The sequence below is a fragment of the Actinoplanes sp. NBRC 101535 genome (genome assembly GCF_030269225.1).
Lineage (GTDB): Bacteria > Actinomycetota > Actinomycetes > Mycobacteriales > Micromonosporaceae > Actinoplanes > Actinoplanes rectilineatus.
The window spans coordinates 1-56225 of the sequence record NZ_BSSY01000005.1; the positions used below are offsets into that span (position 1 = coordinate 1).

55 protein-coding genes and 1 tRNA gene (1 of these 56 running past the window's edge) are annotated in these 56225 nt (G+C 71.2%); 33 read left to right on the forward strand and 23 right to left on the reverse strand.

From position 1 onward, the window contains the following. From QSK32_RS14910 to QSK32_RS14930, 5 genes are all read left to right on the forward strand, one after another. Positions 1–256, forward strand: a 256-nt coding sequence (locus QSK32_RS14910; protein ID WP_285472256.1) for a zinc ribbon domain-containing protein, incomplete at its 5' end; no start/stop codon positions are given. A gap of 79 nt (positions 257–335) precedes the next feature. After that, a complete protein-coding gene (locus tag QSK32_RS14915; protein ID WP_045741022.1) occupies positions 336–905 on the forward strand; it encodes a helix-turn-helix domain-containing protein in 570 nt (189 codons plus the stop codon). Then, a complete protein-coding gene (locus tag QSK32_RS14920) occupies positions 902–2104 on the forward strand; it encodes an MFS transporter (protein ID WP_285472257.1) in 1203 nt (400 codons plus the stop codon). Before QSK32_RS14915 ends, QSK32_RS14920 begins: the two co-directional genes overlap by 4 nt. A gap of 451 nt (positions 2105–2555) precedes the next feature. Beyond that, entirely contained in the window at positions 2556–3275 is a 720-nt protein-coding gene (locus tag QSK32_RS14925; protein ID WP_245673849.1) for an HAD family hydrolase, read from the forward strand. A gap of 168 nt (positions 3276–3443) precedes the next feature. Further along, positions 3444–3824 carry a hypothetical protein gene (locus QSK32_RS14930; protein WP_285472258.1) on the forward strand — a complete coding sequence of 127 codons (381 nt, stop codon included), beginning with the start codon at positions 3444–3446 and terminating at the stop codon, positions 3822–3824. On the opposite strand, the gene QSK32_RS14935 is transcribed toward QSK32_RS14930, so the two are convergent. The 3 genes from QSK32_RS14935 to QSK32_RS14945 are packed head-to-tail and all read right to left on the reverse strand — an operon-like array spanning position 3812 to position 7694. Next, positions 3812–4723, reverse strand: a complete 912-nt coding sequence (locus tag QSK32_RS14935) for a phosphotransferase (protein WP_285472259.1) — start codon at positions 4721–4723, stop codon at positions 3812–3814. The genes QSK32_RS14930 and QSK32_RS14935 overlap by 13 nt on opposite strands. Then, complete coding sequence (locus tag QSK32_RS14940) at positions 4720–5805, reverse strand: substrate-binding domain-containing protein (RefSeq protein ID WP_285472260.1); 1086 nt, start codon at positions 5803–5805, stop codon at positions 4720–4722. Before QSK32_RS14940 ends, QSK32_RS14935 begins: the two co-directional genes overlap by 4 nt. Further along, the gene (locus QSK32_RS14945) at positions 5802–7694 is read right to left on the reverse strand and encodes a heparinase II/III domain-containing protein (protein ID WP_285472261.1); all 1893 of its coding nucleotides are present in this window, start codon (positions 7692–7694) and stop codon (positions 5802–5804) included. The genes QSK32_RS14940 and QSK32_RS14945 overlap by 4 nt, the downstream gene beginning before the upstream one ends. A 232-nt stretch (positions 7695–7926) precedes the next feature. Here QSK32_RS14945 and QSK32_RS14950 point away from each other — a divergent pair, with 232 nt between their 5' ends. The 11 genes from QSK32_RS14950 (at position 7927) to QSK32_RS15000 (ending at position 21373) form a co-directional block, all read left to right on the forward strand. Continuing rightward, positions 7927–9939: a DUF2264 domain-containing protein gene (locus QSK32_RS14950; protein WP_285472262.1), complete on the forward strand. Its 2013-nt coding sequence runs from the start codon at positions 7927–7929 to the stop codon at positions 9937–9939. Next, positions 9939–11240, forward strand: coding sequence for an ABC transporter substrate-binding protein (locus QSK32_RS14955; protein ID WP_045741018.1), 1302 nt, complete (start codon positions 9939–9941; stop codon positions 11238–11240). The genes QSK32_RS14950 and QSK32_RS14955 overlap by 1 nt, the downstream gene beginning before the upstream one ends. A gap of 58 nt (positions 11241–11298) precedes the next feature. After that, entirely contained in the window at positions 11299–12204 is a 906-nt protein-coding gene (locus QSK32_RS14960; protein ID WP_045741017.1) for a carbohydrate ABC transporter permease, read from the forward strand. Continuing rightward, a complete protein-coding gene (locus tag QSK32_RS14965) occupies positions 12204–13049 on the forward strand; it encodes a carbohydrate ABC transporter permease (protein ID WP_045741165.1) in 846 nt (281 codons plus the stop codon). Before QSK32_RS14960 ends, QSK32_RS14965 begins: the two co-directional genes overlap by 1 nt. 4 nt (positions 13050–13053) lie before the next feature. Beyond that, positions 13054–13722, forward strand: coding sequence for a hypothetical protein (locus tag QSK32_RS14970; protein WP_285472263.1), 669 nt, complete (start codon positions 13054–13056; stop codon positions 13720–13722). Continuing rightward, positions 13719–14879, forward strand: coding sequence for a glycoside hydrolase family 88 protein (locus QSK32_RS14975; protein ID WP_285472264.1), 1161 nt, complete (start codon positions 13719–13721; stop codon positions 14877–14879). The genes QSK32_RS14970 and QSK32_RS14975 overlap by 4 nt, the downstream gene beginning before the upstream one ends. Beyond that, complete coding sequence (kduD, locus tag QSK32_RS14980) at positions 14876–15640, forward strand: 2-dehydro-3-deoxy-D-gluconate 5-dehydrogenase KduD (RefSeq protein WP_211275305.1); 765 nt, start codon at positions 14876–14878, stop codon at positions 15638–15640. Before QSK32_RS14975 ends, kduD begins: the two co-directional genes overlap by 4 nt. Positions 15641–15740: 100 nt before the next feature. Next, positions 15741–16202 (forward strand): DUF4937 domain-containing protein, encoded by a 462-nt coding sequence (locus QSK32_RS14985; RefSeq protein WP_052720232.1) that lies wholly within the window; start codon positions 15741–15743, stop codon positions 16200–16202. A gap of 52 nt (positions 16203–16254) precedes the next feature. Beyond that, on the forward strand, positions 16255–17535 hold the full coding sequence (locus QSK32_RS14990) for a hypothetical protein (RefSeq protein ID WP_157410874.1): 1281 nt from the start codon (positions 16255–16257) through the stop codon (positions 17533–17535). 170 nt (positions 17536–17705) lie between these two features. Next, positions 17706–20735: a S8 family peptidase gene (locus QSK32_RS14995; RefSeq protein ID WP_285472265.1), complete on the forward strand. Its 3030-nt coding sequence runs from the start codon at positions 17706–17708 to the stop codon at positions 20733–20735. A 95-nt stretch (positions 20736–20830) separates the two neighbouring features. Further along, positions 20831–21373: an Atu4866 domain-containing protein gene (locus QSK32_RS15000; protein WP_285472266.1), complete on the forward strand. Its 543-nt coding sequence runs from the start codon at positions 20831–20833 to the stop codon at positions 21371–21373. Here QSK32_RS15000 and QSK32_RS15005 read toward each other — a convergent pair. The 3 genes from QSK32_RS15005 to QSK32_RS15015 form a co-directional block, all read right to left on the reverse strand. Continuing rightward, positions 21352–21666, reverse strand: coding sequence for a hypothetical protein (locus tag QSK32_RS15005; RefSeq protein ID WP_045741012.1), 315 nt, complete (start codon positions 21664–21666; stop codon positions 21352–21354). The two genes, QSK32_RS15000 and QSK32_RS15005, sit on opposite strands and share 22 nt — an antisense overlap. A gap of 504 nt (positions 21667–22170) precedes the next feature. Then, the gene (locus QSK32_RS15010) at positions 22171–22824 is read right to left on the reverse strand and encodes an SDR family oxidoreductase (RefSeq protein ID WP_285472267.1); all 654 of its coding nucleotides are present in this window, start codon (positions 22822–22824) and stop codon (positions 22171–22173) included. Positions 22825–22848: 24 nt separating this feature from the next. Continuing rightward, positions 22849–23607 (reverse strand): TetR/AcrR family transcriptional regulator, encoded by a 759-nt coding sequence (locus tag QSK32_RS15015; RefSeq protein ID WP_285472268.1) that lies wholly within the window; start codon positions 23605–23607, stop codon positions 22849–22851. Between the two features lie 78 nt (positions 23608–23685). On the opposite strand from QSK32_RS15015, the gene QSK32_RS15020 reads away from it, so the two are divergent. From QSK32_RS15020 to QSK32_RS15030, 3 genes are all read left to right on the forward strand, one after another. Further along, the gene (locus QSK32_RS15020) at positions 23686–24594 is read left to right on the forward strand and encodes an ATP-binding cassette domain-containing protein (protein ID WP_285472269.1); all 909 of its coding nucleotides are present in this window, start codon (positions 23686–23688) and stop codon (positions 24592–24594) included. Next, positions 24591–25370 (forward strand): ABC transporter permease, encoded by a 780-nt coding sequence (locus tag QSK32_RS15025; RefSeq protein WP_045741008.1) that lies wholly within the window; start codon positions 24591–24593, stop codon positions 25368–25370. The genes QSK32_RS15020 and QSK32_RS15025 overlap by 4 nt, the downstream gene beginning before the upstream one ends. A 420-nt stretch (positions 25371–25790) precedes the next feature. Then, the gene (locus tag QSK32_RS15030; protein WP_045741007.1) at positions 25791–26924 is read left to right on the forward strand and encodes an alpha/beta hydrolase; all 1134 of its coding nucleotides are present in this window, start codon (positions 25791–25793) and stop codon (positions 26922–26924) included. On the opposite strand, the gene QSK32_RS15035 is transcribed toward QSK32_RS15030, so the two are convergent. The 4 genes from QSK32_RS15035 to QSK32_RS15050 form a co-directional block, all read right to left on the reverse strand. Next, on the reverse strand, positions 26878–28059 hold the full coding sequence (locus QSK32_RS15035; RefSeq protein WP_285472270.1) for a hypothetical protein: 1182 nt from the start codon (positions 28057–28059) through the stop codon (positions 26878–26880). The two genes, QSK32_RS15030 and QSK32_RS15035, sit on opposite strands and share 47 nt — an antisense overlap. 35 nt (positions 28060–28094) lie before the next feature. After that, positions 28095–28505, reverse strand: coding sequence for an SgcJ/EcaC family oxidoreductase (locus QSK32_RS15040; RefSeq protein WP_285472271.1), 411 nt, complete (start codon positions 28503–28505; stop codon positions 28095–28097). Positions 28506–28615: 110 nt separating this feature from the next. After that, positions 28616–29506: a helix-turn-helix domain-containing protein gene (locus QSK32_RS15045; protein ID WP_045741005.1), complete on the reverse strand. Its 891-nt coding sequence runs from the start codon at positions 29504–29506 to the stop codon at positions 28616–28618. A gap of 9 nt (positions 29507–29515) precedes the next feature. Next, a complete protein-coding gene (locus QSK32_RS15050) occupies positions 29516–30928 on the reverse strand; it encodes an NAD(P)/FAD-dependent oxidoreductase (RefSeq protein ID WP_045741004.1) in 1413 nt (470 codons plus the stop codon). A gap of 79 nt (positions 30929–31007) precedes the next feature. Between QSK32_RS15050 and QSK32_RS15055 the strand changes: the two genes are divergently transcribed. The 5 genes from QSK32_RS15055 (at position 31008) to QSK32_RS15075 (ending at position 37215) form a co-directional block, all read left to right on the forward strand. Continuing rightward, positions 31008–31715: a TetR/AcrR family transcriptional regulator gene (locus QSK32_RS15055; RefSeq protein ID WP_045741003.1), complete on the forward strand. Its 708-nt coding sequence runs from the start codon at positions 31008–31010 to the stop codon at positions 31713–31715. Beyond that, the gene (locus QSK32_RS15060) at positions 31693–31992 is read left to right on the forward strand and encodes a DUF1905 domain-containing protein (protein WP_045741002.1); all 300 of its coding nucleotides are present in this window, start codon (positions 31693–31695) and stop codon (positions 31990–31992) included. Before QSK32_RS15055 ends, QSK32_RS15060 begins: the two co-directional genes overlap by 23 nt. A gap of 70 nt (positions 31993–32062) precedes the next feature. After that, the gene (locus tag QSK32_RS15065) at positions 32063–35005 is read left to right on the forward strand and encodes a PAS domain S-box protein (RefSeq protein ID WP_052720228.1); all 2943 of its coding nucleotides are present in this window, start codon (positions 32063–32065) and stop codon (positions 35003–35005) included. Positions 35006–35134: 129 nt separating this feature from the next. Next, entirely contained in the window at positions 35135–36778 is a 1644-nt protein-coding gene (locus tag QSK32_RS15070; protein WP_285472272.1) for a PP2C family protein-serine/threonine phosphatase, read from the forward strand. After that, complete coding sequence (locus QSK32_RS15075) at positions 36775–37215, forward strand: response regulator (RefSeq protein WP_045741001.1); 441 nt, start codon at positions 36775–36777, stop codon at positions 37213–37215. Before QSK32_RS15070 ends, QSK32_RS15075 begins: the two co-directional genes overlap by 4 nt. On the opposite strand, the gene QSK32_RS15080 is transcribed toward QSK32_RS15075, so the two are convergent. From QSK32_RS15080 to QSK32_RS15090, 3 genes are all read right to left on the reverse strand, one after another. Further along, the gene (locus tag QSK32_RS15080; RefSeq protein ID WP_285472273.1) at positions 37152–39338 is read right to left on the reverse strand and encodes an ATP-binding protein; all 2187 of its coding nucleotides are present in this window, start codon (positions 39336–39338) and stop codon (positions 37152–37154) included. The genes QSK32_RS15075 and QSK32_RS15080 overlap by 64 nt on opposite strands. 8 nt (positions 39339–39346) lie before the next feature. Further along, positions 39347–40654 (reverse strand): MFS transporter, encoded by a 1308-nt coding sequence (locus QSK32_RS15085; RefSeq protein WP_063775471.1) that lies wholly within the window; start codon positions 40652–40654, stop codon positions 39347–39349. A gap of 1785 nt (positions 40655–42439) precedes the next feature. After that, positions 42440–42949 carry a hypothetical protein gene (locus QSK32_RS15090; RefSeq protein ID WP_285472274.1) on the reverse strand — a complete coding sequence of 170 codons (510 nt, stop codon included), beginning with the start codon at positions 42947–42949 and terminating at the stop codon, positions 42440–42442. A 79-nt stretch (positions 42950–43028) separates the two neighbouring features. Here QSK32_RS15090 and QSK32_RS15095 point away from each other — a divergent pair, with 79 nt between their 5' ends. Both QSK32_RS15095 and QSK32_RS15100 read left to right on the forward strand, forming a co-directional pair. After that, a complete protein-coding gene (locus QSK32_RS15095) occupies positions 43029–43850 on the forward strand; it encodes a PHP domain-containing protein (RefSeq protein WP_285472566.1) in 822 nt (273 codons plus the stop codon). Positions 43851–43954: 104 nt separating this feature from the next. Then, positions 43955–45097, forward strand: a complete 1143-nt coding sequence (locus tag QSK32_RS15100) for a GAF domain-containing sensor histidine kinase (protein WP_045743838.1) — start codon at positions 43955–43957, stop codon at positions 45095–45097. Here the strand turns inward: QSK32_RS15100 and QSK32_RS15105 are convergent. Further along, a complete protein-coding gene (locus tag QSK32_RS15105; protein ID WP_045743837.1) occupies positions 45066–45431 on the reverse strand; it encodes a hypothetical protein in 366 nt (121 codons plus the stop codon). The two genes, QSK32_RS15100 and QSK32_RS15105, sit on opposite strands and share 32 nt — an antisense overlap. A gap of 59 nt (positions 45432–45490) precedes the next feature. On the opposite strand from QSK32_RS15105, the gene QSK32_RS15110 reads away from it, so the two are divergent. Further along, a complete protein-coding gene (locus tag QSK32_RS15110) occupies positions 45491–46123 on the forward strand; it encodes a TetR/AcrR family transcriptional regulator (protein ID WP_045743836.1) in 633 nt (210 codons plus the stop codon). Between the two features lie 84 nt (positions 46124–46207). On the opposite strand, the gene QSK32_RS15115 is transcribed toward QSK32_RS15110, so the two are convergent. The 3 genes from QSK32_RS15115 to QSK32_RS15125 form a co-directional block, all read right to left on the reverse strand. Then, the gene (locus QSK32_RS15115; protein ID WP_245674043.1) at positions 46208–46807 is read right to left on the reverse strand and encodes a M23 family metallopeptidase; all 600 of its coding nucleotides are present in this window, start codon (positions 46805–46807) and stop codon (positions 46208–46210) included. Positions 46808–46873: 66 nt separating this feature from the next. Continuing rightward, the gene (locus QSK32_RS15120) at positions 46874–48070 is read right to left on the reverse strand and encodes a CobW family GTP-binding protein (protein ID WP_045743834.1); all 1197 of its coding nucleotides are present in this window, start codon (positions 48068–48070) and stop codon (positions 46874–46876) included. After that, a complete protein-coding gene (locus tag QSK32_RS15125; RefSeq protein ID WP_052720661.1) occupies positions 48067–49092 on the reverse strand; it encodes a GTP-binding protein in 1026 nt (341 codons plus the stop codon). The genes QSK32_RS15120 and QSK32_RS15125 overlap by 4 nt, the downstream gene beginning before the upstream one ends. 46 nt (positions 49093–49138) lie before the next feature. Between QSK32_RS15125 and rpmB the strand changes: the two genes are divergently transcribed. The 4 genes from rpmB to QSK32_RS15145 all read left to right on the forward strand — a co-directional run bounded on the left by rpmB (position 49139) and on the right by QSK32_RS15145 (position 50537). After that, positions 49139–49375, forward strand: coding sequence for a 50S ribosomal protein L28 (gene rpmB / locus QSK32_RS15130; protein ID WP_045743833.1), 237 nt, complete (start codon positions 49139–49141; stop codon positions 49373–49375). Next, positions 49375–49542, forward strand: coding sequence for a 50S ribosomal protein L33 (gene rpmG / locus QSK32_RS15135; protein WP_045743832.1), 168 nt, complete (start codon positions 49375–49377; stop codon positions 49540–49542). Before rpmB ends, rpmG begins: the two co-directional genes overlap by 1 nt. 64 nt (positions 49543–49606) lie before the next feature. Continuing rightward, on the forward strand, positions 49607–49912 hold the full coding sequence (gene rpsN / locus QSK32_RS15140; RefSeq protein ID WP_045743831.1) for a 30S ribosomal protein S14: 306 nt from the start codon (positions 49607–49609) through the stop codon (positions 49910–49912). 193 nt (positions 49913–50105) lie between these two features. Further along, the gene (locus QSK32_RS15145; protein WP_045743830.1) at positions 50106–50537 is read left to right on the forward strand and encodes a nuclear transport factor 2 family protein; all 432 of its coding nucleotides are present in this window, start codon (positions 50106–50108) and stop codon (positions 50535–50537) included. Positions 50538–50553: 16 nt separating this feature from the next. Here QSK32_RS15145 and QSK32_RS15150 read toward each other — a convergent pair whose 3' ends face one another. Together QSK32_RS15150 and QSK32_RS15155 are read right to left on the reverse strand one after the other, a co-directional pair. Beyond that, on the reverse strand, positions 50554–51069 hold the full coding sequence (locus QSK32_RS15150; RefSeq protein ID WP_045743829.1) for a GNAT family N-acetyltransferase: 516 nt from the start codon (positions 51067–51069) through the stop codon (positions 50554–50556). Between the two features lie 60 nt (positions 51070–51129). Then, positions 51130–52215 carry an alkene reductase gene (locus QSK32_RS15155; RefSeq protein WP_083449171.1) on the reverse strand — a complete coding sequence of 362 codons (1086 nt, stop codon included), beginning with the start codon at positions 52213–52215 and terminating at the stop codon, positions 51130–51132. Positions 52216–52365: 150 nt separating this feature from the next. On the opposite strand from QSK32_RS15155, the gene QSK32_RS15160 reads away from it, so the two are divergent. Further along, on the forward strand, positions 52366–52914 hold the full coding sequence (locus QSK32_RS15160; RefSeq protein ID WP_285472275.1) for a hypothetical protein: 549 nt from the start codon (positions 52366–52368) through the stop codon (positions 52912–52914). An 88-nt stretch (positions 52915–53002) separates the two neighbouring features. Here QSK32_RS15160 and QSK32_RS15165 read toward each other — a convergent pair whose 3' ends face one another. From QSK32_RS15165 to QSK32_RS15180, 4 genes are all read right to left on the reverse strand, one after another. Continuing rightward, positions 53003–54112 carry an LPXTG cell wall anchor domain-containing protein gene (locus QSK32_RS15165; RefSeq protein ID WP_285472276.1) on the reverse strand — a complete coding sequence of 370 codons (1110 nt, stop codon included), beginning with the start codon at positions 54110–54112 and terminating at the stop codon, positions 53003–53005. A 119-nt stretch (positions 54113–54231) separates the two neighbouring features. Continuing rightward, positions 54232–54387, reverse strand: coding sequence for a hypothetical protein (locus QSK32_RS15170; RefSeq protein WP_157411152.1), 156 nt, complete (start codon positions 54385–54387; stop codon positions 54232–54234). A 327-nt stretch (positions 54388–54714) separates the two neighbouring features. Further along, positions 54715–54811 (reverse strand) — tRNA-OTHER (locus tag QSK32_RS15175). Positions 54812–54836: 25 nt separating this feature from the next. Next, positions 54837–55568, reverse strand: a complete 732-nt coding sequence (locus QSK32_RS15180) for a DUF7873 family protein (protein WP_285472277.1) — start codon at positions 55566–55568, stop codon at positions 54837–54839. 107 nt (positions 55569–55675) lie between these two features. On the opposite strand from QSK32_RS15180, the gene QSK32_RS15185 reads away from it, so the two are divergent. Beyond that, a protein-coding gene (locus QSK32_RS15185; protein ID WP_045743828.1) for a hypothetical protein crosses the window boundary here: on the forward strand, positions 55676–56225 show its 5' portion. The gene runs 71 nt beyond the window's last position; 550 of the gene's 621 nt are visible here — the first part of the coding sequence; its start codon is at positions 55676–55678; its stop codon lies beyond the right edge, outside the window.

A 56225-nucleotide genomic window follows, 5' to 3' on the forward strand; every position in this document is an offset into this window, starting at 1 on the left:
GTACCCGTCGTCCAAGGTCTGCTCGGCCTGCGGAGCCATCGCTGAGAAGATGCCGCTGAACATCCGGTCGTGGACCTGCTCCTGCGGGGTAACCCACGACCGCGACGTCAACGCGGCGAAGAACATTCTGGCCGCCGGGCTGGCGGTGTCTGCCTGTGGAGCTGGTGTAAGACCTCAACGGGGGAATCTCCGTTCGGGGCGGTCGGCTGTGAAGCAGGAAACCCGGCGGGCGACCACCGGAATCCCCGTCCTTTAGGGCGGGGAGAAGTCCAGAACCCGTCATCCATGGCTCTCACTATTGCATAACATCGTATGCATTAAATATTCTGCGCTGCATGACCGAGCACATGCCCGAAGTGGACGCCCTGCGCGCCCTGGCCCACCCGATGCGCATGCGGATCCTCGGATCCCTGCGCATCGACGGCCCGGCCACGTCCGCGCTGCTGGCCCGCCGTCTCGGCACCGACAGCGGCCAGACCAGCCACCACCTGCGCCTGCTCAACAAACACGGCTTCGTCGAGGACGCGCCCGAACTGGGCCGCGGCGCCCGCGGCCGGGAACGCTGGTGGAAGGCGTCCCAGGAGACCACCTCCTGGCCCGACGACCCGGACGAGCTGGGCCCCGGCAGCGCGGACGTGATCCGCGCGCTGAACCGGGCGGCCCGCCGGGTCTGGGACGACGTGGTCGAGACCTACCGCGACCAGGCGGCCCGCGGCGAGTGGAGCGCCGAGTGGCAGGCCGCCGGTGGTTTCGGTGACACGGCGATCCGGACCACCCCTTCACGATTGGCCGAACTGCGCACTGCCATGCGGGAGCTGATCGACTCCTACGAGGTCGAGCCGGCACCGGACACCGAGACCGTGGTCGTGATGGTGCAGGCCTACCCCTACCGGCCCGTCCAATGAGCACCAGCCTGTGGCGCAACCGGGACTTCAACCTGCTCTGGGGCGGCCAGGTCCTCTCCGCGTTCGGCAGCGCCGTCTCGGCCCTGGCGTTCCCGCTGCTGGTCCTGGCGTTGACCGGCTCGCCGCTGCAGGCCGGGGCGGTCGGCACGATCGCCGCGGTCACCGCCCTGCTCTGCCGTCTCCCGGTGGGCCTGCTCGTCGACCGGGTCAACCGCCGCCGCGCCATGCTGCTCGTCGACCTGGCCCGGCTGCTGGCCTTCGCCGCCCTCGGCCTGGCCGTGCTCACCGGCTCCGCCGGGCTCCCCGCGATCATCCTGGTCGCGGTGCTGGACGCGGCGGGTAGCACCCTGTTCAGCACCGCCGAACACGCCGCCCTGCGCAGCATCGTCCCGGCGGCCCAACTGCCGGACGCGGTGGCCCGCAACGAGGCCCGCGGCTTCGCGGTCGGACTGGTCGGCCCGTCCGCCGGTGGTCTGCTGTTCGGCCTCGGTCACGCCGTGCCGTTCCTCGGCAACGCCCTGACCTACCTGGGCTCCCTGATCAGCGTCGCGCTGATCCGCCGTCCGCTCCAGGAGGAGCGCTCACAGACGCCCGGCGGTTTGACGACCGGTCTGCGCTTCGTCTTCGGTGACCCGTTCCTGCGCGCGGTCCTGGTCATCGCCGCCCCGCTGAACTTCGCGATCACCGGCATCCTCTTCACCATCGTGATCGCCCTCCAGCAGCGCGGCGTCGCCCCTGCGGTGATCGGCCTGACCGAGACGATGATCGGCGTCGGCGGCCTGATCGGAGCGATCGCAGCCCCGACGCTGCAACGCCGGCTGGGCCTCGGACCGCTGGTCCGGACGATCTGCTGGGCGGCGGCAGGGCTGTTCCTGCTCAGCGCCCTGCTGACGGGGAGCATCGCCGCGGCGGTCCCGGTGGCGGTGATGATGGTGCTGGCGCCGGCCTGCAACGCGGCCCTCTTCGGCTACCAGGCCGCGATCACCCCCGACCACCTGCAGGGCCGCGTCATCAGCGTGATCTTCCTGTTCGCGACGTCGGCCGCGGCGGTCGCCCCGCTGCTGGCGGGCGTGCTGACGAGCACCTGGAACGCCACGGCGGCCACCGTGCTCTTCGCCGTGGCGGTGATGGTCTCCGCGGTGGCCGCTACGGTGAGCCGGGGCATCCGCACGCTGACCCCGGCCCCCGCCCTCACCTAGGGTTGGTGTCCACCGACGGTGACCGGGTCGACGGCCGTTCCCAGTGCGGCTCCTGGTCGTCGACCGGCCCGCGATGATTGAGACACCTTTCGTGCCCAGGGTGGCGGCAGCGAGGCGACACGATCTCACCGAGGCTCAGTGGGCGGTGCTGGAACCCGCGGTGTCTGCGGATCCGCGGCGAGGTCGTCCGCCGCGACGGCCGAAACGGCAGATCATCGATGGCGCCCGGCCCAGGCGTCTCGTCAAACCGGAGCGACCCGTCTGGGCCGCCGTCCGGCAGGGGCTGCTCACCCTCGTCGAGGCGATGACACCGAGCCCGGCCGGTGGCTGACGCCTGGTGGCTGACGTCCGGTCGGCGATCGCGTCGGTACCCCCGCCGACCACCAGCACGGTAGGTCCGGTTCCAATGGTGACTCCGCAGGATTCCGCACCGGAGACAAGGGAGAGGCCTGTGATCCACCACACCGAGGGTGTGCCCGCCGGCACCGAGTTGTTCGATCGGGCGTTCCGCACATGGCGACCGGACGCGGTGGTCTTCGACTGCGACGGCCTGTTGATGGACACCGAACCGTGCTGGACGGTCGCGGAAACCGCGATCTTCGCGCGCCGCGGCCTGCCGTTCGGCCCGGAGCAGAAGGCACTGGTCATCGGCAAGTCCGTCGCGGACGCCGGTGCGGCGATGGCGACGGCGTTCGGCGAGACCGGCAACGCCGCGAACCTGGCCGAGGAACTGTACTCGTTGGTGGTGGAGATCGTAGGGTCCACCGCGGAGGCCATGACCGGTGCGCACGCCATCGTCGACCTGGCGGCCAGGGCGGTGCCGGTCGCGGTGGCCAGCAACTCGCCGCGCCGGCTGCTCGACGTGGCGCTCGCCCGTGGTGGCTTCACCGACGCCTTCGCGGTCAGTGTCGCCGCCGACGAGGTGACCTCACCCAAGCCGGCGCCTGACCTCTACCTCGTCGCCTGTGAACGGCTTGGTGTCCTGCCGGATCGGGCACTGGCGTTCGAGGATTCGATCACCGGTCTCAGGTCCGCGCGAGCCGCGGCTGTCCCGGTGATCGGAGTGCCGACCCTCGCCCATCAGGAGTTGCCCGCCGATGTGGTCGTCAGCTCGCTGACGGACCCCGGCCTCAACGAGTGGATCAAGGGCTGGCTCGGTGAGTCGCCCTGATGCCGGTAGGCGGGAAAGCACACCGACGTGCCGTCCGGCCTGTCGGGTCCGATCCGGTACGGGGCTGAGACTGGAGGTCGCAAGCCCGCCCGGCCGCAGGAGGCTCCCTTGAACCGTGTCGCCCGAGTCCTGATCGTCCTAGCCGTCGCCGCTACGGGGCTCATCGGAATGGCTGACACCGCGAGCGCCGGCACCGCGATCCCCGGCACCGCGAGCGCCGAAGACAAGAGCGTCGGCGGTAAACGGGACATCCGCCAGGCACGCGCGGCCGCGTTCGCCGGCAGCTGGGTCTGTTCGAAGGGGCAGACCATCGTGGAGATCGAGTCGACGACGCGCAAGGCCGAGTTCGTCCGCTACCGGGTGTACACCGGCCGCAAGGTCGCCGCCGAGACCCTGGAGGTGCCGAAGCGCGGCGCCGCCACCTACAGCGTCTGCCTGCCCGCGAAACCGTCGACGATCCGGGTCGAGGTCATCGCGTACACCATCGACGAGGAACGCCTGGACAGCCGACGGTTGGAGGCGCAGAACTCGCCGCTCTACCCCGGATAGACGGCGGTCAGGTCGCCGTCGTACAGCCGGGCGCAGAAGTCGTTCATCCGGGACGCGGCCGGAGCGTGCCGGGCGACGATGTCGGCCACCTGGTCCGGCACGCCCGCGGGGAGGCGGCCGTCGCGGATGAACCGGTTGCGGGCCAGGGGAGCGGCCGGCGCCCCGCACACCGTGGTGACCAGCCAGTTCACCAGCCGCATCGAAGCATAGTCGGCGTCGTGACCACGGTGAGAGGCGACGAAGTCGCGTTCCGGGCCGGACAGGTCGAAGTCCGGTGAGGTGGCGAGTCCGAAGTCGACCAGGTAGAGCCGGTCGTCGTCGGCCCGGATGTTGCCGAAGTGGGCGTCCAGGTGCAGCAGCCGGCGCTCCCGGAGGGAGTCCACCAGCGCGAACAGCTGGCGTTCGACGGCGGCGGCGTTGGTGACCGGGTCGCTCAGCCATCGGGGCAGCCCGTCGGGGAGGTATTCGGAGAACAGCACCAGGCTCGCCGTGGCGGCCGCCAGCGCCTCGAGCCGGGCCCGGATCGCCGGGTCGCCGCCGAACTGGGCGACCACCGCGTCGATGTCGCGGTGTTCGGCGGCGACCGGCGGGCGGCCGGGCAGCACCCGCCAGTGGTGGAGCCGCGGGGAAAGGGCCAGTTCACGCCACGCGTTGAAGGTCGGGGCGGGCAGGCGGTACATGCCGTACTGGTGGCGGGCCGGCAGGTCGAACAGGTTCGCCGTGTCGTGCGGGTGCGCCAGTTCCCGGTCGGTGATCGGGATCCGTTTGACGAACACCGGCACGCCGTCGACGTCGAGTGTCGACGAGCCGCCGCCCACCCCGGCGCCGTGCTCCGATGCGGTCCGGAGCAGCGCCGACAGTTCGGCGTCTCCGTAACGGGAGAGGCGGGCGGCGATCACCGCGGTGGTGTGACCGAGTCGCGCAGGTGCAGGGACGGGCTGATCACGACCCGGTGGGTGGGGCGTCCCGGGTCGGCGAGGCGGTCGGCGGCCAGGCGTACCGCGGCCCGGCCGATCGAGCGGCGGGGCGGGCGGACCGCGGTCAGCGCCGGGCTGAACAGTCCGGCCACCTCGTCGTCGTAGGCGATCACCGACAGGTCGCCGGGGACCGACAGGTGGCGCTCCTCGCAGCGCTGGACCAGCGCTATCGCCTCCGCGTCGGCGTGCACCAGCAGGGCCGTGGTGCCGCTGGCCAGGGCCTGGTCCAGGGCGCGGTCCAGGGCGGCCTTGCAGTCCGGCGACTTCGCGTCCGGGACCAGGGCGTCCACGGTGTCCGTGATGTCGAGACCGCACTCCTCGGCGGCCTCGCGCCAGCCGCGCCGGACGTGCGGGCGGGTCGGGCTGGGGGCGGCCAGTATCACGCCGACCTTGCGGTGGCCCAGCGAGGCGAGGTGGCGGACGGCCATCGCCGCGCCCAGCGCGTGGTCGGTCACCACGGACTCCAGGACCGCGTGGTGCGGGCCGGCGGTCGCGGTGCGTTCCAGCAGCACCACCGGCAGGCCGGTGGAGACCAGCCACTCGATGGTGTCGCCGCTGGTCGGGGCGTCCATTCGGGGTGCCACCACCAGCGCGTTCACACCCTGGTCGACGAGGCGGGCCAGTTGAGGCCGGTCGTCCTGGGTGTCGTAGGAGGAGCCGCGCAGCACGATCCGCATGTCCAGCTCGCGGGCCGCCTCCTCGGCGCCCCGGGCGACGTGCGGATAGTAGTAGTCGAGCGACGGCACCAGCATCCCGATCGCGATGCCGGCGGCCGGTGACGACAGCGGCGTCTCCTCGGCGTCGGGCAGGGCGACGCCGCCGTGCACCCGCCGGACCAGGCCTTCGGACGCCATCTGGGCGATGTCGCGGCGGATCGTCACGGCGGCGGCGCCGAGCGCGTCGGTCAGGTCGGAGATGCGCAGCACGCCGTCGCGCTGCAGGGCCTCGAGCAGGCGGGCTCGGCGCGCGACCTGCAGGGGGCCGCGCTTGTCGGGGTTGCTCACCGCTGCTCCTTCAGAGTCAGTTCGAGAGTACCGATCGGCCCGAGCCCGCTGACGTCGATGTCCAGCCGGGTGAGACGTGCGCCCCACACGTCGCTCAGCATCGGGTCGTCGAGCGTGCGGGGGAGCAGCGCGGCGCTGGTCCCGGCCGGATCCCAGCTGATCAGAAGAGTGCCCGCGCCGTCGAGCGCGGTCACTTCGGCACGGCCCGGTGCCAGGGTGACCGCACCGGCGAGGACCAGGTGGATCACGCTGCCGGTCAGGGACGGATCGAGATCCCAGCTGTCGCGAAGAGTGACCGTCTCGGGGGAGCGGGAAAGACGGGCCGTCCGGAGCCAGCGGTGAATCCCCGCCGCCGGGTAGGCGTCCTTCACGTTCAAGACCATTTCATGGTACGAGCCACACCTCTCACTGGCTGCCTCCGAGGCGGCGAACCCGCGACCGTGCCCTTGCGCGACGCCCCCGATCGACACCGTGCTGTGCCACGTGCTCTGCATGGTCCAGATCTCGTAGCGGCGGGGACCGAACGTCTGCGCGGTGTACGTGGGCCGCCCCGGATCGACGACCACCGGCACGCCGCTCAGGGCCACCACGACACTGCCCACGTCGTTGTGGTTGTGGTGCTCGCCGTTGTGCCCGCCCTTGACCGCGAGGGCCAGACGGCCGGCCCGGGCGAGCATCACCTGGGTGGACGCGAACCACATGTCCGCGGGCGGGGCGGGCGATGGTGGTGTCGCGGCGAGCCAGGCCGGCGACGTGAGGGCCTGGAGCAGCCGCCCGAACCCTTGACGCTCGTCCGCCACCGGCGACGAATGGTCACGATGGACGGCCGCGTGCGCCGTCGCCGCCGGGTCCCCGATCCGCAGCGCCATCCGGTGCAGGGCCGCCCACGGCTGTTCCCGGGGTGGCCGGGCCGGTCCGTCGGCGTGGTTGAGATACCAGTCCCCGCCCAGGTGCATCCGGTGCGGAAACGCGACGACCGCCGCGAACGTGGACCACGGGACGTCCGCCCCGGACGCGTCGGCCAGCAGCTCCGCGGCTTCCAGCAGGCGGCACGCGCCGTTCCACCAGTACGCGTACCCCTCGTCGATCGCCCCGTCCGCGGGCAGCGAGGCCACGTAGCGGTCGAGTCCTTCGACGATCAGGTCCACCAGTGCGGCCCGCCGGCCCGGGGACGCCACCAGCTGCAGGGCTCCGGTCAGGACGTTGCCGTGGATCCACGGGTTCCAGTTGTGCACGTCGCCGTCGAGTCCGAGCCAGTGCCAGTCGCGGCGCTGCTCGAACGGCGTGAACACCCGCCGGTCGGCCTCGAGCCGGATCCGGGCCCGTAGCCCCGGCACGTACGCGTCGAGCTGCTCGCCGAGCAGGTGGTCGAGCCAGGCGAGCTGTCCGGCGACCTCGCCGGCGCCGAGGTCGAGGAACGGGTCGTCGGCCGTCGGCAGCATCGAGCCGTGCCGCGTGTACGTGTCGTCGTGTGCCGGCCAGCACCAGGTGCTCTGCTCGCAGAGCAGGACGACGCCGTCGGTGACCTCGTCCAGCCACTCGGGTTCGCGCGTCACCGCCGCCATGATCGCGGCCCGGGTCAGGCGGTCCTGCCGGTCGTAGATCGCCTGTTCGTAGACGGCCCGGTCGCCGTCCCGGAAGTACCGGGCGAACAGGTGGCCGAGCGGGGCGGCCCAGGGCGTGCCCCGGGAGGCGAGGGCCCGGTCCCTGATCCGGGACAGTGTCGCCGGGTCCACGACGGACGGATCCCACACGTCACGGTCGGCGGCCGTCGGGACGGGCAGGCTCGCCCCGGGTGGGGCCAGGGTGCGGCCGGTGGCGAGCCACGCCGTGGACAACGGGCCGTGCATGTTGCGGTCACCTCCGGTGGCGATCGTTTGTGATCGCATTAGATCACTTTTAACCGCCTGGTGACATCGGATCGACGCCGGAAAGAGTCCGCTGCGTCCGAATGTCAGGCCAGTCGAGGATATCAATGCAGCTCAGAGACGTACGCGATCATTTTTGGCGCTCTGCGAGCGAACTTCTCATTGACATGGTCGTTTGTGAGCGTTTTACTTCCCGGAAACCGAGCCGTTCACCTCGTCGACATCACCGCCCGGCCCCCTCGGAGCGTGACGCGTGTTCCCCTCGACCCCCGTCCCCAGCGACCTCCACCGATGGGACCGTGCCGCCTGGCTCGGCCTCACCGACCACCTGATCGCCTCCGCCCGCCCGTACGCGTCACCCGGCAACGCCCTGATCACGTTGCCCGGCGCCGAGGGCGGATACGGCCGTGCCGTCGACGGCCTGGAGGGTTTCGCCCGCACGTTCCTGCTCGCCGGCTTCCGTCTCGCCGGGGAGAAGGGCGCCGGCCTCGACGAACTGGCCGACTTCTACGCCCGCGGCGTCGCCACCGGCACCGACCCGCACGCCCCGGACCGCTGGGTCCGTCTCGACGAGCACTCCCAGGCCAAGGTCGAGGCGGCCTCGATCGCCCTGATCCTGGACATGACCCGCCCGTGGATCTGGGACCGGCTCGACGCGGGCGCTCAGGAGCGGGTGGTCGACTACCTGGCGCACGCCGTCGGCGACGACACCTACCCGCGGATCAACTGGGTGTGGTTCCGCCTGGTCGTGCAGACGTTCCTGCGTTCGGTGGGCGGCCCTCACGAACTGTCCGAGATGGCCGATGACCTGGCCACCCACGACTCGTTCCGGCGCGCCGACGGCTGGCTGGCCGACGGCGCGCACCGGGCGTACGACCACTACGCCGGCTGGGCCCTGCATCTCTACCCGGTGCTCTGGTCCCGGATGGCCGGCGCCGCCGACCTGGCCGAGCCCCGGCGCGCGGACGACGTGGCGCGCCTGGACCGGTACCTCACCGACGCGATCGCCCTGGTCGGCGCGGACGGCTCGCCGCTGCTGCAGGGCCGCAGCCTGATCTACCGGTTCGCCGCGGCCGCCCCGTTCTGGGCCGGCGTGCTCGCCGAGGTCCCGTCGCTGACCCCCGGACAGTTACGGCATGCGGCGACCGGCGTGGTCCGGCACTTCACCGAACGCGGCGCCCCGGACGAGCGGGGACTGCTCACCCTCGGCTGGCACGCGCCGTGGCCGCGGCTGGCCCAGTCGTACTCCGGTCCCGGCTCGCCGTACTGGGCCGGCAAAGGCCTGCTCGGGGTGTCCCTGCCCGCCGACCATCCGGTGTGGAGCGCGCCGGAGGAGCCGCTGCCGGTGGAGTCCGGTGACGTGCTGCGCGCGGTCCGGGCGCCCGGCTGGCTGATCTCCGGCACCCGGTCCGACGGGATCGTCCGGGTGATCAACCACGGCACCGACCACTCGGTGACGGACGCGCCGGTCGCCGACTCCCCGCTGTACGCCCGTCTCGGCTACTCCACGGCCACCGTGCCGACCCTGGATGAGGACGGCTACCTGAACCCGGTCGACCAGTCGGTGACCCTCGTCGACGAGCACGGACGCCGGTCGCACCGCTCGGGTCTGCGTACCCTGAGAATCGGCCTGGAAGGGCCGGCGACGGCCCGGATCGGCATCGCCGGATCGACCGCGCGCACCCACTGGCTCGACCCGGGCGCACCCGGGAAGGACCACGGCGGAGGCCGGCCCGGCACCCTCGAACCGGCCGGCCGGATCACGGTGTACTCCCTGGTCCGCGGCCCGTGGGAGATCCGCCTGGTCCGCGTCGACGACGTCTCCGAGCGTGCCGTCGGCCTGCGGATCAGCGGCTGGCCCCTCCCCACCCCCACCAGTGTGTTGACTTCGGGCGCCTACGGCGCCGCAAGTCAACACACCCCGACCGGCGTGTGGATTTCGGGCGGCTACGGCGCCGCAAGTCAACACACAGGTTCGGGGCTTGCTCCGTTGGCCGGGCTGCCTGCTACCCCGGGCGTCAGCACGCACGACGATGCCGGACCGCTCGGCCGGTCGACCCAGGTGCCGTGGCTGGACTACCCGGTCCCGGACGCCGGCGAATGGATCGCCGTGCTCCTCGAACTCTCCCGCGGCGACGGCGTCAGCCCGCCGGGCGGTCGTGCGGAGATCAGCGCCACCGATGACGGGTGGCAGGTCGAGGCCGTCTGGCCCGACGGCCTGACCACCCACACCTCCATAAATGAATCAAGAGTGAAGGAGTACTGATGAAACGCTCGATCGCGGCCGTCCTCGGCGCGGCCACGGCGCTCTCCTTGGTCCTGTCCGGCTGCGGCGGCGGAGGCGACGACGCCGACGAGACCGGTCCCCTCACGCTCAGCCTGGCCGGCTGGAGCCTCTCCACCACCCCGGAGTTCAAGACCCTCGCCGACGGTTTCCACACCGCGAACCCGGACATCACCGTCGAACTCAAGGAGTACGACGCCACCAACTACGACACCCAGATGATCGCCGACCTGGCCGCCGGCAAGGCCCCCGACGTGTACGTGCAGAAGAACCTCAAGAACTTCTACACCTACCAGGACGGCAAGCAGCTCCTCGACGTCTCCGACATCGCGGGATCGCTGGGCGCGAATGTGGGCGGGCTCAGCGCGTACCAGGTGGACGGCAAGACCTGGGCGATCCCGTACCGGCAGGACTCCTGGGTGCTGTACTACAACAAGGCGCTGTTCGACAAGGCCGGCGTCAAGCAGCCGGACGGCTCGTGGACCTGGGACGACTACGCGGCCGCGGCCAAGGAGCTGACCACCAAGCTCAAGGGCGCCGGCGACAAGGCGCTCGGGACGTACCAGCACACCTGGCAGTCCACCGTGCAGAGCTTCGCGCTCGCGCAGACCGCCGGGGCGAGCCTGGAGAGCGGCGACTTCTCCTACCTGAAGCCGTACTACGAGCGGTCGCTGGACCTGCAGAACGCGGGCGCGCAGGTCAAGCTGGGTGACGCCACCACCAACAGCCTCACCTACCAGGCCCAGTTCGGCAAGCAGCAGTCCGCGATGCTGGTGATGGGCTCCTGGTACATGGCGACGCTGCGCAGCCAGCAGACCAGCGGTGACGCCGACAAGTTCGAGTGGGGGATCGCCCCGGCGCCGCAGCAGACCAAGGCCACCACCGGCACGGCGGCCGTCCCGGTCACCTTCGCCGACCCGACCGGTCTGGGCATCAACCCCAAGGTCAGCGACCGCAAGGCCGAGGCCGCCAAGAAGTTCCTCGCGTACGCCGCCGGCGTCGACGCCGCGAAGTCCCTGGCCGGCATCGGCATCACCCCGGCCGACAGCGCCGCGGTCACCGACACGTTCTTCCAGCTGGACGGCATCCCGCAGGACGACCTGTCCAAGTTCGCCTTCGCCACCCACGACACCAAGCCGGAGAACCCGGTGGGCAAGTACACGGCCGGCCTGCAGAACGTCCTCAACGACCTGCACACCGCCGTCCTGTCCGGTGCCACGCCGATCGACCAGGCGATCACCGAGGCCCAGGACCGTGCCAAGAACGAGGTCCTGAGCAAGTGACCCCCGCCCGGCCCGGCGTGCACGAGCGCCGGGCCGGCCGGTACGACAGGGAGCGACGATGACGACGATGCCCGTGGCCCGCCGCCGACGCGGCCGGGTGATGGTGCGCAACACCGTGGTGGGACTGAGTTTCCTGCTGCCGAACTTCACCGGCTTCCTGCTGCTGACGCTGGTCCCGGTGATCCTGCTCTTCTACTACGCCTTCACCGACTGGAGCGTCTTCGGCGGTGCCGAGTGGAGCGGCCTGGACAACTTCGAGCGGATGCTCGGCGACTCCAGTTTCTGGACGGCGCTGACCAACACGCTCTACTACGCGGCGTTCCACATCCCGCTGACCCTGGCGGTCTCGCTCGGACTGGCGATGCTGCTCAACCGCAGGCTGCGCGGGGTGGCGTTCTTCCGGACGGTGGCGTTCTTCCCGTACATCACGTCGATCGTGGCGATCGCCCAGGTGTGGAACATGCTGTTCAGCCCGACGTACGGGCCGATCAACGAGTTGCTGCGGTTCGTCGGCGTCGAGAACCCGCCCGGCTGGACGACCTCGGCGGACGCTTCGATGCCGGCGGTGATCCTGGTCGGCACCTGGCGCGACATGGGCTACTACATGCTGCTGTTCCTGGCCGGCCTGCAGACCATCCCCGGCCAGCTGTACGAGGCCGCCAAGGTCGACGGCGCGAACGCCTGGCAGCGCTTCCGGGCGGTCACCCTGCCCGGCCTGCGCCCCACCACCTTCTTCATCACCGTGCTGCTCACCATCGGCAGCTTCAAGGTCTTCGACCTGATCCTGGTGATGACCGACGGCGGACCGGGCCAGTCCACGCTGGTGCTGTCGCAGTACATCTACAAGAAGGGCTTCGAGGAGAACGAGTTCGGCTACGCGTCGGCGGTCTCCATCGTGCTGTTCGCCATCTGCTTCCTCGTGACGATCGTGCAGTTCCTCGTCAACAAGCGCCGGAGCGAGTGATGACCACCCTGAAACCCCGCCGGAAGGCGCCCGGCCCGCTGCGGATCCTCGGGTACGTGGCACTGGCCGTCGCCGCGGTCGCCGTGCTGCTGCCGTTCTACTGGATGCTGTCGTCGTCGCTGAAGAGCAACAACGACGTGTTCAGCATCCCGATCCAGTGGCTGCCGGCCGAGCCGGTGTGGCGCAACTACCTCGACATCTGGACCAGGTCGGACATCACCACGTGGATCGGCAACACCGTGCTGCTGTCCGCGATCGTCACCACGCTGCAGGTGCTGACCGGCAGCTTCGCGGCGTACGGCTTCTCGAAGATCACCTTCCCGGGCCGGGACGTGCTGTTCCTGGCCTACATCGGCACGCTGGCCGTACCGTGGCAGTCCTACATGATCCCGCAGTTCATCATGATGTCGAAGCTGCAGCTCACCGACACCCTGTGGTCGATCGTCGCGCTGCAGGCGTTCGGCGCGCTCGGCGTCTTCATGATGAAGCAGTTCTACGAGTCGATCCCGGACGAGCTGGTCGACGCGGCCCGCATCGACGGGATGAGCGAGTACGGCATCTGGCGCCGGATCATGCTGCCGCTCTCGGTGCCGGCGCTGGCCAGCCTCACTCTGATCACCCTGGTCAACACCTGGAACGACTACCTGGGACCGCTGCTCTACCTGCGCAGCCCCGACCTGTGGACCCTGCAGATCGGCCTGAAGTCGTTCATCAACGAGTACAACGCCGAGCACGCCCTGATCATGACGGGCTCGGTGCTGTCGGTCCTGCCGATCGTGGTGATCTTCCTGGCCGGCCAGCGGTACTTCGTCGAGGGCATCGCCACCACCGGGCTCAAGGGGTGAGCTGATGCGACTACGGATGCGGCACGAGACGATCAGCATGATCTTCGACACCGTGTACGCCGGCCTGATGACCAACGCGCTGCTGGTGCTGGCCTGCCTGCCGGTGGTGGCGCTGCTGATCACCACCGATCCGGGGCGCTCCTGGCCGCTGCTGGTGCTCGCCGCCCCCCTGTGCGCGCCGGCGTTGTGTGCGGCCTTCACGGTGCTGTCGGCCTTCACCGCGGAGAGGTCGAGTGCTGTGGTGCGTACCTTCATCACGGGGTGGAGAGCGACCGCCAAGCCGGCGCTCGCCGCCGGAGGCCTGACCACCGCGGGGTCGGTCGTCCTGGGCGTGGACGCGGTCTGGGCCTGGGGACGGCCGGTCGGTGCGGTCGTGCTGCCGCTGATCGTGGTCATGATGACGCTGCTCGCGGCGACCGGACTGCTCACCCTGGTGGTGATCGCCGAACGCCCGGCCGTGCGGCTGCGCGACGCGGCGGCGGTGGCCGTGCACCTGGCCGTGCGCCGCTGGTACCTGACGGCGTTCTCGCTGCTGGTCGTGGCGCTGTTCTGGTCGTTGCTGGCGGCCCGGCCCGCGCTCGCCCTGGGCGTGGCCGCCTCCCCACTGCTCTACGTGATCTGGGCCAACAGCAGGTTCAGCATCGCTCCACTGCTCCAAGGAAGGACAGCATGACGGCGATCGATGTCCGTCCCGGCCCCGAGACCGGTTCCGCGGTGACCGCCGCGCTGCGCACCCTCAGCGCGAACATCACCGAGTTCGGCGACCGGTTCCCGGGGGACACCACCACACGGGACCGCTACACGTTGCGGCCCGCCGCAGGCGACCTTCCCGAGGGTTCCAACGTGGGCTGGACGACGGCCTTCTGGCCGGGCATGTACTGGCTGGCCTACGACCTGACCGGGGACCGGACCTACCGCGACGCGGCGGCGGCTTTCCTTCCCGGGTACGCGGAGAGGATCGCCCAGCGGATCGACGTGGAGACCCACGACCTGGGCTTCCTCTACACGCTCTCGTGTGTGGCGGCGTACAAGCGGACCGGGGACAAGGATGCCCGCGACGCGGCGATCGCGGCCGCCGACCACCTGCTGCGGCGGGTGCTGCCGTCGGCCGGGATCATCCAGGCCTGGGGCGACCTGACCGACAGCCGGCAGCGCGGGCGCACCATCATCGACAGCCTGATGAACACGCCGCTGCTCTTCTGGGCCGGTAAGGTGACCGGCGATCCCAAGTACGCGGCGGCCGCGCGACGGCACACGGCGCAACTGCGGGACAACATCCTGCGCGACGACGACACCACGTTCCACACGTTCTACTGGGACCAGGAGACCGGGCGACCGCTGCGCGGCGAGACCGAACAGGGCAGCGCCGACGACTCCTGCTGGGCCCGCGGGCAGGCGTGGGGGATCTACGGGTTCACGCTGAACCACCGGCACACCGGCGACCCGACCCTGCTCGCCGCGGCGGTCCGGTGCGCGGACTACTTCCTGGCACACCTGCCCGCGGACTCGGTGGCGTACTGGGACCTGGTCTACGGCGACGGTGACGGCCAGGAACGGGACAGTTCGGCGGCGGCCATCGCGGTCAACGGACTGCTGGCCCTGGCCGACGCGGGCGCACCCCGGGCCGACCGGTACCGGGCGGCGGCGCTGCGGATCCTGCGGTCACTGATCGACGGTTACACCGACGAGTCCTCCAACGCCCTGCTGCTGCACGGCGTCTACGACAAGCCGAAGTCCGTGGGAGTCGACGAGGGCACGCTCTGGGGCGACTACTTCTACCTCGAAGCGTTGACCCGGGTGACCCAGCCGAACTGGAAGGACCACTGGTGATCCTGGACAGCTTCCGCCTCGACGGGCGGGTCGCCGCGGTCACCGGCGGCAACCGGGGCCTCGGCCAGGCGAGCGCGCTGGCCCTCGCCGAAGCCGGAGCCGACGTGGCGCTGATCGGGCGTACCGCACCGGAGTCGACCCTGGAACAGATCGCGGCGCTGGGCCGCCGTGCCACCTTCGTCCCCTGCGACCTGGGCGAGGCGTCCCCGACCGACCTGCACGCCGCCGTCCAGTCGGTGATCGACGGCCACGGGCGGCTCGACATCCTGGTCAACAACGCGGGCACCATCCGGCGCGCCCCGGCCGCCGACGTCACCCCGGACGACTGGGACGACGTGCTGACCGTCAACCTGGACGCGGTGTTCCACCTGTCCCAGGCAGCCGGCCGGCACATGCTCGACCAGGGCTCCGGAAAGATCATCATGATCGCGTCGATGCTGTCGTACCAGGGCGGCATCCGGGTTCCGGCCTACACGGCGGCCAAACACGCCGTCGTCGGCATCACGAAAGCCCTGGCCAACGAGTGGGCAGCCGCCGGCGTGAACGTGAACGCGATCGCCCCCGGATACATGGCCACCGACAACACGGCGGCGCTGCGGGCCGATCCATCACGCGCGCCCGGCATCCTGGACCGCATCCCGGCCGCCCGCTGGGGGACACCCGACGACCTGAAGGGTGCCGTGGCCTTCCTGGCCTCGGACGCGTCGTCCTACCTGCATGGCACGGTCCTGCCGGTCGACGGCGGCTGGCTCGCCCGCTGACCGCTCTGTGGTGAGTTGCGGCGCTATCGTGCACCGCAACCCACCACAGTGGTCGACGGTGTGGTGAGATCGTTCTTTCACCACGCCGTGGGGGTGTCGTTTGCTGGTCAAATGGTTCCGGTGCCGGGTCGTCGACATGACGGCCTTCAACGCCGGCCAGCGCCGGTGGTCGGCCGTGCAGGACGTCCCCGGTTTCGTCTCCCAGGTCGGCGGGCGCAGCCTGCGCTACCCGGGCCTGGTCCACATCCTGGCCTGCTGGGACGGCGAGACCGTCTACCGCGACTTCATGCGCGGCGGCCACGACACGCTCGCCGACGCCCAGGCCGGCACCTACCGTGACGTGCACTCCCGCCTGTTCGCCCTGCGCGGCGGCATCCCCGACCCGTCCGCCGCGCACGCCTTCGCGGTGTCCGCGGGAAGCACGCTGGAGGTGACCTTCCTGCCGTCGGTGCTCTCCGCCCCCGACGACCCGGCCGCCGACCTCGTGGAGATCGACCCCGACTGGACGGTGATCGCCCCGTTCGAGCCGGTGTCCGAGATCCGATCCGGCTCCGGCCGATGATTCACCCGATACGGAGCTTATTGCCGGCGAATTTCGCGTCTAATCTCGGCGCATGCCCGGGACGTTGCCAGTCGGCCCCCTCGAGACGATGACGATCGCCGGAACCCCGGCGCCCTCCTATGTGATCCCGTTCGACAAGAACGGCGCCTCACTCGCGCCGCTCACCGAGAACGGACTGATCGCCGCGGCCGGGAATGCCACCGACGTCTACGTCTTCGCGCACGGCTGGAACAACGACTGGGCCACCGCCCTCGCCTTCTACCGCGATTTCATGACCGTCTACAGCCGCGTCGCGACCCGGGCCGCCGCCACCCGGTCCGATGCGAAACCACTGTTCGCCGGGGTGTTCTGGCCCAGCATCGTGATGCCGGAGAGCACCGGGCCGCAACTTGCCGCCCTGGGCGATGTGGGGGACACCCAGACACTGGCCGAGGATCTGCTCGATCCCGGCGACCGCCAGGAATTCTATGCGCTGGCGCAGCGTCCCGGCCTCGACGTGTTGCAGGCACGACGATTCGCCGCGCTCCTGCGGCCCCTTTACCGGAACCCGGACACCGACCTGGACGACGATTCCGGGAAACCGGGTGTCGACGACATTCTTGCGCTGTGGACGATTCTCGCCGAAAGCGAAGCCGGGCCGGACCGCGCCGGCCAGGGCGGGCCTGTTGCCGCAGGCCTGCCCGCCTTCCTCGATCCGCGCACCATCGTCCGGCTGGCGACCGTGCTGCTGATGAAGGACCGGGCCGGGGTGGTGGGCGCGCACGGCGTGCACCGTCTGCTCACCGGGTTGCTGCAGCGGACCTCGGCGCGGGTCCATCTGCTGGGTCACTCGTACGGCTGCCGGGTCGCCCTGTCCGCGGTGTGTGGCGCCCCGCTGCCCCGCCCGGTCCGGTCGTTGCTGCTGCTGCAGCCCGCCCTGTCCTACCTGGCGTTCGCCGGGAAGGTGCCGGAGTCCGGGCGTCCCGGCGGTTACCGCCCGGCGTTGTCGCGCACCGAGCTGCCCGTCATGGTCACCTGGACCCGCCGTGACCTGCCGTTGCGGCGGCTGTTCCAGTTCGCGGTGCGGCGCGCCTCCGACGTCGGCGACCAGAACATCGGCTTGTCCGGCCTGGACGAGCCGTCGAGTCGTTTCGCCGCGATGGGCGGCTGGGGGCCGCATCCGGCCCCGGACGTGGCGAACCAGCTGATCCGCCGTCCCGCCGACGGCCGCTACGACCTCGGGCCGGGCAGTCCGCGGGTGATCGCCCTGGAGAGCGACGCGGTGATCGGCGGGCACAGCGACATCCGGCAGGACGCCACGGCCTGGATCCTGCACAACCTGGTGACTGCCTGACCTTTCCGCCGGACGCCGGCGCGTGAGCATCCGGAAAGTACGCGTAAACAGCGCATTCGGTTACCAGTTGATGTCCGGCCGTTACGGGGTCACGACGGCTCTCCCCTGAAGATCGATGTTCCTCATAGCGTTCGCCCCCGGGAGTGGTGGGCGAGCGAGAGGAAACACGAGTGCGACGATCGATAGCGGTGCCGGCGGTGCTGCTCATGATGGCCGCGGCCGGGCTGACCGTGCTACCGGGTGCCTCGGCCGCGGAACAGGCGGGGCCGGCCGTCGCGCGGTACCTGGTGCAACTGTCCGGGGAACCGCTGGCCACCTACGACGGCGGGGTGCCGGGGATTCCCGCCACCCGGCCGGGCGAGGGCGCCAGGCTCGACGGGCGGACCGCGGCGGCCGGCGAATACCGGGCCTACCTGGGGGAGCAGCGGGCGACGGTGTTGCGGGCGTCCGGGGTCACCGCGGGCGCCACCATGGACACCGCGTTCAACGGGTTCGCCGCCGAGCTGACCGCGGCGGACGTGAGCCGGCTGCGCGCCACCGATGGGGTCGCCGCCGTGCTGCCGGACCGGCGGGTCACCATCCACACCTCCAACACGTCGTCCTATCTGGGGCTCTCCGGGCGTACCGGATTGTGGAAGACCGGGAAGAACACCGGTGAGGGTGTCGTCATCGGGGTGATCGACACCGGGTACTGGCCGGAGAGCCCCAGTTTCGCCGCGCTGCCCGAACCCCGGCCGGACCGCAGGATCATCGACGCGAAGTGGCACGGAGTCTGCGACTTCGGTGACGAGAAGCCGCTGTGCAACAACAAGGTGATCGGCGCCCGCTGGTACGACAACGACGGCATGGGCGACCTCTACGACGGGGAGTTCCATTCCCCGCGGGACAGCAACGGGCACGGCACCCACACCGCGAGCACCGCCGCGGGCCTCAGTGGGGTGCCCGCGAAGCTCGACGGACTGGACCTGGGCCGGATCACCGGGATGGCACCGGGCGCGCGGCTCGCGATCTACAAGGCGCTCTGGTCCGACGGGGCCGGTGGCGCCTACGGCAGCGGCGCCGACCTGGTGAACGCGATCGACGACGCGGTGTCCGACGGCGTGGACGTGATCAACTATTCGGTGGGTGACGGCAGCGAGGTCTTCAACGCGATCGACGAGGCGTTCTTCAACGCCGCGGCGGCCGGTGTCTTCGTCTCGGCCAGCGCGGGCAACTCCGGGCCGGACGACAGTACGGTCGACAACACCCTGCCGTGGGTGACCACGGTGGCCGCGACCGAACAGGACCACCGCTTCCTCAAGAACATCACGCTCGGCAACGGCATGAAGCTGTCCGGCGTGGGGCTGGGCGCGGGCACGAAACGGGTGTCGCTGATCGACGCCGCCGATGCGGTCGCTGACGACGCGGACGGTGGGACGCGGCTGGACGCGCCTTACTGCCTGCCGGACCGCCTCGACCCGGCCAAGGTCAGGGGTAGGGTCGTGCTCTGCGCGCGCGGTGACAACGGCCGCGTGGCCAAGGGCGAGGTGCTCGCCGCCCTCGGCGCCGCCGGGATGATCCTCTACCAGCCGGTGTGGGACCCGAACGGATTGATGGCCGACCGGCACGTGCTGCCCGCCGTGCACGTCGACGTCGACACGGGAACGGCGCTTCGCGCGTACGCGAAAGAAGAGAACCCGACGGTGACCCTGGGCACCGGCCGGTGGACCGCGGTGACCTGGCCCGCCGTGGGCGGCTTCTCCTCCGCCGGGCCGTCCCTGCTGACCGGCGCCGACCTGCTCAAACCCGACCTGGCCGCGCCGGGGGTGGACGTGGTGGCCGCGGTGTCCCCGGCCGAGAGCGGTGACACCGTCGCGTTGATGTCCGGCACCTCGATGGCGGCGCCGCACATCGCCGGCATCGCCGCCCTGGTCCGGAGCGCGCACCCGGGCTGGACCCCCGACATGGTCAAGTCGGCGTTGATGACGTCGGCGAGCGCTGTCACCAACCGCGGCGGCACGATCCAGAAGGCGGGCGAGGACGCGAACGCGCTCGACTACGGTGCCGGCGAGGTCCGTCCTTCCGGTGCTCTCGACCCGGGCCTGGTGTTCGGCAACGACGCCGGCGACTGGATGGACTTCCTGTGCGGCGTCGCCGCCGACCCGGCCGGCCACGTCGGACTCGACGGCCTGGCCGCCTGCGAGGGGCACGCCACGATCGCCGCGGCCGACCTCAACTATCCGTCGGTGTCGTTCGGGACCATGCTCGGCACCCGCACCACCACCCGCACGGTCACCAACGTCGGGAGGAAGACCAGCCGGTACACCGTGGACATCGACGCGCCGGACGGCTATCGCGTGACTGTCAACCCGAAGAACCTGACGATCAGGCCGGGGGCGAGCGCCACCGTCACGATCACGGTGAGTCATGCCGGCGGTGCCTTCGACACCTGGGTCGAAGGCGGCCTGACCTGGCGGGACACTCAAGGCCACCGGGTTCGGATTCCCTTGATGGTGCGTAACACGGAGATCGAGGCACCCTACGACGTGAACACGACCGCCACCTCCGGTACGGAGACGGTCAGTGTGCGGGCCGGCTGGCAGGGCACCCTGGTCGCGAAGGCGTCCGGGCTGACCGCGGGCACGACCGCCGCCGGGACGATCGTGGGCGACAGCAGCGACCACGTCTGGGACGAGACCGACCTCGCCAACCTGCCGAGCCCGCTGCCCGGGTCGATGCTGACGGCCCCGATCCATGTGCCGGACGGTTCCGCCGGCTCCCAGGTCCGGATCGCCGCGCAGTACGGCGACTGCCTGGCCCCGGCCGCGGAGCAGGCGACGCCGTGCGGTTACTACCTGCCCTGGTTCTTCGAGGCCACCACCGGTGAACGGGTCGGTGTGGGCGCCTTCAGCCGGGACGGCACGGCGATGTTCGACCTGCCGGACGGTGGCGGCGACTACGTGATGGTCATCGACCAGCATCAACTGCGGGACGGGGCGGGCCAGGACTTCACCTGGACGGTCTACACACCGGGTGCCCCGGGTACCGGCTCCGGGACGCTGAGCGTCAGCCCGGACCGGGTCGCCCTGGCCGCCGGATCCACGGTCGACCTGACCGTGACCTGGGCGGACGCCGAGCCGGGCCGCCGTCACCAAGGGGTGATCGAGGTCGGCGACGGGACGACCGTCCACCGTCGGATCCGGGTCAACGTGCTCGGCTGAGGCAGGCGGCGTCAGCCGGGGAGTGATCCGCCCTGGCTGACGCCGCCGGTTCGGCGCAGGGTGGGTGGTGTCGCACGAACCATCGGGAGTACGCCGTGAGCACACTGTTCGCCAACACCACCATCTACACGCCGCAGCCGGTCCGCGGCGATCTGCTGGTCGGCGGGACGAGGATCGTCGCCGTCGGACCGGACCTGGACGGCCGGGGTGCCAAGACCGTGGACGGCACCGGCCGGAGCGTCGTGCCGCTCACCTGTCCGCTCACACCGGGCAGCCCGGCCACGTTCGCCCTGGTCCCGGCGATCAGCGGGCCGTTCGAACGCTCCCTCTGGTGGCCGTCTCCGGAGATCGCCGTCTTCGACGAGGGCGAACGGGTGACGTCGTTCCTGCCCGGCCCGCCGCCGTCGGACTCGCCGCTGCTCGGCACCTGGATCGACGCCACCGGGTTCATCCACCAGCACCTGACCGCCGACGGCCGGTACGACGAGACCCGGGGCGGGCGGCCGCACGCGTACCAGGGAAGCTTCTGGATGGTCGGCGACCACATCGTGTACCGCGACGACCTGGGTTTCTGGGCCTACGGACGGTTCGACGGCGAGACGCTGCACCATGCCGGTTATACGTTCGCCCGGAAGTAGTCGAGGCCGTCCTGCCAGCGCCGGCGCCGTTCGTCCAGGGTCTGCTCCCACCACGGGGTGCCACGTTCGCCGAGGGCCACCTTCGCGATCTGCACCCGGGCGCGGGCGGGTGCCGGGTCCTGCCCGGACCGGGTGGCGGCCCCGACGTCCCGGCGTGCGGCCATCAGCGCCTTTCGCAGGGTGGCGGCCGCTTCTTCTCCGATCTCCGGGTCGGTGGCCCGCCAGCGGCGGCCGGACACGACGATGAAGTGCCCGTCCGGGGTGTGTTCCGGGGGTGTCCGTGTCACCGGCATCGCGCGCACCCTCTCCACCGTTCGACTGCTCCGGGGCGGGGATACCCACGGTGCCGGCGTTCATGCCGGTGCGGGGTCGTGGGCTGCGGAAACAGGGCGGACTGAGGAGTCCGCCATGCGGATCCCGTGACGGACCGATGGGTCCGGCGCTCTGCGGAGGGGACCGATCAGTCCAGCGAAGGGGACCGGTCGGTCCCGCGGAGGGACCGGTCAGTCCACGTGGCCGACGTCGTCGGTGATGCCGTCAGCGTCGACTGGAATCGATCTCTGACGGAGGGCGGGCGGTGGATCGCGGCGAGAAGACACCGGGAGCGAAGCCGGCCGGCGACGGGAGGACGAAGGCCGAGACTCCGAGACGCCGAGACGCCGGGCCGGGGCGTCGCCGCTGCCGTCCCGCGGGCCCGGAGAATCCCACAGCGCATTGACACACCCCCGATCCCGAAAACCGATGAGTCGATGATATCCCCAGCTCAACGGTCTGGTGGGGTGCTTAGCCGAGCCCCGTCACGGCGTGGAGCGGACCGCCTCGGCGATCGGGGTGGCGCCGTTGTTGAACGCGATGGCCTGACGGGCGGTGGCCGGATCGCCGAGCACGTTGGCGATGACGGCGGCGACATCGGCGCGGCTCACGGATCCGGCGGTGGCACCCTGGCTGGCGGTCTCGATGCGGCCGGTGGCCAGGTCGTCGGTGAGGCGGCTCGGGCGCAGGATCGTCCAGTCCAGCGAGGTCGCCTCCAGGTAGGTGTCGGCGGTGGCTTTCGCGTCCGCGTACGCGAAGAAGGCATTCTCGGGGTCCACGCCGTGCTCCGGACCGGCGCCGAAGTAGGAGACCATCACGAAGCGCTGGATCTTCGCCTCGGTGGCGGCGTCCATCGCGCGGATCGCGGCGTCCCGGTCGACGGCGTAGGTGCGGGCCGGGTTGCCGCCGCCGGCCCCCGCCGACCAGACGATCGCGTCGTGCCCGGCGAGCAGCTCGGCGAGATCGTCCACGCCGAGGTGCTCGACGTCGGCGACCGTGGCGGTCGCCCCGGTCGCGCCCACCTCCGCCTGGTGGTCCGGGTTGCGGATGACCGCGGTCACCTGGTGTCCGGCCTCGACGAGCAGCGGGTGCAGCAGCAAGGCCACCTTTCCGTGCCCGCCCACCACAAGAATCCTCATTGCCGCCACGTTACCCGGAAAGTCCTATCCTGCGGTGCTTGTGGCGAGCATTGCCTCGACGCCGTCGAGTATCCGGTCCAGACCGAATCGGAAGGTGCGATCAGGATCGGCCACCGCGTTGTACTCCTGTCCGGCCGCGGTGCCGACCCGGCCGGAGATCGGGTAGCGGCCCTCGGGCATCACCCGCTCGAGGACGGGCGCGTTGGCCGCCCACCACTGCGCGTCGGAGATGCCGGACGTCTCGGCGGTGCGCCGGGCGTCGATCGACATCCGTGCCGCGCCCGCGGTGAACGCCGCGATCGTGGTGACGATCTGGTCCATCGCGATGTCGCTGAGGCCGGCGCCCTCGACGGCGGCGAGCTGCCATTCGTAGCGGTCCGAGATGTTCGGCCCGATCCACGGCCGGCTGTCGCCGATCTGCAGCAGCCACGGGTGGCGGTGGAACTCGTCCCAGAGTTGCCGGGCGACGCCGGTCAGGCGGTCCCGGACGTCGCCTGAGTGCGGGGTCAGCTCCGGCTCGCCCATCACCTCGTCGACCATCAGGCCGATCAGTTCGCCGCGGCCGGGCACGTAGGTGTAGATCGACATCAGCTTGAGCCCGAGGCGTTCGGCGACTTTGCGCATGGAGAACGCGGGCAGGCCCTCCTCGTCGGCGACCGCGATCGCCGCCCGGATCACCTCGTCGACGCTGACCCGCTGTTTCGGTCCGCGCCGGCCCTGCGGTGTGCCCAGGGTGCGGCGCCAGAGCAGTTCCAGCGTCCGGTCGGTGTCCGTTCTCTCCACGTGCAGATCTTACCCCGTTGGGTGTACGGTGTTCCGCGCAGCCATTTTCCGTGAGGCATACGGAGTTTAGGAGTCGCGGTGCACACCTTGATTGCCCAGGGACTACGGAAGAGGTATGGCGACCTGCACGCCCTCGACGGCTTCGACCTGACCGTGGACGCCGGCGTGATCCACGGACTCCTCGGTCCCAACGGGGCCGGCAAGACCACCGCCGTCAAGGCGCTGGCCACCCTGATCGACGTCGACGAGGGGGCCGCCACCGTCGCCGGCCACGACGTGCGCACCCGGTCCGCCCAGGTCCGCCGCCAGATCGGCCTGATCGGCCAGCACGCCGCGGTCGACGAGATCCTCGGCGGCCGGCAGAACCTGGTGATGTTCGGCCGGCTCTACGGCCTCGCCAAGACGGCGGCCCGCGCCCGCGCCGACGAACTGCTGGACACTTTCGGACTGCTGGACGCTGCGGACCGCGCGGTCTCGACGTACAGCGGAGGAATGCGCCGCCGCCTGGACATCGCGGCCGGACTGATCCTGACGCCGGCCGTGCTCTTTCTCGACGAGCCGACGACGGGGCTCGACCCGCGCGCCCGCAACGAGGTCTGGCGCACCATCCGGGACACCGCCGCCCGCGGCACTACCGTGCTGCTGACGACGCAGTACCTGGATGAGGCCGACCAGCTTGCCGCCGAGATCTCGGTGATGAACCACGGCAGAGTCATCGCCACGGGTACGCCGGACGACCTGAAACGCCGGATCGGCGGGGACCGGGTGATCGTCACCGTGCCACCGCGGGACTCCCTGCCGGCGGTGGCCGCGAAGTTGTCCTGCACCGTTGATGAGGACACCCGGACGGTGACCGTCGAAGCGCCCCTGCGAACGGTCGTCCGGGCACTCGACGAGCTGGGCGTGGAGCCGGACGACCTGGTGCTGCGGCGTCCCACCCTCGACGAGGTGTTCCTGACCCTGACCGAGAAGGAGCAGATCCGTTGACCACCCTGCGGGCCGGCTGGATCATCACGCAACGCGACCTCGCCCATTGGGTACGCCAACCGTGGGGCCCGATCTTCGGACTGCTGTTCTCGATCATGCTGTTGTTGGTGTTCGGTTTCCTCTTCGGCGGGGCGATCCAGGTCCCCGGAGGCGGGGACTACATCGCGTTCCTGCTGCCCGGGATGCTGGCGCTGAGCATGATGTTCGGCGTCGAGGCGACCGCCACGGCGATGGGTGCGGACGCGCGCAAAGGCATCACCGACCGCTTCCGGTCCATGCCGATCGGCAACGCGGCGGTGGCGCTGGGCCGGGTCGGCGCGGACATGACGACCTCGGCGGCGGAGCTGTCCGTGCTGCTGGCGGGTGGTCTGCTGATCGGCTGGCGGATCACGTCGGACCCGGGGCCGGCGGCGCTGGCCGTACTCCTGCTGCTGCTCCTGCGGTTTGCGGTGCTCTGGATCGGCATCTTCCTCGGGCTGACGTTCCGCGGTGACGGGGCGACCGCGGCGGTGCAGGTTCTGGTCTGGCCCATCGGTTTCCTGTCCACGGCGATAGTGTCGGCGGAGACGATGCCCGGCTGGCTGGGCGCGCTGGCCTCCTGGAACCCGCTGTCCGCGACCGCGACGGCCACCCGCGACCTGTTCGGCAACCCGAGCGGCGTGACCGGCGGCATCCTGGCCGACCACGCGCTCCTGATGGCGTTCCTCTGGCCGCTGGTGATCACCGCTGTCTTCATGCCCCTGTCCGCCCGCGCCTACCGCCGCCTCCGAACCTGATCCCCGTCTCCGACCGAAAGCCTCGCCTTCCGTTCCCCGTCGCGGGTCGGGGTGGCCGTCACCCGGAGCGTTGATCGGGTGCGCTGGCCTGCCGCTTCGGGTAGGTCCCCGTTCCCCATCGCGGTTTCGGGTACGCCCGCGACCGCGGCGTCCAGATCCGTGTCCCCCCGACCCGTCGTTCCGGGACGCCGTCGTGGACGGCGCGAACGCCGTGATCATGCTGGATCGCGAGCAGCTCAACGGGCGCGGCCTGCGGCCGGTTTCAAGGACGAGGCGATGGCGCGGCACCTGGACGTCACCACCCGCACGAGTCGCCGGAGGACGTGCGGCTCTACACCGTCAAGAGCGGGGGATAGCACTACCGGGTCAGGGGAGTCTGCACCCCTGACCCGGCGGGGCCGGGCCGGAACAGTGAACGGCATGAGCCTCAAGACACTGGGAGCCGCGATCGTCGGCGCCGTCCTGCTGACCGGGCCGATCCACGCGGTCGCCTCGGCCAGCACGCGCGGCGCCCTGATCGATGTCGCGCCGGTGGCCGCCATGGACACCGCGCAGGTGAAGCAATACCTGACCGCTTTCGGACTCGACACCGCGGCGGTTCGCTACGGCGTGGACGCGAAGCGGATCCTCTACCGGACGGTCGACCCGGACGGCGAGCCGATCGAGGCGAGCGCGCTCGTCGTCCTGCCCCGCAGCGGGGACCGGGCGCCGCGCCAGGTGACCTGGTTGCACGGGACGACGGCCTACCGAGGTTCGGTCGCCTCGGTCGCCGACGGCAACGACCGGGCGGCGGCACTGTTCTTCGCCACGGCCGGGTTCCTGACCACCGCCCCGGACTATCTCGGTCTGGGTGCCGGGCCGGGATTTCATCCGTACGCGCACACGCCGTCCACCGTCACCGCCGCGGTCGACGCGCTGCGGGCCGCCCGGCAGCTGGCCGTCCGGTCCGGTCTGCGCCCCGATCCGCGGGTCGGAGTGACCGGGCATTCGCAGGGCGGTCTCGCGGCGATGGCCCTCGGCGCTGAGCTGCAACGCCGCGGCGACCTGGGCGGGCTGGCCCCGATCGCCGGGCCGATGCGGCCGAGTGTGCTGGTGGCGGACGCGCTGGACGGGCGGATCGCGAACGGGGTGGCCTATCTGGCGTACTGGACGGTGGCCTGGAACCGCCTCTACCACTGGTACGACGCGCCGGCCGAGGTGTTCCGGGACCCGTCGGTGCCGGAGCTGTTCGACGGCGAGCACCCGCACGAGGAGATCTTCGTGAACCTGCCGGGGACGGTGGGGGAGCTGTTCACCCCGGCCTGGCTCGAGCGCCTGCGGCAGCCGGTTCCGGAGCTGCTCGCCGCCGACCGGTACTGCGACTGGCGTCCGGGCGTACCCGTGACGCTCTATGCCGCCTCCGGGGACCGGGACGTGCCGATCGCTAACTCGGCGTGGTGCCGGGACCGTCTCGGCGGGGCGGCTCGGCTGATCGATCTCGGACCGGAGACCGATCATGCGGAGACTCCTAGGCTCGCCCTGCCCAGGATCCTCGCCACCTTCGCCCGAGGATGACGACGACCGGTGTGAGCAGCAGCAGGAGGACGAAGACCCGGCGCGGCGACAGGTGGAGCCCGGCGAGAGGCGACCAGCCCCGCAGCAGCACGTCGGCCGGCTCCAGGGCCTGGGCGGACGCCCGGATCAGCACGGTACGGTCGCCGTCCGGCAGCAGGCGCACCAGGTTCGTCGAGGTCACCGGTGCCAGATCGACCTCCCCGTCTCGCCAGGGGGAGGCGGGGGAGCCGGTGAGGTATTCGACCAGGACCGGGTCGTCGGTGTCCCGCCACCAGCCGACGGCCCGCACCGCGTAGGCGCCGTCCACCCGGTGGGCCGGGCCGGTCGCCCGGCCGGTGTCGATCGCGACGGCCTGCACGGTCCAGCCCGCCGCGGACCCGGTGGGGGACAGAACCAGTAGGCCGCGGCCGTCCGGGGTCCAGGCGCCTCGTCCGGCCAGCCTGCTCCCGGCCGGGATCGGCACCTCACCGGCAGGGGCGCCGTCGAGGCCGACGATCCGGATCCGGTCGCCGTCCTGGACGGCGATCCGGGTGCTGTCCGGGGAGAACGCGACCGCCCACCCCCGGGCCGGCCAGCGGCCCCACGCGACGGCGGTGATCTCGTGCCGCCGTTCCTTCGTGTCGACGATCTGCAGCGTCCGGGCCGGCCGGTCCACCGCGGTGGCGTCGAGGTTCGTCAGGACGGCCAGGTGCCGGCCGTCCGGCGACCAGGCCTGCGGTGCGTACGACAGATCGTCGTCCGGTCCCTCGGCGCCGACGTCGGCGGGGTTGTCGCTGATGTCCTGGGAATAGTAACTCTGCGTCATATGCGTGCCGTTCGGGGACAGTACGGTGTCGATGCCGGCCGTCCCGTATCCCCACACCGAGCGGTTCGTGTCACCTGCCGGACCGGCCAGTCCGAGATACTGGCCGTGCGCCGTGGTGCGCCAGGTGTCGTCCGAGGTCACGACGGTCGTCCGGCCGGCCGCCGGGCGCTCGGGGTCGCGCCGGCTTGTCGGCGGCAGCGTCGCGGGGACGGCCAGAACCGCGGGCGCGTCGAGAGTCGCGACGGCCGCCCCGGCCCCGCGGACCGATGCTGATCCCGCCAGCCCACCGCAGGTCAGCAGGCAGATGTTCATCAAAGCGAGGGTACGCATGCCGAGGCAGCCTACGTCACCGACGGTGACCGTGGTCAGGCGGTCATGGTCTCCAGCGCCGCCATCGCCTGCAGGGTCAGCAGCCGGGCGTTCTCCAGCGCGACCACCTCCCAGCGGTCCGCCCGCCACAGCACCACGAACAGCTGCATGGAGAACCGCGTCGCCGGCGGCTCCTGCTCGCCCGGCATCAGGATGCCGACCCGGCTGTGGACCACGCCGACGCCCGGGCTCACCTCCTCGGCGACCACCACCTCGCCCTTGACCAGCTGCGAACCCTTCATCGCCGTGCCCAGCAGCACCTTGTGCTGCTCCACCGCCTCGGTGCGGCTGCGGTAGACGGTCCCCTCCAGTTCGGCGAAGACGACGTCCTCCGCGAAGTCGGCGAAGAAGCCCTCGACATCCCCCCGGTTCCAGGCCTCGTACATGCGCAGCGGGATGGTGCTCATCGACGCGACGTTCTGTTCCACTGTTCTGCCCTCTCGATGTCTCCTGAGGTTCCGATCCTCGCCGGGCCGAGAGGGAGAAGCCGTGACGATCCGTGCCAACCGGCTGGACATCAGCGCCCGGATGTCAGGGTCGAGGGGTTGTAGCCGTACGTCGCCGTGAACAGCCGGCTGAAGTGGGCCGGGTCGGCGAAACCCCACCGGGCCGCCACCGCCGCGACGCCGTGCCCGGCGGCCAGGTCGGCGCGGCACCGTTCCAGCCGGCGCCGGCGGATCAGGGCCGCCACGGTCAGCGGTTCGCCCTCGAAGAGCCGGTGCAGGCGGCGCAGCGAGATGTGGTGCGCGGCGGCGACCGCCGCCGGGCAGAGGCCCCGGTCACTGAGACGGGCCTCGACGAAACCGGTGATCCGGTTGCGCAGGACGTCGTCGGGGGCCGGCCGGACGTCGCGCAGCGGGGCGGCCAGGGCGACGGCGATCAGCGCGATCACGGCATCGGCGGACCGGGCCGCCTCGTCGTCGCGGAACCCCGTCACCGAGCGGGCCATGTCCCGGGCGAGGGCGCCTACCAGGGCCGCCGGACCGTGATCGCCGCGGATGCGTACCCCGGCGAGACGATCGACGTCCGCTGCGGCGAGCCGCAGCGTGGTCCGCGGCACCATCATCGTCACGCTCGTGGTGTCGGTGGTGGCGAAACTGACCGGGCGGGCCGGGTCGAGCAGCATCAGATCGCCCGGCCCGAGTACCGCCGTGCCGTTGGAATGCTCGGCCCGGACGTAGCCGCGGGTCACCAGCTCGAGCTGCCACATGCCGGCGTCGGCGTCCCGGGCGGACCGCGCGGTCCGGAAGCACTCGCCCTCCGGGGTGACGAGTTCGGCGAGCCGCAGCGGCCCGAGGTCGCGGACCACGATCCCGGCCCGGAACCCGTCCCCGGCGTGGCGCTTGCCGATCAGCGGTGGCAGCCCGCTGCGGGAGAGCTCGTCGAGGAAGGCGTCGGCACCACTCATACCGCCACTTTAGGAGTCGAAGGAGAAGCCGAAGAGGCTGGCGGTTCGCAGGAGAAGCCCGTCACGGCCGCTGCGGTCGGCGCGGGCTATCGCCCGGCGGATGACCTGGACCGCCGGGTACGCGAGCGGCTCCGGCGGGATCCGCAGCGGCCGGCGGGTGGCCATCCGCAGCCGGGCCCGCGGGGTGTCCGCGCCGGCCAGCAGGTCCAGCATCACGGTGCCGGCGAACCGGGTCGCCGCCACACCGAGACCGGTGAAACCGCTGCTGTACGCGACCTTCCCGCCCATCGCCACGCCCTGGAACGCGGCCAGCTGCGTCGACATGTCGATCATGCCGCCCCAGCTGTGGGTGAAACGGACGTCGCCGAGTTGCGGGAAGGTGCGCAGGAAGTGGTCGGCGAGACGGGCGAAGGTCTCCGGGCGCTGGTCGAACTCGGGCCGGACGCCGCCGCCACGGTGGTAGACGGCGTCGTACCCGCCCCAGAGGATCCGGTTGTCGGCGGTCTTGCGGTAGTAGTGGAACTGCCGGGACCAGTCGGAGATGCCGAACCCGCCGTGCCAGCCGATGTCGTCGATCTGGGCTTCGGTGAGCGGTTCGGTCATCAGGACGTAGTCGTAGATCGGCAGGGTCAGCATCCGGTTGCGCCGCAGCAACGACGGGAAGCCGTTGGTGGCCAGCACGACCTGCCGGGCCCGGACGGTGCCCATCCCGGTGGTGGCACGGACCGCACCGCCCTCGTCGGCGAGCCGGGTCACCGGGGTGTGCTCGAAGACGCGGACGCCCAGCCGCAGGCAGGCCGCCCGGAGTCCCCAGGCCAGTTTGGCCGGGTGGACCAGGGCCGCGCCGGTCTCCCGGAACGCGCCGGCGCGGTACAGCGGGGAGCGGACCAGCCCGGCCAGTTCGTCCCGGTCCAGGAAACGCCCGGGTGCCGCGCGCAGGTCGGCGATCTGGTGGTGTTCGGTGGCGACGTCCAGCGCGCCGCCCTCGTGGAACTCGGCGTCGATCCCGTGCCGGTCGAGCGCGGTCCGGAACTCGGTGAAGTTCTCCTCGGCCAGGGCTTCGAGGACGGCCAGGTCGACGGCGAAGTTGCGCAGCCCGTTCTCCGGTCCGTGCGTGAGGCTGGCCTCGACGAATCCGCCGTTGCGCCCGCTCGCCGCCCAGCCGATCTCGTTGCTCTCGACCAGGACCACGTCGCGCCCGGGATCGTTCTCCTTGGCCTGCAGGGCGCTCCACAGACCGCAGTAGCCGCCGCCGATGATCAGCAGGTCCGCGTCGGTGCCGCCGATCAGGGCGGGTTGCGGGGCGGGACGGCCGGGGTCCTCGAGCCAGAACGGTGTGCGGGCCGCGCCGGCGAGTGCCGTGCGGATCCGCGACTCCTCGGTCCTGATGTCGAGGTCGTAGGCCGGTCTGTCCGCCTGCATGCTGATCCTCCCTGGTCAGAGCCCCAGGAAACCGTCCGGCTATTCTTATGTCAATGCGTTGACATAAGGAGCCGATCAGATGGCGACCTCACGACCCACCGGAAACCGGGTACGCCGGCGGCCGACGCGCAGCGGCGTGGTCCTCGAACCGGACATGATCATCGATGCGGCGCTGCGGCTGATCGAGGCGCCCGGCGGCAACGCGCTCACCGTCCGGCGTCTCGGTGTCGAACTCGGAGCCGACCCCAGCACGGTCTACCGCTACTTCCGGGATCTCGACGCCCTGCTCATCGCGATCGCAGATAGATTGATCAGTGACTCGATGGCCGGTTTTGAACCCGGGGAGGACTGGGCGGAGTCGCTGCGCGAGATGGGTGAACGGGTGCACGCCTCGATGCTCGCCCACCCGCGGCTGGCCCCGCTGCGGGCCAGCCGGTTCACCGCCGGACCGAACGAGATGCGCGCCGACGACATCGGCATCGGCCTGCTGCTCCGGGCCGGGTTCCCGGCCGGCGAGGCGGTCCGGCACTGGAGCGACTACATCGACGCGGTGCTGGCCCTGGCCGCGATGGACGCCGCCGAGACGACCCCGCGGCAGGAGCAGTCCGACGTCGAGGCGCTCACCCGGGCGTACGCATCGGTGTCCGAAAATGATTATCCCAACCTGGCAGCGGTACGGGACGAGCTGGCGCAGGTCACGAAGTCGGCGTTCCCGGGCGTGATGGCCAAGATGATCGATGCGTTGCGGGCCCTAAGCTTGTCCGGTGCGCGTGGACTTCGAGGCTGAGTTGTGGTTGTGGGAGTCCCGGAGCGACAGCTGGACGTTCGTCTCGCTGCCGGCCGACGAGTCCGAGGAGATCAAGGAGCTGGTCGGCGGTCTGCGCCGCGGCTTCGGCTCCGTCCGGGTCCGGGTGACGATCGGCGCCACCACCTGGCGCACCTCGATCTTCCCGGACGCGAAACGCGGCGCCTACGTCCTGCCCGTCAAACGCGACGTGCGCCGGTCCGAGGCGCTCGGCGTCGGCGACCGGGCCGCGGTGACCGTCGAGCTGATCGACATCTGACCAGTGCTTGACCCGGCGCTCCGGCTGCCGATCAGCCCCGAAACGGGGGCGACCGGGGGAGCTGGTTCCAGTGGGCGGCAACGAACGGGCCAGGCTGGCCGAGCTGCACGAGTACGGACTCCTGGACCTGCCGGCCGGTGACGAGTTGGAGGCGCTGGTCCGGCTGGCGGCGGCCGCGGTCGGTGTCCCGTACGGCACCCTGAACCTGATCGACGAGAACCGGCAGTGCCAGCTGACCACGGTGGGTTTCGACGGTGGGGACTCGGCCCGGTCCGACTCGATGTGCGCGGTCCACTTCCAGGACGGCGAGCCGGTGTGTCTGGCCGACGCCCGCGAGCACCCCGGGTACGCCACCAACCCCTGGGTGACCGGCATCCTGGGCGACGTCCGGTTCTACCTCTCCGTCCCGTTGGTCACCCCGGGTGGGCACGCGCTCGGCACCCTCTGCCTGTTCGACACCGAGCCGGGCGAGGCCGGCGCCGAGCGGGTGGCCCGCGCGGTCGACGCGGCCGGGGTGGTGGTCGCCCAGTTCGAGCGCCGCCGCCAGGCCCGGATCAACGCGGAACTGGCCGCGGAGGCCGACCGGCAGCGGGAACGGTTCGCCGTGGCGGTCCGGGAGCTGGAGGTCCGGGCCGAGTTCATCGGCGCGGTGCTGGAGACGATCGACGTCGGCATCGTGGCGGCGGACCGGACCGGCCACCTGACCCTGTTCAACCGGGCGTCGCGGGACTTCCACGGGCTGGACGCCGATCCGGAGCTGCACCCGGACCTGCACGCCCAGCGGTACGGCCTGTTCCACGCCGACGGCGTCACCCCGCTCGGCCCGGCGGACGTGCCGCTGGCCCGGGCTCTGCACGACGGCAAGGTCACCGACGCCGAGATGGTGATCGCCCCCGAGCACGGTCCGGCGATCCGGGTGCTGGTGTCCGGCCGGGCCCTGGTCGGCTCGGACGGCGGGGTGCTGGGCGCCGTGGTGGTGCAACGCGACATCACCCGGGAGCGGCAGGTGCAGACCGCGGTGCAGGCGGCGCAGCAGCGCGAGACGGAACGCCTCCGCGCGACGATCACGGCGCAGCGGGAGCTGACCGCGGCGGCGACCGACCGGGAGCGCGTGGTGCGGCTGGTGGTGGACCGGACGGCCGCGGCGCTGCCGGGCAGTACCGAGGTCATCGTCTCGCTGCTCGACGACGACGGTGTGCTGCGGGTGGCCGCGGCGACGCCGGAGGTGACGTTCCTGGTCGGCCGGGAACTGGACCCGGGCACGTCGCTGACCGGCACCGCGATGTCCACCGGCGTCACCCGCCGCTGCGGGGACGTCGAGGCCGAGCCGGGCGCCGACCGGGACACCTGCCGGGCGATCGGGATCGCCGCGCTGATGGTCGCGCCGCTGTTCGCCGGCGGGTCGGTGATCGGTGCGGTGACCGTCGGCGCGGACCACCGGCACGCGTTCGACGAGAACGACGAGCAGCAGCTCACCCTGCTCGCCGATGCGTGCAGCGGGGCCCTGCGGCACGCCGGTGACGCCGACCGGCAGGCGCAGCTGATGGCCCAGATCGCCGAACGGGCCCAGCTGCTCGACCTCACCCAGGACGCGGTGATCGTGCGATCCCTCCAGGGCCGGATCCAGTACTGGAATCCGGCCGCGGAACGGGTCTACGGCTGGTCGGCGCAGGTCGCGGCGGGCCACGACGTGGACCGTCTGCTGGCCACCACCTGGCTGGGCGGCGCCGACCGGGAGAGCGTCACCGGCATCCTGCTGGAGCAGGGCGAGTGGGAAGGCGAACTGGAGCACCGGCGGGCGGACGGCCGGAGGGTGACCATTCTCAGCCGTCAGGCGCTGCAACGGGACGCGGCGGGACGTCCGGCCGGGGTGCTCTCCATCAACACCGACATCTCCGCCCGGCGGACGGCCGAGCTGGCGCTGTCCGCCAGTGAGGAGCGGTTCCGGTCGCAGTTCACGTACTCGACGGTGGGCCAGATGATCCGCGGCCTGGACGACACGATCGAGGACGTCAACCCGGCGTTCGCGGCGATGCTCGGGTACGCCCGGGAGCAGCTGATCGGCACGACAGCCGACCGGGTGTACGACCCGGCCGTCAGCGAGTCCCGGCACGCCGCGCTGGCCGCCATGTTCGCCGGGGAGAGCGACGCGGTCAGCGCGGAGGGCCATCTGGTCCGGGCCGACGGCACGCTGCTCGACGTGCACATGAACATCTCCGCGGTACGCGACTCGGGCGGCCAGCCGGAGCGGTTCATCGGCGTGTACCAGGACATCACCGACCGGCGGACGGCCGAGGCCGAGCGGGACGCCGCGATGGGTTCGCTGGCCGCCAAGAACGCCCAGCTGGAGGAGGCCAACCAGCTCAAGCTGGACCTGATCGGGATGCTCGGGCACGAGATCGGCAACCCGCTGTGCGCGATCATCGGCAACACCGAGACCGCCCTGGACAACTGGGACGACCTGCCACCGGCCCGGCAGCGCCGGCTGGTCGAGGTGGTCGACCGCAACGCGCACCGCCTGGACGCCATCGTGCGGGAGGTGCTCGCGCTGGTGGCCCTGGACGCCGGGAAGCTGACCGCGCACCCGGAGCCGACCCCGGTCCGGGAGCGGTTGCTCGCCGCCGTCGCGGCGAGCGGGGACGAGCCGGTGCTCTCCGGCGCGGACGGGGTGGCGGCGCTGGTGCAGCCGGGCCACCTGGATCAGATCATCACCAATCTGCTGTCCAACGCCGCCAAGTACGGCGGTGGGGCGACCGCGGTCGACGTGCGCCGGGACGGCCGGACGGTGCTGATCGGTGTGACGGACGAGGGGGCCGGGGTACCGGAGGGGTTCCGGCCGCAGCTGTTCGAGCGGTTCGCCCGTAGCGGGGCGACCGCGGGCCGGGTGAGGGGGACGGGACTGGGCCTGTACATCGTGCGGGAGCTGGCCCGGGCGAACCGTGGTGATGTCACGTACCGGCCACGGCCGGGCGGCGGTTCGGTCTTCACCCTTGCTCTTCCGGCTGTCCCCTGAGGGAAAAGGTCCTGCTCAGTGCCGGTTTGGTGTTCGTTACAATGAAGGGTCCGGGTTTGTTGCTGTAGTGCAAGCATCTCGGGGATACTGCACCCGGGTGACAGGAGGACGACGACGGTGGAGGCCGCGGTGGAGTGGGCAGCACGGCTGCATCACCTGTGGCGTTCGGTCACCTCGATCACGGTTCGTGACGAGCTGGCCGCCCTGGTCCTACCGCCCCTGCAGGCGCTGCCCGGAGTGGTCGCCGTCTGGGGGCTGCGGCACGGCCCCGGCCTCACCGTCATCGAGCACCGGTGGTCCGGCCACGAGCCGGACCCCGCCCAGATCGAGGTGTCCCGGGCCCTGTCCGCCGATGCCGGCGAACAACCCCGGGTGATCCCACTCGACGGCACCCCGCTCGCGGGCGTGGCCGACCAGGCCGTGGTGTCCCGCTTCGACGTCGCCGGTGACCCCGCCGGCACCTTCCTCGTGCTGACCGCACCGGGCGCCGACACCGGCCGGATCACCACCTGCCTCGCCCAGGTCGTCGAGGTCACCCGCGAGGCGGTCCGCGCCATCGTGGTACGCCGTGGCGAACAGCTCCAGCAGACCCGCGACGCCCTGCTCGCCGAGGCGTCCCTGCAGATGGACGCGGTCCTCGACACCGCCCAGACGATGCGCCGGGTGCCCCGGATGGCGGTGCCGGCCATCGCCGAGGGCTGCCTGGTCTACGTGGTCGAGGACGGCAAGCCGGTGATGCGCAGCGCCGTGCACGTCGACATGCGCCGCCTCTCCGCCCTGCTCGGCGACCCGGCCGTCGCCGACCGGCTGATCGCGCTGGCCGACCGGACGATCCGCGGCGGCGGAACCGAACCCGGTGACGCCGAGGCCCTCGACGCGCGGATCGTCGAACCGCAGGTCCTGCGTACCCGAGGGCGGGTGATCGGGGTCCTGATCTTCGTCTTCGACCGGGCCGACAGCCAGGTTCCACCGGCGTCCTTCCTGCGCGACCTGGCGTCGCGGGCCGCGCTCGCGATCGACAACAGCACGCTCTACGAGGAGCGCCGCCGCGAGGTGGTGACCATGCAGCAGCACCTGCTGCCGACCCGCCTGCCGGTGATCCCCGGTCTGCGGATCGCCGCCTCCTACACCGTCGGCGACCAGATCCTCGAAGTCGGCGGCGACTTCTACGACGTCGTCACCGCCGGGAACGGCGCCGCCGCGGCAGTGATCGGCGACGTCTGCGGCCGGGGCGTCGACGCCGCCGCGCTCACCGGGATGGCCCGGCACACCCTGGCCGCGCTGCTGCAGGAGGACGCCCCGCCGGTCCGGGCCATGCACCGGCTCAACACCCGGCTGCGCCTCGACGGCTCGTGGCGGTTCGTCACCGCCGGCGTCGCCCTGCTGCGCCCCGGACCGGACGGCGTCGCGGTGGACTGGACCTCCGCCGGCCACCCCGCGCCGGTGGTGATGCGCCGCGGCGGCCCGGCCGAACGCGGCACCGGCGGGGGCGTGCCGCTCGGGGTGCTCGCCGAGCCGCGGACCGGCCGGTCCCGCGTGCTGCTCGGTCCCGGGGATACGCTGGTGATCTTCACGGACGGGTTGACCGAGAGCCGGGACGCCGACGGCCGCATGTTCGAGGAGCAGGCGCTCGGGGAAACCCTCGAGCGTCTCCGGGACGCGCCGGTGGAGAACCTGGTCGACGAACTCAGCCGAGCCTCGGCCGCGTTCGGCGGCACCCTCCCCGACGACGTCGCGGTGCTGGCGATACGCGCGGGGGAGCAACCGGAGTGAACGACGATCTGATCTTCGTGGTGGAGGACACCGACGAGGACGTGGAAGCCATCGACCGGGCGATCAGCCGGTCCCACCCCGACGTGCAGGTGGAGTTCTTCCGCTCCGGCACGGAGGTCCAGCCCCGCCTCGCCGACGGCACCCCGCACCCGCGCCTGCTGCTGCTCGACCTGAACATGCCGGGCGAGAGCGGCCTGGACGTGGTCCGCTGGATCCGGGCCCGCCGCGACCTCGACGGCCTCACCGTCGTGGTGTTCACCTCGTCGGAGGACCAGGCCGAAGCGGACGCCTGCTACGCGGCCGGCGCCGACTCCTACATTTATAAGCCGCTGAACTTCGCCCTGTTCCAGAGCGTGCTGGCGCAGACCCTGAACTACTGGGGGAAGGTCGCCCGCACGGTCGTGCCGCCACCCGGGGACTCCTCCGCCCACACCTGACCGCCGTGCCGCTCCACGATGCGGCGCACGATCGCCAGGCCCGCGCCCGACCCCGGCGCCGCCGCCGGGTGCAGCCTGCGGAACAACTGGAACGCCTGCTCCCGCAGGTGCGGTGGCATGCCGATGCCGTTGTCGCGTACGAAGAACGAAGCCTCATCGACGCCCACCGCAACCGTGCGGCGACCCTCCGGCCGGGCGTACTTCGCGGCGTTGACCAGCAGATTCACCAGCACCTGGTCGAACAGCACCGGATCGGCCACCACCACCGTCCCCGGCTCCGGCAACTCCACCTCGACGTCGTGCTCACCCAACCGCGGCCCGGCCACCTCCAGGGCACCGGCCACCGCCGCCCGCAACTCCACCGGCTGCCGGTGCAGGTCGGTACGCCCGATCCGCGAGTAGTACAACAACGCGTTGAGCAGCTCGTCCATCCGGGTGGCCAGCCGCTGGATCGACTCCAGCCGTCGCACGGTCACCGAATCCATCCCGTCCGCCGCGTCCTCGGCGATGAACGTGGCCGTGTTCGCGATCCCGCGCAACGGCTCCTTCAGATCGTGGGCGGCCGCGTGCGCGAACGAATCCAGATCGACGTTGCTGCGGCTCAACTCGACGTTGAGCGCGGACAACTGCCGGGCATGCGCCAAGGCGATCCCGGTCAGCGCCCGCCCCAACTCCACCGCCATCGCCAGGTCGGTCGCCGACCACGGCCTGCAACGTCCCCGGGTCGACGCCAGGAACACCGCCGTCGACCCGCGCGGAGTCAGCCGCCGCCCGTGCGGGCCCAGCGACACCGGCTCGGCCGGGTCGGTGGCCCAGCGCCGGGACACGGTGCGCTCACGGCGTACCCACACCACGCAGTCCCCGTCCACGCCGGTAGGCAGCACCAGCACCCCCTTGACCGGGTGGCCGGCGAGGTCCGGCAGGTCCTCGCCGAGCCGGTCGCTGTGCCACACCGCGCCGGCCGCCGGAACCGGCAGACGCTCCAGCAGACCCGGCAGATCCGGCAGGTTGCCGTGCGCCACCACCGTGCCGGCGATCCGCACCACCACCCCGTCGCAGTCGATCACCCCGGCGAGCCCGGCCGGGTCCGCCGGCCACGGGCCGAAACCCTCCATCAGCCGGGCGATGGCGGTCCGCGACTGCTCCCGGGCGGCGGTCTCGTCGCGTTCCCGCAACGCCGCCAGGTGCAGCGACAGGGCCACACCGAAGAACTCACACGCCGCCCGGACCTGCGGATTCAAGGTGTTCGGCGTGGTGCCGTGACAGGCGATCAGCCCCCACAACCGGCCGCCGGACAGCAGCGACACCGACATCGACGACGTCACCCCGATGTTGCGAAGATATTCCAGGTGGAACGGGGACACCGTCCGCAACACCGACATCGACAGATCCAGCGGCGGATCGGCCGGCGGCACCAGCCGGGCCGTCGGATCGTCCACGTCGGCGATCACCCGGATCCAGTTCCGCTCGTACAGGCGGCGGGCCTGCGGCGGGATGTCGGTCGCCGGGAACCACAGGCCCAGCCACGGCTCCGCGCCCTCGGCCACATCCTCGGCGATCACCTCACCGGGCCCCTCGAGAGACTCGAACCGGTAGGCGACCACCCGGTCGTACCCGGTCAGCGCCCGGACCTCGGTCACCGCGGCCCGGCAGGCCGCCACCACCGTGGTGGCCTGCTGCAACCGCATCAGCGCCTGCCGCACCAGGGAGTAGAACGCCGGGAACTCGGCCGCTGGGCTCCCCGGCTCGAACTCCAGCACCAGCATCCCGTCGGACCGGAACACCGTCGCGTCGAACCGGCGACCCGCGATCTCCACCGGCATCATCGCGGTCTGCCCGGTGTCCGCCTCGGCCAGCCCGGTCAACGCGGCCACCTGGGCGCTGCCGAGCAGCCGCTCGACCGGTGTGCCGAGCAGCCCCGGGAAACCGAGCACCGCCCCGGCGTTCTCGCTGACCACCGCGATCACACCGTCGCGGGCGGCGACCAGCGCCCCGTACGACTGCACGCCACCGAGCCGGTGGATCGGCTCCCGCACGCAGGCGGTCAGGTCGAAGGCCGCCCCGACCTCACGTTCGGCGGCCGCTTCCCGCTCGGACAGCCAGCCCGGCACACGATCATCCACGCCGCACCCTAACCCGTGCCGCCGGCCAGCCCGAGCGTGGCCGCGCCTCTCTCCAGCCGGCCGCCGTCCCGCGGGGTCGGTGGCCGCGGTGGCGTGGGGCCGGCGGTGACGGTGCGCTCGGCGCTGTCCGGGTCGTCGGGATCCCACCGCACCCCCTTGCCCGGGTAGGCGACCGCGACGAAGTACACCGCCCCGCAGATCGTCAACGCGGCGGTCAGCCCGGCGGCCAGCAGAGCGGCGCCGGCGATGCCGCCGACGGGGATGCCCGCCCACGCGTACGCCGTGATCAACGTCCGCACCCGCCCGCGCAACCCGGGCGGGATCCGCTCGAACTGCACCGCCTCGATGATCGGGTTGGCCGCCCCCGACCCCAGACCGGCGATGGCGAACACCAGCAGCACCTGCTCCGGCGGCAGATCCAGGGCGAGCGCGACGAACCGCGACACCCCGGCCACCAGGAACCCGGTGAGGTACACGGCCCGCCGGTTCAGCCGGTCCCCGATCCCGGCGGTGATCAGCGCGGTCAGCACGGCGGCCGCCGCGAACACCCCGATCGCCAGCCCCGCGTAGGCCGGACTGTGCCCCCGGCTGTGCGCCCACACCGGCAGCAGAATCGTCAGGAACGCCTGGTCCAGAAAGTTCGTGATCACGAACATCACGGTCAGGGCCCGCAACGACCGCTCCTGGTGCAGGTGCGCGGCACCCTGCCGCAGCCGCTGGAAATAGTTGCCGTCCGACTCCGGCGGCGCCGGATCGGTGCGGATCATCGAAGAGATCAGCGAGGCGGAGGCGAGCAGCGCCGCGGTCAGCCACAGCGTGTGCGGCGCCCCGTAGGAGGCGATCAGCAGCCCCGCCAGCGCCGGGCCACCCGCGGTGGCGGCCCGTTCGACCGCGGTGGCCAGCCCGGTCCCGCGTTCCAGCGGTTGTCCGGCTGCTGCCGTGGCCGTCGGCAGCAGGATCGACTTCGCGGCGTTGGCGGGCCCGTCGGCCGAACCGACGATCGCCATCACCACCATCAACATCCACATCGGGGCGCTACCGGCCGCGGCGAGCAACACCATGGCCACCGCGGAGATCATGTCCCCGGCGATGGCCACCCGGCGCGGCCCGATCCGGTCCATCAGCGGACCGGTCGCGATCTGCATCCCCACGTACGGCAGGGTCTGGCAGAGCGCGACCAGGCCGGTCTGCGCGGGGCTGCCGGTGCTGGTCAGCACCAGCCAGGGCACCGCGATGAGCAGCATCCGGGCAGCGCTGAGCGCGCACGCCTGTGCGCCGAGCACGGCGACGAGCGCGCTGCTGGACCGGGTCACCACCCGCCGGTCCCGAGAGAGGCGGTCGGTAGCAGTCTGGTGATATCACGACTACACATCCGACTCATCATCTTCGATTTTCCCGTACGGGTGACACGGGATCACCCGACCGTGTTCCTTGTTGCTGGTAGGAGCCCTGAATTTTGTTAGAATGTCGCCGCGGCGAGATCATTTGCGTTCTATTTCTTGTACGAGCCACACCTTCCTCGGCAATCGGGCCGTCCCGTCGTGGCCCGGTCGCCTGCTCCCGCCCCACGCGCCCACGTGCCGCGGCGTCCGCCCGCTCAACTTTTCGTGTGCGGGAGGCGACGGCACCCCATCCCGTGATCGGGTGCCGTCGCCCTCTCACGTGGGTAGCCAGCCGTCCCCAGCCCCATGATCGGGGTCCCTTGCCGCCCGGCGTTCCGCTGCGGCAGGTGGCCGCACCCGCTCCCGTGATCGGGTGCGTTTGCTGTCTCGCGGTGGGGGCGACTGCACCCGGTCGCGTGATCGGGTGTGTTTGCTGTCTCGTGGTGGGGGCGACTGCACCCGGTCGCGTGATCGGGTGTGTTTGCTGTCTCGTGGTGGGGGCGTCCGCACCCGGTCGCGCGATCGGGTGCGTTCGCTGTCTCGTGGTGGGGGCGTCCGCACCCGGTCGCGTGATCGGGTGCGTTTGTAGGCTCGTAGTGGGGGTCGATCGCACCCAGTTCGGTGATCGGGTGCAGTCGCCCTTCCATAACGGCGGGTGTCCCGTCCCGTCGGTTTGATCGGGAGTCTTCGTCGTTCGTCGGTTTCCGCTGCAGGGGGCGGTAGCACCCGGTCGCGTGATCGGGTGTGTTTGCCGTCTCGTGGTGGGGTCATCCGCACCCAGTCCTGTGATCGGGTGCCCTTGCCCTCCGGTAGCGGCTGGTGCCAGTCCCCGGTCGCGTGATCGGGTGCGGGTGCCGCTCGGTGGTCTCCGATCCGGGCGGTGAGCGCACCCGACTGCTTGATCGGGAACCGGTATCCGGAGCTGGCGCTCATGGCACCCGTTCGGCTGACTGGGTGTCTTCGCCGTCCTTCTGCGGCCGGTGCTGTGGTCGCACCGGTCCCGTGATCGGGTGAGTTCATTGCGTCGCGGTGGGTGATGACCGCGAAACCGCGTTCCGCGCAGCGCCGGTAGAAGCCGGCCAGCGGAGATGATGGCCCGTTGCCGTTCCGGCGGGCTCGTGATCGGGTGCGCTCACCGCCGAGACGTCTCCGGTGGGGAGATGGCTGCACCCGATCTTGAGTTTGGGTTCGCCTGTCGGCCCTTTGGCGGGGCCGAGCGCACCCGATCATTAGATCGGGGACGCTCACAGGGCGCGTAGCTCCGGTGGATGGTTAGCTGACCCGATCGCATGATCGGGTGCGCTCGCCGCGCTGGGGTGGGGCGTGTGCGCACCCAACGGCATGATCGGGTGCGCTCGCCGCGCTGGGGTGGGGCGTGTGCGCACCCAACGGCATGATCGGGTGCGCTCGCCGCGCTGGGGTGGGGCGTGTGCGCACCCAACGGCACGATCGGGTGCGCTCGCCATTGGGGATCTTCGGTAATCGGTGGCTGCACCCGGTGGGCGGTGGTTGCACCCGCTTCAACGGTTGGGTGCCGACACCGGTGCCGGTGCCTGCCGTTCGCCGGGGCTTGGGGGTCGGCGGTCGGCGGTCGGGGGCCGGGGGTCAGAGAAGAAAACGATCCAACTCGATGTTGTGTTGGTTGGTCGCGGTTTGTGGTTGAGCGGTCGTTGAAGGCGTCGAGTGGGGGCACGGGCGGGCTGGTGGTGCGGATGCGGTTCAGTTGGGTGGGGAGGATGCCGGGTGGGCGGTGCGGATGCGGTTCAGCTCGGCGAAGAGGGCGTCGGGACCGGGGGTCATCGAACCGACGACGACGGTGAAGGACGGGCGGCCGCGGCGGAGGTGCGGGCGCTGGACCGGCGCCGTGCCCTCCAGGTGGCGGACGTTCTCCACGCGGTCAGGGATGATCACCAGGCGGGTCAGGGAACCCATGAGACGGCGTTCCACCGCGGCCACCGACGACCAGGGCAGGAACATCGGGCGGCGCAGGGTGGGCGTGAACGCGATGCCGGCTTCGGTGAGGCGGATTCGGGCCAGGGAGTCGCGCCGGAGGAGGGCGAAGGCGGCGGACGCGCCGACCGGGCCGGCCACGAGGGGGATCATGTCGGAGGCGTCGACGGTGGCGCTGCCCGCTATCAGCATCGCGATCAGCCGGGTCAGGATGACGGCGGTGACGGCCCACCCGGTGATGGTCAGCCACATCCGGCCGCGGTTCACCTGAAAGTCCACCCCCGCATTATGGACCTTGACAGCGGGCGGGTATCGACGGCGGTAGCGTCGGGGTGTGGGTCTGCCTGGTGACAGTCATGTGCACAGTGAATGGTCGTGGGACACCACGGCTGCCTCGATGGAACGGACGTGTGCGCGGGCCCTTCACATCGGGCTGCCTGCTGTCGCTTTCACGGAGCATTTCGATCACACCGTGTGGCGGATTGCGGTCGACGGGCCGTACAAGATGGACAATCTCACCCGGCTGGCGGACGACGACGGCGTCCTGACCCCACCGGTCTTCGATTCTCAAGGGTATCTCGCGGCTGTCGAGCGCTGCCGGGAGCTGTTCCCGGGGTTGCGGATTCTCAGTGGTGTCGAGGTGGGGGAGCCGCACTGGCATGCCGAACCGGTCGGGCGTGTGCTGGCCGGGGGCGGCTTCGACCGGGTGCTCGGGTCGCTGCACTGCCTGCCGGACCGGGGGAGTTTCGCCGAACCGTGGCTGATCTTTCCGCACCGGGACGCGCGCGAGGTGATGCGGGAATACCTCGGTGCCGTCGCCACGATGGCGGCGATGGACGGGGTGTTCGAGGTGCTGGCGCACATCGACTACCCGCTGCGGTTCTGGCCGGCGCAGACTGCCGGGGTGTTCGATCCGGCCGACTTCGAGGAGGAGTTCCGGCACGCGCTGCGGATCACCGCCGGTTCCGGGCGGGCGCTGGAGGTCAACACCCGGCTGCCGATGGACGCCACGATTCTGCGCTGGTGGCATCAGGAGGGCGGGGAGGCGATCACGTTCGGCAGTGACGCCCACACGCCGGACGCGGTCGGGCACGGGTTCGCCGCTGCGGCGCACATGGCTGAGGCGTACGGGTTCCGGCCCGGCGCGGACCGGCATGCGCTGTGGGGGCGGGTGGACTGATCGCGGATCGCGATGGGTCAGGGTGCACCCGGATCGCAACCGGCAAACGTCAGGACGGGGCCCGCCGGGCCGAACCATAGGGGGTACAGGGAGGAGACCCCGCGATGTCCGACACCTCCATAGCCGTCGCGGCCGAGCGGTACAGGTCCGCGGTGGACGCCGTACCCGAAGTGCTGGAACTCGCATCGGAGGCCTGCCAGGTCCCGATGGCCGCGCTCAAGGTCGTCGGCGGGGGCAGTGCCCACTTCGCCGCGACGCTCGGCATTCAGACGGTGGTCGACGTGCCCCAGTCGATGTCGCTCTGCGACATCGTGTCCGCGGCCGACGACACCATGGTCATCAATGATGCGGCGCGTGACCCGCGCCTGTCGACGCACCCGCTGGTCCGCGGCACCGAGCACGTCCGGTTCCTGGGCGCCGCCCCGCTGCACCACGACGGGCAGATCGTCGGGGCGCTGTGCGTGTTCGACGATGCGCCGCGCCGCCGCAACACCGACACGATCAGCCGGCTGCTGTCGCGGATCGCCCGCCGGGTGGACGCCGAGACGAACCTGCGGCACCTGCTCACCCATCAGCCGTTCCCGGTCGCGAAGGACCAGGACGAGGTGATCTCGGCGATCTCGCACGAGATCCGGACGCCCCTGGCGGTGATCCGGGGCAGCCTGGAGATCCTGGCGGGTTCGATCGCCCCGGGTTCCGAGCGGCCGCTCGACGCGATCGCCCGCAACACCGACCGTCTCTGCCGTACGGTCGACAACCTGCTGTGCGCGGCCGATCAGCAGAGCCGCGAGCCGGTCGGGGAGCCGCGCCTGACGGACCTGGCGACCGTGGTGTCCGCGGCGGCGACCGGTCTGGGCCCGTGTGCGCACCGGCTGCGGATGGACCTGCCCGCCGCGCCGATCCGGATCGTTGCGGACGTCCGTCTGCTCGCCATCGCCGTCGGTCACCTGCTCAGCAACGCGCTCGGCTTCGGCGGACCGGACAAACCGGTCGATATAGCGATCACCGCCGAACCGCAGCCGACGGTGACCGTTCGCGATCAGGGTCCCGGGTTGGCGCCGGCCGAACTGGAGATCATCGGCCGGCCGTTCGTCCGGGGTGACGCCGCCCGCCGGGAGCAGGCGCCCGGCCTCGGCCTCGGCCTGTCGATCAGTCGCCGGATCGTCGAGGCGCAGGGCGGTTACCTGCTGCTGGAGAGCACGCCGGGGGCGGGTCTCACCGCCCGGATCCTGCTGCCGCCAGCCTGACCGTGACGAGGACCCGCTTGCCGTCGCGGCGGGCGGTGGCGTGCCCGGTCCGGACGACGTCGTCGAGGCGCAGACCGATCGGTCCGCCCTCGTCGAGGAAGTTGCGCCACCAGTTCTTCGCGTCCGGCATCATCACCTCGATCGTCACGCCGTCGGCGGTCCGGCGGTAGGCCACCGGGATGCTGAACTCCGTGCCGGACCGCCGGCCGGTGTACGTCACGACGGTCATCCGCCGGTTGACGAGCCGCCCCCAGCGGGGCGAGTTCTGCAGTCCGACGACGCAGCTGTTGAACCGGTCGACGAAAACGGTCACGGGTCGTGCCTGAGTACGCATGACGGCGACGCTATCCGCCGAAACGGAGAGCGTCGTCCGCCCACCTTAAAGTGGGAGCAATGAGCGCCCCCGCCTCTCCACTTCTGCGGTCCGACGCCCGCCGCAACCGGGACCGCATCCTCGACGCCGCCCGGGACCTGTTCGCCGTCCGCGGCCTCGACGTGCCGATGGCCTCGGTCGCCCGCCGGGCCGGCGTCGGCGCTGCCACCCTCTACCGCCACTTCCCGACCAAGGAGTCCCTGGTCACTGCGGTCTTCGCCGAACAGTTCACGGCCTGCGTGGCGGTCGTCGACCGCGCCCTGGCCGACCCGGACCCCTGGCGCGGCTTCTGCACGCTGCTCCACAAGGTCTGCGACCTGCAGGTCTCCGACCGCGGGTTCGGCCAGGCGTTCCTGGCGGCGTTCCCGGACACCGGCGGGGTCGCCGCCGAACGGGCCCGCGGCTACCAGGGTTTCGTCGAGCTGACCCGTCGCGCCCAGGCCGCCGGCCGGCTGCGCCCGGACTTCGTCCCCGCCGACCTGGCCCTGCTCATCGCCTCGGTCTGCGGGCTGGTGACGGTCGCCCCGGACGAGGCGGGCGCCGGCGCACAGCGGCTGGTGGCCTATCTGCTGGCCGCGTTCGACGCCCGCCACACCGGTCCGCCGCTGCCGCCGGCCCGCCTGGGGATGCGCCATCTGATCCAGGCCGGGTGAGCCGGTCACGCTCCTTCCGGGGTACGCCCACCGCCCGGTGCAGCCGCGCCGCCGTGTACCGGCGGTAGCCGGTGACCGGGAGTGTCAAGGGCAGTTCTCGCTCTTGAGTTTCACGTCGTACTCGGCGTCGTCGGAGGTGATGCCGGACGGGACGCCGTTGAAGTACGTCTCCTGCTTCTCCCCGGCGGCCACCTCCTCGAAGTGCAGGTGCGGGGCGCTGGAGTTGCCGGTGCTGCCCACCTTGCCGAGCTGCTGGCCCTGGGTCACCTCGTCGCCCTTGCTGACCATCGGCGGTTCCAGCATGTGCAGGTACAGCGTCGCCCACCGGCCGCCGTGGTCGATCTTCACCCAGTAGCCGCCGCCGCGGCCCTGCGGGCCCTTGGGGTTCTCCGGGGTACGCCCACCGAGCTCCCCGTTGATCCCCGCCTCGATCACCGTGCCCGGGAACGACGCGTGCACCGGGCGGCCCCAGGCCTTGCCCTTGGCGGGGTAGAGATCGACGTCGAAGTCGTCGTGCCCCGGATAGGTGGTGAGTTCCCAGGTCTCCCCGCAGGCGACCGGCAGCTGGAAGTTCGGCCGGGGGCCCGGTGGTCCCAGCACCGGCGTGAGCAGCGCCGCCCCCGCCACGATCACGGTGATCCCGGCGAGGGTGGCGAGCAGGAGGGAGCGGCGCTTATTGATCACCACTTGATGGTCGCAGGCGGACGCTTCCCCCGCCTCACGGCGAATCCGCCGCATGGCGAACCCGCCTCACGGCGAATCCGGGAAGCAGCCGGCGAACGGGTCGGGCAGGGCGCTCCAGGTGTCCGCCCCGGCCGCGAGTTCGACGTCGCTGAGCAGGCAACCGGCGAGCCGGTCGTGCAGGTCCGCGGTGTCCATGCCGAGGCCGACGAAGGCCAGCGCGGTCCGCCGGTCGCCGTAGTACGGGTCCCAGGTCACGTCCGCGGTCAGCCGCCGCAGCGCGCTCACCTCGGACCAGCGCTGTGCGGGGAGGGCGTCCAGCCACCGGCCGAGGGTGCCCAGGCTGATGCCCTGGCCGGCGGACTCCCAACCGACCGCGATGTCCGGCTGCGAGGCGATCCACATCTGGCCGCGGCCGCGCAGCGTACCCGTGGTGATCTCGGGCAGGGCCTCGTGCAGGCGTCCGGCGTGGAACGGCCGCCGACTGTCGAACAGCATCGCGGACACCCCGCAGGACCCGTGCGGATCGTGGACGCCGATCGGCATCGACTCCAGGGCCCGGCCGATCATGCCGGGGGCGTCCGGATCGTGCCGGCCGGTGCGCCGCAGCCGCCGGGTCAACTCTGCGGTGCCGTCCGTGTCCGGGACCGCCACGACGGTCGCCCACGGCACGAGCAGCCGGGCCGTCGCGGTGACCCGGTCGGCCTCGGGGCGTCCCCACACCACGACGGTGTCGGCGAACTCGACCTGCCGGGCGACCACCTGCGCGACGGCCCGGGAGTCGTCGTCGGCCGCGTGCAGGTCCCGGTCCCGTAGGTCGTCGTCGGTGCTCAGGTCGTCGAGGAAGTCGGCGGTGTCCAGGACCGTCACGTACGAGTCGAACCGCAGCGCCGGATGGTCGCAGGCGTCCGCGACGTCCTCCGGTTCGATCACCGGCGGCAGGACGAGCAGCACGTCCCGGCGCCCGTGACCGAGCCTGATCAGGGTGGGCAGGACGTCGTCGTGCAGGGTGCACGACACGCAGCCGTGCACCAGCGCGACGGTCGTGTCCTCGAGGACGTGCCGCTGGTCGCGGACGACGCGCCGCACCAGACCGTGCCGGATCCGGGTGATGTCGTGCTCGACCAGCACCAGGGCCGGGTCCTCGGCGAGTAGCCGTGCCGCCACGGCCCGGGTGGCCGGCGGGCTGAATCCGGACAGGACGGTGATGCGGGGCCGGGTGTCGGCGGGGGGTGGCGCGGTGGTCCGGGCCGGCTCGAGACTCATGGGAGCAACTCCCCGCGGGCGGCGAAGGTGTCCGGGAACCGTTGCCAGCCGTCCGGGCCGAGCGACAACTCGGCGTCGGTGAGCAGGCAGCGGGCCAGGGTGCGGTGCAGGCGGACCGGGTCGGTGCCGACGCCGACGAAGGCGAGGTGCTGGTGCCGGTCGCCGTAGTACGGATCCCAGTCGAGCGCGGCGGCGATCCGGCGTTCCGGGTGCGCTTGTTCCCAGGCGCCGTCGTCCTGCCCGTCGAGCCAGTGGCCGGCCGGTGTGACGGTCAGGACCCCGGCGGACTCCCAGGAGAGCACCCGGTCGGGCTGCCCGGCCAGCCAGAAGTGCCCGCGCGAGCGCAGCACCTGCTCGACGATCGCCGGCAGCGCCCGGTGCAGGCGCTCCGGGTGGAACGGCCGCCGCGCCTTGAACACACAGGCCACCACGTCGTCGCGGGACACCGGCTCGTGCACGCCGACCATCCGGCCCAGCAGTCCGCGGGTGGACGCGGCGACCGGTTCCCCGAACCGGCCGGCCGGGCGCCGCACGGTTGCCGGCAGCCGCGGGTCGTCCAGGCCGAGGACGCCGGCCCAGGGCGCGAGCCGTCGCAGCAGTGTCCGCAACTGATCGGCTTCCCACTGTTCGCCGCTCTCCGGTCCACCCTGGATGACGATGGTGCCGGCCTGCTCGATCTGCCGGGCGACGAGCTCACTGACCGGGCGGTCCGCGGTCAGCCCGTCGAGCAGTAGGTCGGCGGCGACCACGGTGACCGGTGCGGCGGTTCCGGTCATGTCGCTTGTCCAGGCCCGGCGCAGGTGGTCGGGTTCGCAGCCGTCCGGCATGACCACCACGGTGTCGCGCTCCGATCCGCCCGCGACGGTGATCAGATCGTTGACCAGGTGTGCCACCGGTGTGCCGCCCCGGTCCGCGAAGTCCACGACGGACCCGGGGCCGGCCAGCCGGTCGGCGGCCGTCCGGGTGGCGTGCGGCCAGAACCCGCAGAGCGGGACGACCAGCGGTGCTGAAGATCGCCTCATGGGGTCCCATCTTGTTGGAAATGATTTTCATTGTAAAGTCTGCCGCATGTCTTCCGTCTGTGACGTGACCGGAAAGTCGCCGGGCTTCGGCAACGCCGTGTCGCACTCCCACCGCCGCACCCGCCGCCGCTGGAACCCGAACATCCAGCGCCGCCGCTACTGGTTGCCCTCCGAGGGCCGCCACATCCGCCTGAACGTCAGCACCACCGCCATCAAGATCATCGATCGGGACGGCATCGAGGCGGTCGCCGCCCGCGTCCGGGCCCGGGGAGTCCGATTCTGATGGCCCGGTCCACGGACATCCGGCCGGTGATCAAACTGCGGAGCACGGCCGGCACCGGGTACACGTACGTCACCCGCAAGAACCGCCGAACCCATCCCGACCGGCTCACGCTGCGCAAATACGACCCGGTGGCGCGGCAGCACGTGCTCTTCCGCGAGGACCGCTGATCCTTCCGCACCGGTGCCGTCGATGCCGGCACCGTCCGCAATCATCGAACGTGAGGAATGCCCCATGGCACGTCGCTGCCTGACGGAACGCGAGACCCGCCGATCGCAACTGGTAGATCGGTACCGGTCGGAGCGTACAAAATTAAAGATCTTGATCTCTGCACCTGACACCGACGGCGTCACCCGGGCCGACGCGGTGCGCCGCCTGGCAGCCCTGCCGCGCGACTCCAGCCCGTCCCGCCGCCGCAGCCGCGACAGCATCGACGGACGGCCGCGCGGTGTGCTGACCAGATTCGGTCTGTCGCGCGTCCGGTTCCGCGAGATGGCGCTGCGCGGCGAACTACCCGGAATCCGCAAGGCCTCCTGGTGACCGCTTCGCCTGTGGCTGTTCTCGATCAGCCTTGACCGCCTCACCCCCGGCGGTTTCCGATCAGCGTCGATGCCGGGCTGCCGCGCGGACCGCCCGGTCCGCGCGGCAGGAAACGGCGGTGGTCCGGCCAGGACCGATCGGTCCGTCCTCCTTGGGGGTACGCCTACCGTGAGTCCCCGGGCTACCGTCGGGCATGGCCGCTGACGTGGACGAGGACATCGCCGATACCCTGGACGAGGCCGTCATCGGCGCGCTGATCAGGACGTTCTTCGCGGCCTTCGTGTCGGGCGACGACGCCCCGGCCCGTCTCGACGCACTGCCGGGCCTGTTCCTGCCCGAGGCGGTGATCGTCCGCACCGGCCCGGACCTGGCCGTCTACGGCGTGGAGTCGTTCATCGCCCCGCGCCGTGATCTCCTGACCAGCGGCCGCCTGACCGATTTCACCGAACACGAACTGGCCGGCCACACCGCCGTCGCCGGTGACGTGGCCCAGCATCTCTGCACCTACACCAAGTCGGGCCTTCTGGACGGCAGGCCGTTCACCGGCCGAGGAGTCAAGACCTTTCAACTGGTCCGCACCACGTCGGGATGGCGCCTGTCCGCCGTGGCCTGGTCCGACGAGTAGCGTCGCCGGCGAAGGTTCAGGGGATGCGTTTCACCAGGAAGCGGGAGGGGTCGGCCATCTCGTGCACCGAGCCCTGATCGTCGATGAACGGGTAACGGTCCAGGTAGTGGCAGCCGGTCTCCTGGTAGCCCAGGCGCAGGTACAACGCCGCCGCCCTCGGATTGCCGTCGGAGGCGCCCAGACCTATCCGGTGGCGGCGCCGATCCGCGGCCAGCCGTTCGGCCGTGCGGATCAGCGCCGTCCCGATACCCCGGGACTGGTGTTCGGGGACCACCACCAGGCCGTTGATCTCGGGGCAGCCGGGGAAACGGGCGCGGACCGGCGACTCCTTCGCGCCCTGCCACAGCAGTTCGGTGCTGCCGACCGGTTCCTCGCCGAGCCAGGCGATCAGGAAGGTGCTGACGCCCGCACACTGCCGCCGGAAACGGAACTCGTGATAACGGTTCGGCCCGGTGGGGGAGTGCTTCTCCCACACGGCGACATCCGTCCACCGGCACTGCTTGACGACCAGTCGTGCGGCTTCCTCGCCCATGCTGAGCACGGTAGAGAGATCCGCTGCGCGATTCCACCCTGCACGACGTCGCCCGCGAGGTTAAGCGCTTGCGGTACGGGCCGGGTAATCGGTGTAACCGCTGGCCCCACCGATGTAGAAGGTCGCCGCGTCCGGCGCGTTCTCGTCGGCACCGGCAGCCCAGCGCTCGACCAGATCCGGGTTCGCGATCACCGCGCGGCCGACCGCCACCGCGTCACCGGCGTCCTCGCCGACCAGCCGGACCGCCTCCTCGCGGGTGGTCTGCACGCCGAAACCGGTGTTCACGATCACCGGGGCCCGCACCGCGCCGCGGATCTTCTGGACCAGCGGGCCGGCCGGATCGGCGTGCAGGATGTCCACGAACGCCAGACCGAGCGGGGCCAGACCGGCGGCCAGCGCCAGATAGGTGGCCAGCACGTCGTCGGCGTCCGTCTCCAGCGCGCCCTGGATGTTGTGCTCCGGCGAGATCCGGATGCCGGTACGGTCCGCGCCGACCGCCGCCGCGACCTCGGTGGCCACCCGGACGGCGAGCCGGGCCCGGTTCTCCGGGGAGCCGCCGTACTCGTCGGTCCGCTGGTTCGACGCCGGCGACAGGAACTCGTGCAGCAGGTAACCGTTGGCGCTGTGCAACTCGATCCCGTCCAGGCCGGCCGCGATCGCATTCCGGGACGCCGCCACGAAACCGGCCACCACCTCGTCGATCTCCGCGGTGGTGAGCGCGTGCGGGACCGGCAGCGGCTCCCGGCCATCGGGTACGCGGATGTCGCCGGGCGCCGCTACCGCGCTCGGCGCCACGACCCGTCCGGAGAGGCTGACCTGCGGGTGCGAGATCCGGCCGCCGTGCATGACCTGCATGACGATCGTCCCGCCGGCCGCGTGCACCGCGTCGGCGACCCGGCGCCAGCCGGCCACGTGCTCGGCCGTCTCGATGCCCGGTTGACCGATCCAGGTGCGGCCCTCGCCGACCGGCCACGTGCCCTCGGTGACGATCATGCCGACCGAGGCGCGCTGCCGGTAGTGCTCGACGAGCAGGTCACCCGGGACGCCGTCGGCGCCGGCCCGGATCCGCGTCAGCGGGGCCATCACGACCCTGTTGCGCAGGTCGATCGCCCCGAACCGGACGGGCGTGAAGATCTTGTCGGACAACGGTGGTTCCTTTCACGCGTACACAGGAAGGCTGTTGATCGGTTAAAGATCTGAAGCACCGAAAACCATGCCGGGTTGTGGGCACGGTCTCGCCATCGACGTCCGGGGCACATCCCGGACAGCGGCGCGGGTGGTACTACCGTGATCAACATGGTGAGCGCGAAGCCGGAGAGCATGCGGGAACGGGTCGTCCGGTACCGGGTCGACCGGTCGTTGACCGGGGACCAGGCCGCCGCGCGGATCACGGCCTACCTCTACGGCAACATCGTCGTGTTCGCCACCACGGTCCCGCTGACGACCGGGGACGCCGCGCACGGGCACGCCGTTCAGTTGCTGCTCGGCGTCGCGGTGTCGACGTATCTGGCGCACGTGTTCTCGGAGATCGTCGGGCATCAGGCGCGGGCGGGGGAGCCGATGACCCGCGCCGGGATCTGGCACGAGATCGGCGACTCCCGGCCGATCGTGAGTTCCGCGCTGGTGCCGGGTCTGCTGCTCGCGGCGGCGTGGGCCGGGTGGACGGCGGGGGACACCGCGATCCTGCTGTCCGAGATCTACCTGCTGATCCGGCTGGCGTTGGTGGGCTTCCTGCTGGAACGGCTGCGGTCGCAGCGGCCGTCGATCCACACGTTCGTCGCCGGGCTGGTGCTCGCGGCGGTCGCGGCGGGCATCGCCCTGATCAAGGTGTACCTGGGCCACTGAACCGTCGAGCTTTTCCTGATATATCCGATTTATCGGGTCTTGTTCTGGCGGGGGCTCGTGGCCCCCGCCAGACGGCTCCGTCCCGCGGTCAGGAGGACTTGCGGCGGGTGAAGTAGAGAGCCGCGCCGCCGGCCACCAGCAGTCCCACGCCCAGACCGGCCAGGCCCATGGCGTTCGGCCCGGTCCGCGGCAGGGCGCCGCCGGTGGAGACCGGAACCGTGGTGGCGGTGGCGGTGGCGCTCACCGAGACGGACGGGCTCACCGACGTGCCTACGGACGGCGACGCTGAGGCGGAGAGCGAGGGCGACGCGGATGCCGACGCTGACGCCGATGTGGAAGCCGACGGCGAACTCGACACCGAGGTGGAGGTCGACGGTGACGGCGAGCAGCCGGCCGGCTGCTGCCAGGTGCCGGTGTGGACGGCGCCGCTGTTGTCGCGGACGGTGAACGTGCTCAGCTGCGCCGGGCGGACCTGGACCGTGCTCCGGCCGGCCGGAACCCGGTACTCCGACCAGGCGCCGTACTTCAGCTGCAGGATGAGGAACACGGCGTCGACGTTCGCGGCCGGACCGTTGGCGAACGTGGCGGTCATCCTACGGTCGCAGGTGGAGGTGAAGGTGACCGTCGGCTGCGGGGCACACGCCGCACTGCCGCCGCGGGCGACGGCGATCCGGGGGACCAGGGCCTCCTCCTGCGCGGACAGCACAGCCGGGTCGGGAACCGTGGTACGCAGGACCACGATCTCGTGCCGGCAGGCGGGCACGTCGACGGTGACCGCGACGGTCGGCTGCGCGGCGTCGATGCGCAGGTAGGTGATCCGCTGGTAGACGATCCGCGGGTAGGCGTCGGCCTCCGGGGGCGTCGTGTAGGAGGCGACGGACACGGTCACCCCGTCACCCGCACACAGCGGTTTCGTGGTGGTGACCGTCACGGCGCCGGTGGTGTCGTCGATGTCCGCGTCGAACTCGGCGTCCGCCGCTGTCGTGCAGCTGTCGTCAGCCGCCGCCGGTGCGGCTGCGGGCATGCCCCCGAGCGCGCCGACACGGACCGGCGCGACAACCGCGGGCACGGCAGCGCCGGCCGGCGCAGTGGCTGGGGGCACGGCGGCGCGGACCGGCTCGACTGCGCGGACCGGGCTGGTGAACGTGAAACCGCCGGCCACAGCGGCGGCAGTGATTGTCAGGAGCAAACGGCGCATGAACCATCCCCCGTGGATTCCGTAGCGGTGTCCGGAGGATACGGGTATCGATCAACGCCCGTGGCCCCTGGACCTCCCGTCACGTCGCCGGGGGTGTGCCGTCGGTCCGGAGGCAGGGTTCAGTCGATGTCGTAGAGCACGGTGCCGGTGGCCGTGGTGACCACGCAGACGTCGGACGGTGCTGCCGCGGCGGCACCGGCCCAGCCCGCCCCGCCGATGACCGCTGCCGCGAAAGCGAGGGCGACCAGGAGCCGCACCCGGATCAGATGACGCATGGCATCTCCCTCCTCGAGGCGTCCACCCTAGGCGGCCGCGTCAAGCCCCGAAGATGGTGAAGCCCGGGGATATGGCCAATCCCCGGGCCTCCGCGTACCACTGAATTGCACACACCGGCACGTTTAAGGGTGTGGATCAATCATCAAGACATCGGGTTTTGCCTTTAAACTACCGCCGCTCGAAGCGCGGCGGGCCGGAATTGAACCGGCATCCGCTGTCGTCGTCCCACCCGGTCGATCCGGTGATCAGTGGTGAATGCTGACATTGGAGCGAGAATCTGAAATTCATACCGGCTGCCTCTGCCAGTTGGGCTACCCCCGCGCGAGTGGTGCGGGGAGCAGGACTCGAACCTGCACTGTCACCGGCTGGTTCAGCTTCAGCCTCAGCTGTCAGCTTTCGCGCCGCTGCCGGCGCGACCCCCGCGCTCCCACGGGGGAATCCATGACGGTCATCCGAACAGATAACCGAAGACGGCCGCTCCGACCTTCTGGTCGGTGACCTCGCTGTTGTTCGCCTCCTCGCGGGCGAACTTGACCGCGGTCTGCAGGGTGACGACCCGCTCGAGGATCTCGTTGACCCGCTTGGCCGGCAGCGCACCGGAGAACTTCAGCGTCGTCCAGTAGCCGACGGTGACATCCTCGTAGTACACCTCGACCTGGGCCGGGTGCTTGTCGGTGGCCTCCGCCTTGACGTGGTTGCGCGGCACCTTCTTGGTCCGGTTGGTGCGGACCGGCTCGGTGCGCCAGCTGTCGGTGGAGTCGTCGCGGATCCACGTCTCGGCCGCGTCGAGGACCGGCAGCTTCTTGACGAAGGTGTGCAGGTCGACGAGCTGCTTCTCGAGGAACAGCAGGTAGGTCACCGGCACCTGGGCGGCGATGGTGCGCCCGTCGACGACCACGTCGGCGCGGGCCACACAGTTCGTCCAGTCCTTCGTGGCGGTGACGTCGAAGAGCCGGGTCAGGGTGGCGGACATGTCCCGCAGGATGTCCTCGGCCTTGATCTGCACCCGCGTGGACTCCGGGGGCAGCTGCTCGCCCTCCTCGTCCTTCGGCTGGTACGTCCGGGAGATGCCGGCCAGCGGACCGGTCTTCTGCACGGCGTGGTGGGCCTCGCTCAGGTCGGCGAACGCCTTGCTCTTGACGCCCTTCTCCACGGCGATGATCTGGTTCAGTTTCGGCACGGTGTCCCCCTCTTCCGGCCGGAACCGTAACACCACCGATCAACCCGTCTCGACCCGTTTTCGACGATCCCGGGTGGCCGGCTCGGCGTGATCTCTAGGGTGGTCCCATGCGTCGTGTGGTGCGGTACGTTCCGGCCGGGCGGGAGATCGCCGAACCGGTCACCAAACTGAGTGGTCAGCCGGTGTGGCTGGAGACGCCGCAGTGGCCGATCTCCGCGTCGCGGAACCGGCAGATGCCGTTCGTGGGGCAGTTCCGTCTGGACGACGGCACCGGAGAGCCGCGCCTGGCCTACGTGTTCATGTCGGACGAGAACATCTGGGACATCGAGGACGAACAGAACGACGACTGGGATCCCGACGCCGACGATGAGGACGAGGTGGACGAGGACGAGGTCGGCGACACCTTCGATCCCGAGGGCGGCGAGAACGCGGTCATCATCCAGCCCGGCGGACGGGTGCCGTCGTTCGTGACCGTCCGGCCCATCCGGACCGGGCCGGTCTTCAAGGACGATCACCTGCCGGAGGACGTGCCGGCCGCCGACGAGGAGAGTTGGCAGTTCCTGGGCGGGGAGCCGCGGTGGCTGCAACATCCGGAACCGCCGGGTGCCGGTTGGCGGTTCGTCGGGCAGATGACCGACGACCTGGGGCACAACTTCG

Coding starts and splice junctions, on each gene's coding strand:
- QSK32_RS14915 (WP_045741022.1), top strand. CDS start 336: ATGACCGAGCACATGCCCGAAGTGGACGCCCTGCGCGCCCTGGCCCAC.
- QSK32_RS14920 (WP_285472257.1), top strand. CDS start 902: ATGAGCACCAGCCTGTGGCGCAACCGGGACTTCAACCTGCTCTGGGGC.
- QSK32_RS14930 (WP_285472258.1), top strand. CDS start 3,444: ATGGCTGACACCGCGAGCGCCGGCACCGCGATCCCCGGCACCGCGAGC.
- QSK32_RS14945 (WP_285472261.1), bottom strand. CDS start 7,694: ATGCGATCACAAACGATCGCCACCGGAGGTGACCGCAACATGCACGGC.
- QSK32_RS14955 (WP_045741018.1), top strand. CDS start 9,939: ATGAAACGCTCGATCGCGGCCGTCCTCGGCGCGGCCACGGCGCTCTCC.
- QSK32_RS14960 (WP_045741017.1), top strand. CDS start 11,299: ATGACGACGATGCCCGTGGCCCGCCGCCGACGCGGCCGGGTGATGGTG.
- QSK32_RS14965 (WP_045741165.1), top strand. CDS start 12,204: ATGACCACCCTGAAACCCCGCCGGAAGGCGCCCGGCCCGCTGCGGATC.
- QSK32_RS14970 (WP_285472263.1), top strand. CDS start 13,054: ATGCGACTACGGATGCGGCACGAGACGATCAGCATGATCTTCGACACC.
- QSK32_RS14975 (WP_285472264.1), top strand. CDS start 13,719: ATGACGGCGATCGATGTCCGTCCCGGCCCCGAGACCGGTTCCGCGGTG.
- QSK32_RS14990 (WP_157410874.1), top strand. CDS start 16,255: ATGCCCGGGACGTTGCCAGTCGGCCCCCTCGAGACGATGACGATCGCC.
- QSK32_RS15005 (WP_045741012.1), bottom strand. CDS start 21,666: ATGCCGGTGACACGGACACCCCCGGAACACACCCCGGACGGGCACTTC.
- QSK32_RS15010 (WP_285472267.1), bottom strand. CDS start 22,824: ATGAGGATTCTTGTGGTGGGCGGGCACGGAAAGGTGGCCTTGCTGCTG.
- QSK32_RS15030 (WP_045741007.1), top strand. CDS start 25,791: ATGAGCCTCAAGACACTGGGAGCCGCGATCGTCGGCGCCGTCCTGCTG.
- QSK32_RS15035 (WP_285472270.1), bottom strand. CDS start 28,059: ATGCGTACCCTCGCTTTGATGAACATCTGCCTGCTGACCTGCGGTGGG.
- QSK32_RS15040 (WP_285472271.1), bottom strand. CDS start 28,505: ATGAGCACCATCCCGCTGCGCATGTACGAGGCCTGGAACCGGGGGGAT.
- QSK32_RS15045 (WP_045741005.1), bottom strand. CDS start 29,506: ATGAGTGGTGCCGACGCCTTCCTCGACGAGCTCTCCCGCAGCGGGCTG.
- QSK32_RS15050 (WP_045741004.1), bottom strand. CDS start 30,928: ATGCAGGCGGACAGACCGGCCTACGACCTCGACATCAGGACCGAGGAG.
- QSK32_RS15055 (WP_045741003.1), top strand. CDS start 31,008: ATGGCGACCTCACGACCCACCGGAAACCGGGTACGCCGGCGGCCGACG.
- QSK32_RS15100 (WP_045743838.1), top strand. CDS start 43,955: ATGTCCGACACCTCCATAGCCGTCGCGGCCGAGCGGTACAGGTCCGCG.
- QSK32_RS15105 (WP_045743837.1), bottom strand. CDS start 45,431: ATGCGTACTCAGGCACGACCCGTGACCGTTTTCGTCGACCGGTTCAAC.
- QSK32_RS15110 (WP_045743836.1), top strand. CDS start 45,491: ATGAGCGCCCCCGCCTCTCCACTTCTGCGGTCCGACGCCCGCCGCAAC.
- QSK32_RS15120 (WP_045743834.1), bottom strand. CDS start 48,070: ATGAGTCTCGAGCCGGCCCGGACCACCGCGCCACCCCCCGCCGACACC.
- QSK32_RS15125 (WP_052720661.1), bottom strand. CDS start 49,092: ATGAGGCGATCTTCAGCACCGCTGGTCGTCCCGCTCTGCGGGTTCTGG.
- rpmB (WP_045743833.1), top strand. CDS start 49,139: ATGTCTTCCGTCTGTGACGTGACCGGAAAGTCGCCGGGCTTCGGCAAC.
- rpmG (WP_045743832.1), top strand. CDS start 49,375: ATGGCCCGGTCCACGGACATCCGGCCGGTGATCAAACTGCGGAGCACG.
- rpsN (WP_045743831.1), top strand. CDS start 49,607: ATGGCACGTCGCTGCCTGACGGAACGCGAGACCCGCCGATCGCAACTG.
- QSK32_RS15145 (WP_045743830.1), top strand. CDS start 50,106: ATGGCCGCTGACGTGGACGAGGACATCGCCGATACCCTGGACGAGGCC.
- QSK32_RS15150 (WP_045743829.1), bottom strand. CDS start 51,069: ATGGGCGAGGAAGCCGCACGACTGGTCGTCAAGCAGTGCCGGTGGACG.
- QSK32_RS15160 (WP_285472275.1), top strand. CDS start 52,366: ATGGTGAGCGCGAAGCCGGAGAGCATGCGGGAACGGGTCGTCCGGTAC.
- QSK32_RS15165 (WP_285472276.1), bottom strand. CDS start 54,112: ATGCGCCGTTTGCTCCTGACAATCACTGCCGCCGCTGTGGCCGGCGGT.
- QSK32_RS15170 (WP_157411152.1), bottom strand. CDS start 54,387: ATGCGTCATCTGATCCGGGTGCGGCTCCTGGTCGCCCTCGCTTTCGCG.